The organism is Marmoricola sp. URHA0025 HA25 (assembly GCF_054059435.1).
In genome coordinates this window covers 115,343-171,410 of record NZ_JBSSCD010000001.1, presented here as the reverse complement: position 1 = coordinate 171,410, position 56,068 = coordinate 115,343, and the positions used below count along the sequence as shown (strand labels likewise).

Annotated in this window: 55 protein-coding genes and 1 pseudogene (2 of these 56 cut by a window edge); 22 read left to right on the top strand and 34 right to left on the bottom strand. The window is 69.6% G+C overall.

Features of this window, described 5'->3' with window-relative positions:
• The 3 genes in view from ACVW00_RS00755 to ACVW00_RS00745 are tightly spaced (at most 49 nt apart) and all read right to left on the bottom strand, a layout consistent with a single transcriptional unit that may run on beyond the window.
• Positions 1-872, bottom strand: partial view of an NAD(P)H-dependent amine dehydrogenase family protein gene (locus ACVW00_RS00755; protein WP_457108995.1) — the 5' portion only. Its footprint begins 214 nt before the window's first position; the window shows 872 of its 1,086 coding nt (coding positions 1-872); its start codon is at positions 870-872; the stop codon falls past the left edge of the window.
• Positions 869-1,672 carry an SDR family oxidoreductase gene (locus tag ACVW00_RS00750; RefSeq protein ID WP_457108994.1) on the bottom strand — a complete coding sequence of 268 codons (804 nt, stop codon included), beginning with the start codon at positions 1,670-1,672 and terminating at the stop codon, positions 869-871. Before ACVW00_RS00750 ends, ACVW00_RS00755 begins: the two co-directional genes overlap by 4 nt.
• Before the next feature lie 49 nt (positions 1,673-1,721).
• Positions 1,722-2,240: an LPXTG cell wall anchor domain-containing protein gene (locus ACVW00_RS00745; protein ID WP_457108993.1), complete on the bottom strand. Its 519-nt coding sequence runs from the start codon at positions 2,238-2,240 to the stop codon at positions 1,722-1,724.
• Positions 2,241-2,452: 212 nt separating this feature from the next.
• Here ACVW00_RS00745 and ACVW00_RS00740 point away from each other — a divergent pair, with 212 nt between their 5' ends.
• Together ACVW00_RS00740 and ACVW00_RS00735 are read left to right on the top strand one after the other, a co-directional pair.
• Entirely contained in the window at positions 2,453-2,680 is a 228-nt protein-coding gene (locus ACVW00_RS00740) for a hypothetical protein (protein WP_457108992.1), read from the top strand.
• 53 nt (positions 2,681-2,733) lie between these two features.
• Complete coding sequence (locus ACVW00_RS00735; protein ID WP_457108991.1) at positions 2,734-3,759, top strand: LacI family DNA-binding transcriptional regulator; 1,026 nt, start codon at positions 2,734-2,736, stop codon at positions 3,757-3,759.
• Between the two features lie 4 nt (positions 3,760-3,763).
• On the opposite strand, the gene ACVW00_RS00730 is transcribed toward ACVW00_RS00735, so the two are convergent.
• From ACVW00_RS00730 to ACVW00_RS00710, 5 genes are all read right to left on the bottom strand, one after another.
• A complete protein-coding gene (locus ACVW00_RS00730; protein ID WP_457108990.1) occupies positions 3,764-4,174 on the bottom strand; it encodes a PaaI family thioesterase in 411 nt (136 codons plus the stop codon).
• Complete coding sequence (locus ACVW00_RS00725) at positions 4,171-5,046, bottom strand: SCO6745 family protein (RefSeq protein ID WP_457108989.1); 876 nt, start codon at positions 5,044-5,046, stop codon at positions 4,171-4,173. Before ACVW00_RS00725 ends, ACVW00_RS00730 begins: the two co-directional genes overlap by 4 nt.
• A 182-nt stretch (positions 5,047-5,228) precedes the next feature.
• Positions 5,229-6,017 carry an amidohydrolase family protein gene (locus ACVW00_RS00720; RefSeq protein WP_457108988.1) on the bottom strand — a complete coding sequence of 263 codons (789 nt, stop codon included), beginning with the start codon at positions 6,015-6,017 and terminating at the stop codon, positions 5,229-5,231.
• A gap of 13 nt (positions 6,018-6,030) precedes the next feature.
• Positions 6,031-7,188, bottom strand: a complete 1,158-nt coding sequence (locus ACVW00_RS00715) for an acyl-CoA dehydrogenase family protein (protein WP_457108987.1) — start codon at positions 7,186-7,188, stop codon at positions 6,031-6,033.
• Positions 7,185-8,363, bottom strand: a complete 1,179-nt coding sequence (locus ACVW00_RS00710; protein WP_457108986.1) for an acyl-CoA dehydrogenase family protein — start codon at positions 8,361-8,363, stop codon at positions 7,185-7,187. The genes ACVW00_RS00715 and ACVW00_RS00710 overlap by 4 nt, the downstream gene beginning before the upstream one ends.
• Before the next feature lie 120 nt (positions 8,364-8,483).
• On the opposite strand from ACVW00_RS00710, the gene ACVW00_RS00705 reads away from it, so the two are divergent.
• Complete coding sequence (locus tag ACVW00_RS00705; RefSeq protein ID WP_457108985.1) at positions 8,484-9,242, top strand: SDR family NAD(P)-dependent oxidoreductase; 759 nt, start codon at positions 8,484-8,486, stop codon at positions 9,240-9,242.
• Positions 9,243-9,251: 9 nt separating this feature from the next.
• On the opposite strand, the gene ACVW00_RS00700 is transcribed toward ACVW00_RS00705, so the two are convergent.
• Positions 9,252-10,454 carry a CaiB/BaiF CoA transferase family protein gene (locus ACVW00_RS00700; protein ID WP_457108984.1) on the bottom strand — a complete coding sequence of 401 codons (1,203 nt, stop codon included), beginning with the start codon at positions 10,452-10,454 and terminating at the stop codon, positions 9,252-9,254.
• The gene (locus ACVW00_RS00695) at positions 10,451-12,142 is read right to left on the bottom strand and encodes an AMP-binding protein (RefSeq protein ID WP_457108983.1); all 1,692 of its coding nucleotides are present in this window, start codon (positions 12,140-12,142) and stop codon (positions 10,451-10,453) included. The genes ACVW00_RS00700 and ACVW00_RS00695 overlap by 4 nt, the downstream gene beginning before the upstream one ends.
• Positions 12,143-12,296: 154 nt before the next feature.
• Between ACVW00_RS00695 and ACVW00_RS00690 the strand changes: the two genes are divergently transcribed.
• From ACVW00_RS00690 to ACVW00_RS00660, 7 genes are all read left to right on the top strand, one after another.
• Positions 12,297-13,478, top strand: a complete 1,182-nt coding sequence (locus ACVW00_RS00690) for a thiolase family protein (protein ID WP_457108982.1) — start codon at positions 12,297-12,299, stop codon at positions 13,476-13,478.
• Positions 13,479-13,507: 29 nt separating this feature from the next.
• Positions 13,508-14,272 (top strand): SDR family NAD(P)-dependent oxidoreductase, encoded by a 765-nt coding sequence (locus tag ACVW00_RS00685; protein WP_457108981.1) that lies wholly within the window; start codon positions 13,508-13,510, stop codon positions 14,270-14,272.
• Complete coding sequence (locus tag ACVW00_RS00680; protein ID WP_457108980.1) at positions 14,269-15,048, top strand: crotonase/enoyl-CoA hydratase family protein; 780 nt, start codon at positions 14,269-14,271, stop codon at positions 15,046-15,048. The genes ACVW00_RS00685 and ACVW00_RS00680 overlap by 4 nt, the downstream gene beginning before the upstream one ends.
• Positions 15,049-15,093: 45 nt before the next feature.
• Positions 15,094-15,843: a FadR/GntR family transcriptional regulator gene (locus tag ACVW00_RS00675; RefSeq protein WP_457108979.1), complete on the top strand. Its 750-nt coding sequence runs from the start codon at positions 15,094-15,096 to the stop codon at positions 15,841-15,843.
• Complete coding sequence (locus ACVW00_RS00670; RefSeq protein WP_457108978.1) at positions 15,836-17,068, top strand: NAD(P)/FAD-dependent oxidoreductase; 1,233 nt, start codon at positions 15,836-15,838, stop codon at positions 17,066-17,068. Before ACVW00_RS00675 ends, ACVW00_RS00670 begins: the two co-directional genes overlap by 8 nt.
• A 118-nt stretch (positions 17,069-17,186) precedes the next feature.
• Complete coding sequence (locus ACVW00_RS00665) at positions 17,187-17,936, top strand: FadR/GntR family transcriptional regulator (RefSeq protein WP_457108977.1); 750 nt, start codon at positions 17,187-17,189, stop codon at positions 17,934-17,936.
• An 89-nt stretch (positions 17,937-18,025) separates the two neighbouring features.
• Positions 18,026-19,045, top strand: a complete 1,020-nt coding sequence (locus tag ACVW00_RS00660) for an LLM class flavin-dependent oxidoreductase (protein WP_457108976.1) — start codon at positions 18,026-18,028, stop codon at positions 19,043-19,045.
• On the opposite strand, the gene ACVW00_RS00655 is transcribed toward ACVW00_RS00660, so the two are convergent.
• Both ACVW00_RS00655 and ACVW00_RS00650 read right to left on the bottom strand, forming a co-directional pair.
• Entirely contained in the window at positions 19,039-20,205 is a 1,167-nt protein-coding gene (locus ACVW00_RS00655; RefSeq protein ID WP_457108975.1) for an acyl-CoA dehydrogenase family protein, read from the bottom strand. The two genes, ACVW00_RS00660 and ACVW00_RS00655, sit on opposite strands and share 7 nt — an antisense overlap.
• Before the next feature lie 37 nt (positions 20,206-20,242).
• Complete coding sequence (locus tag ACVW00_RS00650; protein WP_457108974.1) at positions 20,243-20,815, bottom strand: carboxymuconolactone decarboxylase family protein; 573 nt, start codon at positions 20,813-20,815, stop codon at positions 20,243-20,245.
• Between the two features lie 101 nt (positions 20,816-20,916).
• On the opposite strand from ACVW00_RS00650, the gene ACVW00_RS00645 reads away from it, so the two are divergent.
• From ACVW00_RS00645 to ACVW00_RS00625, 5 genes are read left to right on the top strand one after another with little or no spacing between them, the layout of a single operon-like run.
• Positions 20,917-21,429 carry a VOC family protein gene (locus ACVW00_RS00645; protein ID WP_457108973.1) on the top strand — a complete coding sequence of 171 codons (513 nt, stop codon included), beginning with the start codon at positions 20,917-20,919 and terminating at the stop codon, positions 21,427-21,429.
• Positions 21,430-21,474: 45 nt separating this feature from the next.
• A complete protein-coding gene (locus ACVW00_RS00640) occupies positions 21,475-22,272 on the top strand; it encodes an enoyl-CoA hydratase/isomerase family protein (protein ID WP_457108972.1) in 798 nt (265 codons plus the stop codon).
• A gap of 29 nt (positions 22,273-22,301) precedes the next feature.
• Positions 22,302-23,468: an acyl-CoA dehydrogenase family protein gene (locus tag ACVW00_RS00635; protein ID WP_457108971.1), complete on the top strand. Its 1,167-nt coding sequence runs from the start codon at positions 22,302-22,304 to the stop codon at positions 23,466-23,468.
• 13 nt (positions 23,469-23,481) lie between these two features.
• Positions 23,482-24,375, top strand: a complete 894-nt coding sequence (locus ACVW00_RS00630) for an HpcH/HpaI aldolase/citrate lyase family protein (RefSeq protein WP_457108970.1) — start codon at positions 23,482-23,484, stop codon at positions 24,373-24,375.
• A gap of 31 nt (positions 24,376-24,406) precedes the next feature.
• On the top strand, positions 24,407-24,883 hold the full coding sequence (locus ACVW00_RS00625) for a MaoC family dehydratase (RefSeq protein WP_457108969.1): 477 nt from the start codon (positions 24,407-24,409) through the stop codon (positions 24,881-24,883).
• Here ACVW00_RS00625 and ACVW00_RS00620 read toward each other — a convergent pair.
• Positions 24,873-25,772 carry an amidohydrolase family protein gene (locus ACVW00_RS00620; RefSeq protein WP_457108968.1) on the bottom strand — a complete coding sequence of 300 codons (900 nt, stop codon included), beginning with the start codon at positions 25,770-25,772 and terminating at the stop codon, positions 24,873-24,875. The genes ACVW00_RS00625 and ACVW00_RS00620 overlap by 11 nt on opposite strands.
• A 94-nt stretch (positions 25,773-25,866) precedes the next feature.
• On the opposite strand from ACVW00_RS00620, the gene ACVW00_RS00615 reads away from it, so the two are divergent.
• Both ACVW00_RS00615 and ACVW00_RS00610 read left to right on the top strand, forming a co-directional pair.
• Positions 25,867-27,477, top strand: a complete 1,611-nt coding sequence (locus ACVW00_RS00615) for a flavin-containing monooxygenase (RefSeq protein ID WP_457108967.1) — start codon at positions 25,867-25,869, stop codon at positions 27,475-27,477.
• A 53-nt stretch (positions 27,478-27,530) separates the two neighbouring features.
• The gene (locus ACVW00_RS00610) at positions 27,531-28,451 is read left to right on the top strand and encodes an alpha/beta hydrolase (protein ID WP_457108966.1); all 921 of its coding nucleotides are present in this window, start codon (positions 27,531-27,533) and stop codon (positions 28,449-28,451) included.
• A gap of 12 nt (positions 28,452-28,463) precedes the next feature.
• On the opposite strand, the gene ACVW00_RS00605 is transcribed toward ACVW00_RS00610, so the two are convergent.
• A complete protein-coding gene (locus tag ACVW00_RS00605) occupies positions 28,464-29,270 on the bottom strand; it encodes an SDR family NAD(P)-dependent oxidoreductase (protein ID WP_457108965.1) in 807 nt (268 codons plus the stop codon).
• A 196-nt stretch (positions 29,271-29,466) separates the two neighbouring features.
• Here ACVW00_RS00605 and ACVW00_RS00600 point away from each other — a divergent pair.
• Positions 29,467-29,727: pseudogene (locus ACVW00_RS00600) on the top strand (alcohol dehydrogenase catalytic domain-containing protein); the annotation flags it as partial.
• A gap of 182 nt (positions 29,728-29,909) precedes the next feature.
• On the top strand, positions 29,910-30,422 hold the full coding sequence (locus tag ACVW00_RS00595) for a zinc-binding dehydrogenase (RefSeq protein WP_457108964.1): 513 nt from the start codon (positions 29,910-29,912) through the stop codon (positions 30,420-30,422).
• A gap of 180 nt (positions 30,423-30,602) precedes the next feature.
• On the opposite strand, the gene ACVW00_RS00590 is transcribed toward ACVW00_RS00595, so the two are convergent.
• The 10 genes from ACVW00_RS00590 to ACVW00_RS00545 form a co-directional block, all read right to left on the bottom strand.
• A complete protein-coding gene (locus tag ACVW00_RS00590) occupies positions 30,603-31,748 on the bottom strand; it encodes a sugar ABC transporter substrate-binding protein (RefSeq protein ID WP_457108963.1) in 1,146 nt (381 codons plus the stop codon).
• A gap of 44 nt (positions 31,749-31,792) precedes the next feature.
• Positions 31,793-32,860, bottom strand: a complete 1,068-nt coding sequence (locus ACVW00_RS00585; protein ID WP_457108962.1) for an ABC transporter permease — start codon at positions 32,858-32,860, stop codon at positions 31,793-31,795.
• Positions 32,860-34,416, bottom strand: coding sequence for a sugar ABC transporter ATP-binding protein (locus ACVW00_RS00580; protein ID WP_457108961.1), 1,557 nt, complete (start codon positions 34,414-34,416; stop codon positions 32,860-32,862). The genes ACVW00_RS00585 and ACVW00_RS00580 overlap by 1 nt, the downstream gene beginning before the upstream one ends.
• 145 nt (positions 34,417-34,561) lie before the next feature.
• Positions 34,562-35,368, bottom strand: coding sequence for an SDR family NAD(P)-dependent oxidoreductase (locus ACVW00_RS00575; RefSeq protein WP_457108960.1), 807 nt, complete (start codon positions 35,366-35,368; stop codon positions 34,562-34,564).
• A gap of 3 nt (positions 35,369-35,371) precedes the next feature.
• Positions 35,372-36,814, bottom strand: coding sequence for an aldehyde dehydrogenase (locus ACVW00_RS00570; protein ID WP_457108959.1), 1,443 nt, complete (start codon positions 36,812-36,814; stop codon positions 35,372-35,374).
• A 9-nt stretch (positions 36,815-36,823) separates the two neighbouring features.
• Positions 36,824-37,675, bottom strand: a complete 852-nt coding sequence (locus tag ACVW00_RS00565; RefSeq protein ID WP_457108958.1) for an SDR family NAD(P)-dependent oxidoreductase — start codon at positions 37,673-37,675, stop codon at positions 36,824-36,826.
• Positions 37,672-38,130 (bottom strand): nuclear transport factor 2 family protein, encoded by a 459-nt coding sequence (locus tag ACVW00_RS00560; RefSeq protein WP_457108957.1) that lies wholly within the window; start codon positions 38,128-38,130, stop codon positions 37,672-37,674. The genes ACVW00_RS00565 and ACVW00_RS00560 overlap by 4 nt, the downstream gene beginning before the upstream one ends.
• Positions 38,131-38,132: 2 nt before the next feature.
• Entirely contained in the window at positions 38,133-38,345 is a 213-nt protein-coding gene (locus tag ACVW00_RS00555) for a ferredoxin (RefSeq protein WP_457108956.1), read from the bottom strand.
• On the bottom strand, positions 38,345-39,559 hold the full coding sequence (locus ACVW00_RS00550) for a cytochrome P450 (RefSeq protein ID WP_457108955.1): 1,215 nt from the start codon (positions 39,557-39,559) through the stop codon (positions 38,345-38,347). The genes ACVW00_RS00555 and ACVW00_RS00550 overlap by 1 nt, the downstream gene beginning before the upstream one ends.
• 107 nt (positions 39,560-39,666) lie before the next feature.
• A complete protein-coding gene (locus ACVW00_RS00545) occupies positions 39,667-40,692 on the bottom strand; it encodes an LLM class flavin-dependent oxidoreductase (protein WP_457108954.1) in 1,026 nt (341 codons plus the stop codon).
• Between the two features lie 121 nt (positions 40,693-40,813).
• Between ACVW00_RS00545 and ACVW00_RS00540 the strand changes: the two genes are divergently transcribed.
• The 3 genes from ACVW00_RS00540 to ACVW00_RS00530 all read left to right on the top strand — a co-directional run bounded on the left by ACVW00_RS00540 (position 40,814) and on the right by ACVW00_RS00530 (position 44,459).
• Positions 40,814-42,259 carry an MFS transporter gene (locus tag ACVW00_RS00540; protein WP_457108953.1) on the top strand — a complete coding sequence of 482 codons (1,446 nt, stop codon included), beginning with the start codon at positions 40,814-40,816 and terminating at the stop codon, positions 42,257-42,259.
• Positions 42,256-43,296 carry an alcohol dehydrogenase catalytic domain-containing protein gene (locus ACVW00_RS00535; RefSeq protein WP_457108952.1) on the top strand — a complete coding sequence of 347 codons (1,041 nt, stop codon included), beginning with the start codon at positions 42,256-42,258 and terminating at the stop codon, positions 43,294-43,296. The genes ACVW00_RS00540 and ACVW00_RS00535 overlap by 4 nt, the downstream gene beginning before the upstream one ends.
• A gap of 77 nt (positions 43,297-43,373) precedes the next feature.
• On the top strand, positions 43,374-44,459 hold the full coding sequence (locus ACVW00_RS00530; protein ID WP_457108951.1) for a helix-turn-helix domain-containing protein: 1,086 nt from the start codon (positions 43,374-43,376) through the stop codon (positions 44,457-44,459).
• Positions 44,460-44,471: 12 nt separating this feature from the next.
• Here ACVW00_RS00530 and ACVW00_RS00525 read toward each other — a convergent pair whose 3' ends face one another.
• The 10 genes from ACVW00_RS00525 to ACVW00_RS00480 all read right to left on the bottom strand — a co-directional run.
• Positions 44,472-46,145 (bottom strand): FAD-dependent oxidoreductase, encoded by a 1,674-nt coding sequence (locus ACVW00_RS00525; RefSeq protein WP_457108950.1) that lies wholly within the window; start codon positions 46,143-46,145, stop codon positions 44,472-44,474.
• A gap of 48 nt (positions 46,146-46,193) precedes the next feature.
• Positions 46,194-47,432 carry a cytochrome P450 gene (locus tag ACVW00_RS00520; protein WP_457108949.1) on the bottom strand — a complete coding sequence of 413 codons (1,239 nt, stop codon included), beginning with the start codon at positions 47,430-47,432 and terminating at the stop codon, positions 46,194-46,196.
• Between the two features lie 58 nt (positions 47,433-47,490).
• Positions 47,491-48,927, bottom strand: a complete 1,437-nt coding sequence (locus ACVW00_RS00515) for an aldehyde dehydrogenase family protein (RefSeq protein WP_457108948.1) — start codon at positions 48,925-48,927, stop codon at positions 47,491-47,493.
• Positions 48,924-50,081, bottom strand: a complete 1,158-nt coding sequence (locus ACVW00_RS00510; RefSeq protein WP_457108947.1) for a zinc-binding dehydrogenase — start codon at positions 50,079-50,081, stop codon at positions 48,924-48,926. Before ACVW00_RS00510 ends, ACVW00_RS00515 begins: the two co-directional genes overlap by 4 nt.
• Positions 50,078-51,733 (bottom strand): flavin-containing monooxygenase, encoded by a 1,656-nt coding sequence (locus ACVW00_RS00505; protein ID WP_457108946.1) that lies wholly within the window; start codon positions 51,731-51,733, stop codon positions 50,078-50,080. The genes ACVW00_RS00510 and ACVW00_RS00505 overlap by 4 nt, the downstream gene beginning before the upstream one ends.
• A complete protein-coding gene (locus ACVW00_RS00500; RefSeq protein ID WP_457108945.1) occupies positions 51,730-52,674 on the bottom strand; it encodes an alpha/beta hydrolase in 945 nt (314 codons plus the stop codon). The genes ACVW00_RS00505 and ACVW00_RS00500 overlap by 4 nt, the downstream gene beginning before the upstream one ends.
• Positions 52,675-52,855: 181 nt before the next feature.
• Positions 52,856-53,887 carry an LLM class F420-dependent oxidoreductase gene (locus ACVW00_RS00495; RefSeq protein WP_457108944.1) on the bottom strand — a complete coding sequence of 344 codons (1,032 nt, stop codon included), beginning with the start codon at positions 53,885-53,887 and terminating at the stop codon, positions 52,856-52,858.
• Between the two features lie 33 nt (positions 53,888-53,920).
• Positions 53,921-55,093, bottom strand: a complete 1,173-nt coding sequence (locus ACVW00_RS00490; protein WP_457108943.1) for a thiolase family protein — start codon at positions 55,091-55,093, stop codon at positions 53,921-53,923.
• Between the two features lies 1 nt (position 55,094).
• Positions 55,095-55,955: an enoyl-CoA hydratase-related protein gene (locus ACVW00_RS00485; RefSeq protein WP_457108942.1), complete on the bottom strand. Its 861-nt coding sequence runs from the start codon at positions 55,953-55,955 to the stop codon at positions 55,095-55,097.
• Positions 55,952-56,068 carry the end of an AMP-dependent synthetase/ligase gene (locus ACVW00_RS00480; protein WP_457108941.1) on the bottom strand. Its footprint extends 1,659 nt past the window's final position, so 117 of the gene's 1,776 nt are visible here — the last part of the coding sequence; its start codon lies beyond the right edge, outside the window — the gene reads right to left on this strand; the stop codon is at positions 55,952-55,954. The genes ACVW00_RS00485 and ACVW00_RS00480 overlap by 4 nt, the downstream gene beginning before the upstream one ends.

The window sequence follows — 56,068 nt, the reverse complement described above, 5'->3', positions numbered from 1 at the left end:
CCCTCCGGGGGCTGCGGCCACCCGGGGACCTGGTCGACGTGCGTGCGCGTGACGTGGTCGAGGATCACCCGCGGCACACCCCCGACCTTGCCGACCACCTGGAACCGGACGGCACCCATCGTGCCGGCCGCGATGTCGACGCTCGCGGTGCTCAGGTCGACGTCGGAGGGGACCCGCTCGACGATCTCCTCGAGCTCCTCGTCCAGCTCGAGGTCGAGGCCCGCGGCGATGTGCCGCACGACCGGTCCCCAGGCGGTGGTCAGGATGCCGGGCTGCCAGAGCATGGCGACGTGGTCCATCGGCTGGCCGAAGCCGTAGATGTCGCGCATCACCACCGGCTGGTAGTACGTCGAGTAGTCGGCGATCTCGCTCACCCGGACCAGGTCGATCCGCTGCGACAGGCTGGTCATCGCCAGTGGCAGCACGTCGTTGGCGAAGCCGGGGTCGATGCCGTTGACGTGCAGGCTCGCGCCGGTGGCCGCGCCGGCCTTGTTGATCCGGTCGACGTACGAGTCCAGGCCGAGGCCCTCGGGGAAGGTCAGCAGCACGGGTCCGCTGGAGACGACGTTGATGCCGTTCTCGACCATCACGCAGAGGTCCTCGAGGGCGTCGAAGATCCGGTCGTCGGTCATCGCGGTGTGCACGATGGCGTCCGGCCGCAGCGCGAACAGGGCCGCCTTGTCGTCCGTCGCGAGCACTCCGAGGTCGCGGTCGAGCCCGGCGAGCCGTCCGGCGTCCTGGCCGACCTTGTCCGGGTTGGACACCCACAGTCCGACGAGCTCGAGGTCGGGCCGGGCGTCGATGCCGGCGAGGGCGTGCCGACCGACCGTGCCGGTGGACCAGGCGACGACCCGCTTCCGCTGCGCGCTCATCGTGCGTCCAGGTCGGGCAGCCGGAGGTCGAGGTTCGGGATGTCGAGGCCACCGTCGGCCTCGATCACCTTGCCGGTGAGGTAGGCGCTCGCCGGGCTGGCCAGGTAGAGCACGGCGGCGGCGATGTCCTCGACCTCCCCGACGCGCTGCATCGTGGTCTTCTCCGCCATCTCGCGCATCACCGCCTCGTCGCTGGCGACGAAGTCCAGTGCGCTGGTCATCACCGAGCCGACGCCGATCGCGTTGACCCGGATCAGCGGCGCGAGGTCCTTCGAGGCGAGCCTGGTCCAGTGCGTCAACGCCGCCTTGCCGACCCCGTAGGCGAGGTAGCCGCGGCCGGCGGTCCGGCCCATCACCGAGGAGATGTTCACGACCGCACCACCCGGGTCGTCGCCGGTCAGCATCAGCGGCACCGCCGCTCGGGTGAGCGCGTGCGCGGTCGAGACGTTCCACCGGAACGCCTCCTCGAGGTAGGCGGTGTCGGTGTCGAGGAACGCGTTCGGGATCGTGCCGCCCACGTTGTTGACCACGATGTCGAGGCGCCCGAACTCGTCGTACGCCGCCTGCGCCAGCGCGGCTGTCTGCTCGAGGTCGGAGAGGTCGGCCTTCACCACCAGCGCGCGCCGACCGGCGGCCTCGATCTTCGCCGCCACCTCCGCGAGCTGCGAGGAGTGCCGCGCCGAGATCACGACGTCGGCCCCCGCCTCGGCGAGAGCCACCGCAGAACCGGCTCCGATGCCCCTGCCTGCGCCTGTGACGACGGCAACCCGGCCGTCGACCTTGAACCGGTCCAGAATCATTCCAGAACTATAACCGGTTCTAGTTTCTGGCGTAAGAGCTGGACGGTCCCTAGCTGCTCCGGCGCGAGGCGGCGACCGCGCCGCCACCGCCGAGGAGCAGCACGAGGCCGGCGACGAGCAGCCAGAACGTGGGCCCGCCGGTCTCCGGCAGGCCACTGCCGCCGTGGGGAGCCGACACCGACGTCGGGCCGATCACGGTGATGTCGAAGTGCTTCACGCAGGTGCTGATCGGATTCACGTTCCGGGCGGTGAGGACGATGACCCGGGTCTTCGTGACGTGGGGAGCGGTGAAGGTGGCACTGGCGGTCCGGCCCGTCCGGGTCTTCGTGTCGCCGTTCCAGGTGAAGGTCCAGTGGCTGTCGGCGTCGGCGACCTGGTGGTTCTGGGCGTCGACGGCGATCGGCGTCGAGCCGGTCACGGTGAACTGGTGGCCGGCCCTCAGCGTCTGCGGGGCCACGTCGACCTGGCAGGTGAGCTCCGGGTACGCCGATGCCGCGGGCGCGATTCCGAGCACGAGGAGGGCAGCCCCCAGTGCGGCCAGACAGAGGATCGCGAGCTTCTTCGACAAGGTGTGCCCCCAGATGCAGGTTGGTCGGCGGCTCGTTCTCCCCGTGCCCCAGCGACGGCCGCTCACCGGTTCAAACGAGTGATCGTGCACCGCGTTACGGCAGCGGCGGCGACCGCACCGCCGCGCCGGGCGGCGAGACCACTCGGGTAAATCTCTTGACCGGTACAGAAGACTCCGGTACTTTACCGGTAAAGCCATCGAAAGGAGCCATCATGCTCGACCTCGCCATCGCCTCCGACCTGGCCGTCCGGTCCACCCGGCGCCTTGCCGGCAGTGCCCGTCCCGACGCCCCCGTCGTGCCGCCGTCCGAGCGGATCGGCCGCGCCGCCCGGGCGCGCGCACGCCTCGCAACCCGGCTGCACCGGATCGCCGCTGCCCTCGAACCACGTCGCGAGCCGGTCGCCTCGCGGCGGATCGGCACGAGCCCCGCGTGCCGCTGACCCATCGGTCGCGGCCACCCGGGCGGGTCCGGCTGGGTGATACTGGACCGGTCATGGCAAAGGTCACCCTGCAGTCGATCGCCGACGAGGTCGGCGTCAGCCGGATGACCGTCTCGAACGCGTTCTCCCGCCCCGACCAGCTCTCGGCGGACCTGCGCACGCGCATCCTCGAGGCCGCCGACCGGCTCGGCTACGTCGGCCCCGATCCTGCCGCCCGGGCTCTGGCTCGCGGCCGGGTCGGGTCGGTCGGGCTCCTGCTGAACGGCGCCCTGAGCTCCGCCTTCGAGGACCAGGTGTCCGCGGAGTTCGTGGCGTCGGTCGCCGACGAGCTCGCCCAGCGCGGGCTGGCGCTGACGGTCCTGACGCCGCCCAAGGACGAGGGCTTCGTGCCCGCACGCGACGTGGCCATCGACGGGGCGCTCGTCTACACCTGCGAGCCCCGCTCCGCCGGCGTCGAGTGGCTGAGCCGGCGGAACCTGCCGGTGGTGGCGGTGGACCAGGACCTCGGCGACTCCGTGCCCGGCGTACGGGTGGACGACCGGGGTGGCGCCGCCCAGGGTGCGCGGCTGCTGCTCGAGCAGGGGCATCGCCGGATCGGTGTCCTCACGCTCGGGGCCGAGGGCGTGGTCGGCGCACTCGGCGACTCGGAGAGCTATCCGGCCCGGGAGCGGATGGCGGGCTGGCGCGACACGCTTGCCGAGGCCGGCGTCGAGCCCGTGGTCGTCCTGGCGGGGTACCAACCGCACGCCGCCGCCGTCGACGCGGCCCGCGAGCTCCTCGCGACAGGAGGGATCACGGCGGTGCTGTGCTTCTCCGACGTCTTCGCGCTGGCCGTCGTGGAGGCGGCCGGCGAGTTGGGCCTCGACGTCCCCCGGGGCCTCTCCGTGGTGGGGTACGACGACAACCCGCTCGCCTCCACCAGCAGACCGGCCCTGACCACGGTGCGGCAGGACATCACCGCCAAGGGTCATCTCGCCGCCGCGATGCTCGCCGATCTCCTCGCCGGCCGTCCGGTGCGGTCGGAGCTGCTGCCGGCGACCCTCGTGGTCCGAGACAGCACCGGACCCGTCAGGTCCTGACCAGTCACGGCCTCCGTGGGAGCACCGCGTGCGTGCCGACGGCGCGCGCCACGATGACTCCGCCCTGGGTGATCTCGGCCTCGGTCGATCCGATGCGCCCACCGACAGCAGCGGCCCGACCCCGGCAGACAAGGGTCTCGCCGGGCAGTGCCGCCCGGAGGTACTGCACGCTGAGGTGCACGTGCGGGGCAGACGTCCCGGGCGCGACCCGCGCGTGCACGGCCCATCCCGTCGTCGTGTCGAGCAAGGACGCCAGGAAGCCGCCGTGGACGATCCCGCCCCCGTTGCAGTGCTCGGGCCGGGGATCTGCCTCGACGACCGCCTCCCGGTCGTCGACGCTGACGTAGCGAAAGCCGAGCAGGGCGGAGAACGGCCCGGGGGTGGGGCCGTCTGCGTGCGGGTCCGGGTGGCTCACGCGCCCACCAGCGTCCGGAGGTCCAGACCCATCGGCGAGTCGAGCGGCAGCTCGCCACCCCGCACCACGGCACGAGCGATCGGGCGCAGCAGCTGGACGAGCTCGTCGAGCTCGGGCTCGGAGAGCACGTCGTACGCCGGCGCCGCGAGCTGGTCGGTGTGCCGCTCGACCTCCGCGTCCAGGTCCCGACCGGTGTCGGTGAGCCCTTCGGCGGTGGCGAGTCCGCGGCTGCGCAGAGACTCGACGCAGCGCGACCACTCCTCGTCGCCGAAGTCACGGGCGACCTCGTAGACAGATCTCGGGGTGCCGTGCGACAACGCGTGGAACACGTGGGACTCGCGACCGCCGATCCCGGCTGCCATCAGCGCCGCGATGTGGCCGTCACCCCGGTGCTCGCGGAGCAGCGTGGCCGCGTGCCACAGGCGGTCGAGCGGATCCTCCGGCTCGGGCAGCGCACGGTTGGCGGCGAAGAGCACGCGTCCCTCCTCGGGTGCGGCCGCCGCCGCGCGGCAGGCGAGCTCGGCGGCGCGAGCCACCTCGGGCGCATCCGCCATCGCGTCGAGGTGACGGCGCAGCGCGGCCACCGACCCTCGTTCCCGTGCCTCCAGCGCAACGGCCGGCGGAGCCAACTCCCACGCCGAGGGGAGCGCCCGGGCAACCCGCTCACGGGCGAAGTTGAAGAACACCGCATGCACCACGTCGCTGCCCGCCGGACCCAAGGGCGCGGCCCGCCCGGCGAAGTAGCCCATCCAGAAGCCGCGGTAGCCCGCGGCTCGCAGCGCCTCGAGTGGCTCGGGTGAGAAGTACACGACGGCGTGGATCGGCTCGAGCAGTCCCCACAGCTCGCGCGCGCGTCCGGATCGGTCGGCCATGGTGCAGTCCTACGCCATCGCAGCGCGGCCCGCACCATGGGGTGCGTCACGTCGCCGGGCGGGATGCTGTGCTGCCAGACGCTCCGCGCGGCACCGGCGGCGGCCTACCCGGCGGGCGACGGTTCACGCCGTTCGGGTCCTGGCCCCCACACGGAGAGGGGACCCGCCGGCAGAGAAGCTCGTCAGGCGACGCCCAGGATCCGACCGAGGTTCAACCCCAGGATCCCGCGCTCCTCCTCCTCGGTCAGACCGAGGTTGCGGATCGCTGCGATCTCGGCCCCCGGGTCCGTCATCGGCCAGTCGGACCCGAAGACGACCCGGTCTGCGCCGTGCCGCCGGATCAGGGCGACGATGCGTTCGCGATCCAGCTCGGCCATGGTGGGCGGCCACGATGTCTCCAGCGTCACCGAGGACCCCACGACGTGTTCCTCGGCCTCGTCCAGCCGGTGGTAACCGCCGTAGTGGCAGGCGATCAGCTTCAGGTCCGGGAGCAGCTCGGCGATCCGGCGCAGCTTCACCGGGGTCCCGCGTTCGTTGGCAACCGGGTCGTCCCCGGCACCGACGTGCGCCACGACCGGCATGCCTTCCTCGCTGAGCGCTGCGAGGATGTCGAGCACTCGAGGGTCGTCGAAGGACAGGTCCTGGAACAGCGGGTGCAGCTTGACCCCCACGATCCCGTTGTCCTTGAGGTACTTCAGGTTCTCCTCGACCGGCAGATCAGGATGCACGGTGCCCATAGGCACCAGGCGGTCACGGGGGACGGTGCCGATGAACTCGTTCGTCCGGGCGACGACCGACGCCTTGATGCCGACGCCAAGAGCCAGACCCATGTCGATGCCGAGCTCGTCCATCGTCCGCAGCACGCCCGACACCTTGCCGTCGTAGCGCAGCGGCATCCCCGACGGGCGTTGCGACTGCATGGCGTCGGCGATGTGGTCGGGCCACACGTGCATGTGACAGTCGATGATCATCGGCTCGTGCCCCTCATCGCGCGGTCTCGACCCGGTCCTTCAGCAGCTTCTTCGCCAGCGAGTCCAGGATGACCTCGGTCGAGCCTTCGTAGATCCGCATGGGCCGGGCTTCGCGGTAGAGCCGTTCGATCTTGCTGCCGCGGACGAGGCCGAACCGGCCCATCACCTGTACGCACCTGTCGACCGTGCGTCCGGCGGCCTCCGTCGCGCCGACCTTCGCGATCGACGACAGGTGCAGCGCGGTCAGCGGGTCTCGCGCCGCCGCGGCCGCAGCCCGGTAGGACATGGCCCGCGCCATCTCGATCTCGACCCAGCTCTCCGCCAGCTTGGCCGGGACCGGGCCGAGGCGGGCCAGGGGGACCCCGAACTGCTCGCGCGACGAGGTGTGGCGCAGCGCCTCCTCGAGGGCGGCCTGGGCCAGGCCCACGGCTGCCCCCGCCACCGAGACACGGAAGGTAGCCAGCGTGGCAAGCATCAGCTTGAAGCCGGTGCCCGGCTCCCCGAGCCGATGATCGACCGGAACCCGCACGCCGTCGAACAGCACGTCGCCGAGCACGTGGGGTGCGATCACCTGGTGAGGCGAGGTCACGGAGACTCCGGCGGTGTCCGCCGGGACGAGCACGAGCGAGTACCCGTCGCCCTCCTTGCACAGGACGCTGTAGAAGTCTGCGTCGCCTGCGTTCGTGATGAACGACTTGTGGCCGTCGACGACGAGCTCGCCACCGTCGACCGTGACCGTCGTGGTGATCGCCCGCAGGTCGGAGCCGACGTCCGGTTCGGTGAGCGCGAGCGCAGCGATCGCCTCCAGCGATCCCACGCGCGGGAGCCACTGCTTGCGCACCGCGTCCGAGCCGCCGAGCGAGACCGCGAGCGAGCCGATGCCCTGCATCGCGAACATCGAGTCCAGGTGCGCGCTCTCGAAGGCGAGCGCTTCGCGCACGACGGTCACCGCCAGGGAGTCCACGGCTGCGAAGCGTCCGCCGAACTCCCCTGCGACGACGGCGGCGCACAACCCGGACGCCGCAAGCCGATCGCGTACGTCGGGGTCGAGCCGGTCGGCTTCATCGGCACGCGCCGCGACGTCGGTGCAGGCCGAGGCGAGAGCTCGCGCCTCACGCTGCAGCGCGAGGTACTGCTCCGGCAGCTCGAAGAGTGCGCCGTCCGCGGTCACTTGACGAGCTCGGGCGGTCGCTGGCTGAAGTTCCGGCCGAACAGCTCCGTGGCGATCCGCACTCGCTGCATCGCCGGCGTACCGCCCGCGATCGCCCAGCCGTGAGCGTCACGGTGGAGTCGCTCGATGCCGTACTCCTCGGTGTAGCCGTTGCCGCCGTGCATCTGGATCGCGAGGTCGGAGACCCGCTTGGCCATCTCGTTGGCGAAGCACTTGGCGACAGAGACCTCGTAGGGCTCGGGGAGGCCCTTTCCGGCGTTCATCGCGGCGCGCTGGACCAGGAGGCGGGCCGCCTCCACCTGGACCGCCATGTCGGCGACCGTCATGTGCACGTTCTGGAACTCGACGATCGGACGACCGAACTGCTCACGTTGCTGCACGTAGGCCTTCGTCCGGTCCAGCGCCGTCTGCCCGATCGCGAGGCTCATGGTCGCGTTGCCGAGACGTTCGATCGAGAAGACCCCGAACAGCTTGTGAAAGCCGCCGGCGTCGATCACGAGGTTCTCCTTCGGGACCCGGACGTCGTCGAAGTACAGGTCGGCACTGGGCACGCCGCGGAAGCCCATGAGCTTCTCCTGGGCGCCGGCCGAGAAGCCCGGAGTGTCACGGGGGACGATGATCGCCCCGATGCCCTTGGCGCCGGGCTCGTCGTTGAGCCGGCAGTACAACAGGTAGTGGTCGGCGTGGCCCCCGTTGGAGATCCATCGCTTGCTGCCGTTGATCACCCATTCGTCACCCTCGAGGCGGGCCTGGGTGCGCATGTCGGTCGCAGCCGATCCGGCGTCCGGTTCGGAGATCCCGATCGCCATGGAGATCTCGCCGCGTGCGGAGCGGGAGAGATAGTTCTTCTTCTGCTCCTCGGTGCCGAAGAACTCGAGCACGCGGATCGGACCGGTGTTGGCCTCGAACACCTGCCAGGCGGCCGGCCGGCACTCCTTGGCGAGCTCCTCCATCACGATGAGGGCGTCCATCAGGGTTCCGCCCTGACCGCCGTACTCCTCGGGAACGGCGATGCCGAGGAAGCCGAGCTCGGCGAGTCGCTTCACCTCGTCGTCGGGCAAGGGCGTGCGGTCGGCGTCCCACTGGGCTGCCTTGGGGGCGTAGACGTCGCGGGCGACGTCGGCCGCGAGCGCGCGGAGCTGTTCCTGCTCGGGAGACAGTTGGAAGCCGGTCACGGCGAGCCTCTTCACACTGAGGGGTAGCCAGGATTGCTGCCCTAATGGATGATAACTATGATCATGATAACGAGTTGAGGCAGGGAACGGCAAGTGCTGCGGCACAGGCGAGGAGACACGATGAGCGGGTCCAACGAATTCGACCTCCGCGGGAAGGTCGCGCTCGTGACGGGCGCCACCCGCGGGTTGGGCCACGCGATGGCGCGAGGCATCGCCCGCGCGGGTGGTGACGTGGTCGTGGTGAGCCGCGACGAGGAAGCCTGCGCGAGGGTCGCGGCCGAGCTGCGGGACGAGACGGGCGTGCGGGCGGTGGGCATCGCGGCGCACGTCGGCCGGTGGTCCGCTCTCGACGACCTCGTCGCGCGGGCGTACGACGAGCTCGGCAAGCTGGACGTCCTGGTCAACAACGCCGGGATGTCGCCGGTGTACGACGGCGAGGCCAACGTGACCGAGGAGCTGTTCGACAAGGTCGTCGGGGTGAACCTGAAGGGGCCCTTCCGGCTCATGGCGGCCGTCGGCGAGCGGATGGCGGCGGGTGAGGGCGGCTCGATCATCAACATCTCCAGCGCAGGAGCCGTCCATCCGAGGCCGGGGATCCTGCCGTACGCCGCCGCGAAGGCCGGCCTCAACGCACTTACGGCCGGGTTCGCACACGCTCTCGGCCCGAAGGTCCGCGTCAACGCCATCATGGCGGGGACGTTCCTCACCGACGTCAGCAAGGCGTGGGACCCCGAGGCGTTCGCCACGCGGGCCCGGACGTTCGCCCTCCAGCGCGGCGGGGAGCCGGACGAGATCGTGGGTGCAGCGCTCTACCTGGCCAGCGACCTGTCGTCGTACACGACGGGGTCGGTGCTGACCGTCGACGGCGGCCAGCCCTAGAACGCCGCGTCAGGAGACGGACGACCCCTGCTCACCCAGGAGCTCGTCCAGCACCTCATCGGTGTGCTCGCCGATCCCGGGGACGCCGTGGTACGTCGGCCCCTGGTAGCCGGCGAGATGGAGCACGGGCCCCGGGGTCAGGACCCGGCCGAGGGCCTGGCTGCCGGTGATCTCCACGAGCGTGCGCTCCCGGAAGTGCGGATCAGCGACGATGTCGCTGGAGTCGTTGACCGGCGAGCACACGACCTCGAACTTCTCCAGCGTCTCGAGCACCTCGGCGCGCGTCTGCGCGCCGACCCACTCCCTGACCTTCTGCTGCAGCTCCTCGTTGTTCTTCATCCGCGCTGCGTTGGTGGCGTAGCGCGGGTCCTCGATCAGCTCCGGACACCCCATTGCCGAGAAGAGCCTGGCGGCGATGCCCTGGTTCGACGCGGCGATCGAGAGCCACTTGCCGTCCGAGGCCTCGTAGACACCGCGCGGCGAGGCCGACCCGGTGCCGTTGCCGACCCGCCCCTGCACGTGCCCGGTCGCGGTGAAGTTCAGCACCATGTCCCCGAGCATGAACATCAGCGGCTCGTAGAGCGCCACGTCGACGTGCTCACCTCGGCCGGTACGTTCGCGACTGAAGAGCGCCATCGCCGTGCCCATGGCCGCCGAGATGCCGGCCAGCGAGTCGGCGAACCCGAACGGCGGTGACGTCGGCGGCGTGTCGGGCCAGCCATTGATGTTGGCGAAGCCGCTCCCGGTCTCTGCGACCGTGCCGAAGCCTGGCTTCTCGCGGTAGGGGCCGGTCTGGCCGAACCCGGAGACGCTGGTCAGCACGAGTCCGGGGCTCTCGGCCGAGAGGACGTCGTAGCCCATGCCCCACTGCGCCATCCGGCCCGGTCGGAAGGACTCGATGACGACGTCCACCGTGCCGGAGAGCCGCCGCACGAGGCCTCGTCCGGCATCGGTACGCAGGTCGATCCCGACCGACCGCTTCCCCGCGTTCAGGCGAGCGAAGCCGAGGGACTGGCCGCCCTTCATCGGGGTCCACTGGCGGGCGTAGTCGCCGTGGAGCGGGTCCTCCACCTTGATCACGTCGGCACCGAAGTCACGCAGCATCCGGCCGCACGTGGGTGCCGCGTACATCGTGCCGAGCTCCAGGACCCGCACGCCTGCGAGCGGGCCGGAGGACCTTTCGGTCGGGTCCGTCTCCAGGTGGTCCGTCACAGGACTGCTTCCTTCCGGGCGACGCGAAGCGTGTCGTCGTAGGTGTCTTCGGTGATGCCGTCGTCACGGAGTGCGGACTTGCGCACCTTCTCCGACGGGGTCTTCGGCAGCGCGTCCACCACGCGCACGTAGCGCGGGACCGCAAACGCCGGGATGCGTCCGCGGCACCAGGCGAGCACCTCGGCCGGTTCCACCGGTTCGGCGACCACCACGACGGCGAGGACCTCGTCCTCACCGGCTTCCTGGTCCGCGGGGACGCCGAGGACGGCGGCCTCGATCACCGAAGGGTGACCCAGGATGGCCTGCTCGACCTCGTAGGAGCTGATGTTCTCGCCGCGCCGGCGAAGCGCGTCCTTGAAGCGGTCGACGAAGTAGTACCACCCGTGCTCGTCGCGGCGAAGAGCGTCACCGGTGTGGAACCACAGGTTCCGCCAGGCCTCGACCGTCTTCTCCGGCATGTTGTAGTAGCCGTTGCTGCACGTCCAGGGATGGACCGGTCGGACCACCAGCTCACCGATCTCCCCCACCCCGACCTCCCGGTCGGTCTCGGGGTCCACGAGCCGGACGTCGAACCACTCCGTGTTGGCCAGTCCTGCCGCACCGGCGGGCCGCGGGACCCCGTACGGCGACATGATCGGCGCACTGGTCTCGGTCAGGCCGAAGGCGTCGACGAACGCCTCGATGTCGTACCGCATCTTGAACTGCTCGACGATCGTGCTCGCCGTCGGCGCGGCGTACACGCAGCGGAGGCGATTGTCACGATCGTCGGCACGCGGCGGCTGCTTCCAGGCGAAGTCCATCATCACGCCCACGAAGTTCGTGACAGTCACCCCGGAGTCGCGCACGTGGTCGATCCACCGGCTCGCGCTGAACTTCGACCTCACGACGGCGCGACCTCCGGCCACGATTGCCGGGTACACGGCCATGAAGGTGGCGTTGCCGTGGAACAAGGGCGTGGTCGTGAGGTAGACGTCTTCGTCGGTCAGCCGGGTCAGGCTGACGACGATCTGGGCGAAGAAGTACAACTGGGAGTTCGGCATCGCCACGCCCTTGGACGGGCCGGTCGTGCCGGAGGTGTAGAAGATTGCCCCGAGATCCTGGGCGCGGGGGGTGGGCAGGTCGACCTTGTCGCCCTCACGCAGCTCGTCCCACGGCGCCGCCTCCCAGCCGTTCTCCCCCAGCAGGGCCAGCGCCTTCTCGGCGACGCCGGCCCCGGTGTCGACGACCCAGAACTTCTCGATGCCGCGCGCCTCGTCACCCAACGCGATCCACCGCTCGGCATTGACGTCGTCGATCACCGCGAACCTGGCGTCCGCGATCTGCAGCTGGTGGCGCAGGAAGTCGCCCTCGTAGCTGGTGTTGATCGGCACCTCCACGAGGCCACCGACAGCGGTCCCCCACCAGGTGAACACGAACCGCGAGGAGTTCGCAGCCATCAGGATGACGCGGTCACCCTGCCGGGCGCCGGACCGGTACATCGAGGAGGCGACGCGCTCGGCAAGGTCCAGGGACTCGACGTAGGTCCAGCGCGAACCCTCCTCGGGAAGGTCCAGGCAGACGGCGTCCGGACGCGCGCCGGCATGGTGGCGCAGCACGTGGGCCAGGGTCCACGTCTCCGGGTCGGCGAAGTTCGGCACCAGACCCGAATAGACCTGGGCCTCGATCGCGGGCTGGCTCTCGTCAGTCACCGGGGACCTCGCAGTTCGCAGGAAAGAGATGGCAAGTTCATGACAATCATGCGCCTAAATAGCCCTCACATGCAAGCGGTTCGTCGATGATTGCTTGGCGGCGCATCGGACGGTAGATTATAACTATAATCATTGATTAGCGAGGAGCTTGGGCATGTCTGGAGCAGTCATCGTCGATGCGGTCCGGTCACCGATGGGTCGGGGCAAGGCCGGCGGGAGCCTGTCCTCGGTGCACCCGACCGACCTGCTTGCCGGCGTCATCACCGCTCTGGTGGAGCGGACCGGCGTGGACCCGGGCGCCGTCGAGGACCTCATGGTGGGCTGCGTCAGCCAAGGGGGAGAGCAGTCGTCGACTCCCGGTCGGCAGGCGTGGCTCGCCGCGGGCTTCCCGGTCCACGTGCCGTCGGTGACGATCGAGCGAAAGTGCGGCTCAGGCCAGCAGGCAGTCGAGTTCGCAGCCCAGGGCATCACCGCCGGGGTCTACGACGTCGTGATCGCCGCGGGCATCGAGTCCATGAGCCGCGTGCCGATGGGCTCGGCGCGCATGGGAGCCGACCCGTTCGGACCCGGCGTGACCGCGCGCTTCCCCGACCTCGTCCCCCAGGGTGTCTCCGCAGAGCTCGTGGCGGACAAGTGGGGCCTCAGCCGCGCCCAGCTGGACGAGTACTCGGCGCGCTCGCACGAGAGAGCCATCCGCGCAGCGACCGAAGGCGCCTTCGACAACGAGATCGTCGCGGTGACCACCGCCGACGGGACCGTCGTCCGCTCCGACGAGACGCCTCGACCCGGGACCACAGCCGAGCGGCTCGCCGGCCTGGCCCCGGCCTTCTTCACCGAGGACCTGGCCGCGAGGTACCCGTCCATCGAGTGGAAGGTGACCGCCGGGAACTCCTCGCAGATCACGGATGGGGCAAGTGCGCTCCTCCTGATGAGCGAGGAGGCGGCGGCCCGGATGGGGATGAAACCGCGCGCCAGGATCATCGCTTCCTCGGTCGTGGGCGACGACCCGACCCTCATGCTGACCGGACCGATCCCGGCGACGTCGCGTGTCCTGGCACGGGCGGGGATGACGATCGACCAGATCGACGCCGTCGAGGTCAACGAGGCCTTCGCGTCAGTACCTCTCGCCTGGCACGCCGAGTTCCCGATCGACGACGCCCGCTTGAACCCGCGTGGTGGCGCGATCGCCCTTGGTCATCCGTTGGGCGCCTCCGGGGCCCGCCTGCTGACGACGTTGATCAACCACCTCGAGCAGTCCGGCGGACGCTTCGGGCTCCAGACGATGTGCGAAGCCGGCGGGATGGCCAACGCCACGATCGTCGAATCGCTGGCCTGAACCTCACACTCCAACCAGCAAGGAAACCCATGGACCTCAGCAACGGATCGGTCGTCGTCACCGGCGGCGCGTCGGGACTCGGGCTCGCGACTGCCAGCAGGCTGGTCGACAGCGGCGTCCACGTCACCATCCTCGACCTACCCACCTCTGCCGGTCCCGACCGGGCAAAGGAGCTCGGGGCACTCGCCACCTTCTCGCCCGCTGACGTCCGCGACCCCGAGGCGGTTGCCGCTGCCCTCGACCTCGCCGAGAGCCGCGCGCCGCTCCGCGCGCTCGTGCACTGCGCCGGCCGTGGCGGCACGGTGCGGGTCGTCAACCGTGACGGCAGCGCCGGCGACTTCGACCTGTACCGCGAGATCGTCGACATCAACCTGGTCGGCACGTTCAACGTGCTCCGGCTGGCCGCCGCGCGCATGGCCGCGCACGACCCCATCGAGGGCGAGCGTGGAGTCTGCGTCCTCACGGCGTCGGTGGCGGCCTGGGAGGGGCAGGTCGGTCAGATCCCCTACGCCTCTGCCAAGTCAGGCGTCGTGGGCATGACCCTGGTCGCCGCACGAGACCTCGCCCAGCGGCAGATCCGCGTCTGCGCCATCGCTCCCGGCGTCTTCGACACCCCGATCCTCGCCCGCCACCCCGAGGAGCTCCTGCAGGGCCTGGCGAAGCAGGTCCCGAACCCGTCGCGGCTCGGCCGACCGGACGAGTACGCCGCCCTGGCACTGCACATGATCGACAACCCCTATCTCAACGGGGAGACCATTCGCCTCGACGGTGCGATCCGGATGGCACCGCGATGACGCAGACCACGACCGCACCCCCGGTCCTCACCACCGTGGTCGACGGCGTCCTCGTCGTGACGATCAACCGGCCGACGGCCCGCAACGCCATCGACACGGTCACCGCCGTCGCGATCGGTGAGGCGATGGACCGGCTCGAGTCCGACGGCTCGCTCGTCTCCGGCATCCTCACCGGAGCGGGCGGCACCTTCTGCGCCGGCATGGACCTCAAGGCCTTCCTCGCCGGGGAGCGACCCTCGATCCCCGGACGGGGATTCGCCGGGATCGTCGAGCGGCCTCCGACGAAGCCGCTCATCGCGGCGGTCGAGGGATACGCGATCGCCGGCGGCTTCGAGATCGCCCTTGCCTGCGACATGATCGTGGCCGCCGAGGACGCGAGGTTCGGGCTGCCCGAGGTCAAGCGCGGTCTCGTCGCGGCAGGGGGCGGACTGATCCGCCTGCCCCAGCGGATCCCGTACCACCTGGCCATGGAGTGGGCGTTGTCGGGCGAGCTCGTTCCCGCCTCACGCGCCTACGAGGTCAGCCTCGTCAACCGGCTCACCGCTCCGGGAGAGGCTCTCGACGTCGCACTCGAGCTGGCCAGGACCATCGCGGCCAACGGACCGTTGGCCGTCGCGGCGACCAAGCGGACCGTCGTGGAGTCCGCCGAGTGGCCGCGCGCGGAGATGTTCGACCGCCAGCGCGCGATCAGCGAACCGGTGCGGGCATCGGAGGACGCGAGGGAAGGCGCGCGCGCCTTCAAGGAGAAGCGAACGCCACGCTGGCGGGGCATCTGAGCCCGTCCCGGTTGCCCTGAGCACGTCCAGACGTAAGGAGACGACATGTCCGTGAGCCACGGGCCGCGCCCGCCCAAGGCCGCAGTTCTCCTTGCCCAGAGCATCGTCCAGGACACCTTGCGTGAACGGCTCAAGCCGGGCGACATGCTGCTTCCAGAGCGCACGATGCTCGAGCTGTACAAGACCGGTCGCGGCACCCTGCGCGAGGCGCTTCGGCTCCTGGAGTTCCAGGGCGTCATCTCCTTGAAGCCCGGCCCCCGCGGGGGGCCAGTCCTGCAGGACCCGGACGCATCGCACCTGGCGAGCACGGTGATCTTGCTGATGCAGCTCAAGCAGGCGCCCTTCCGGAGCATCGTCGAGGTGCGCTCTGCGCTCGAACCCATGACCAGCAGCCTCGCTGCGGTGCGGATGACCGACGAGGACCTCAGCGCCCTCGAGGAGTCCGTGTTCCAGATGCGCGACGAGCTGGACAACCAGCGTTCGTTCCTCGCCGCGAACACCCGGTTCCACGACGTGATTGCCTGGTCCTCGGGCAACGCCCTGTTCGGCTACATCGTCGACTCGCTGCTGGGCATCATGGACGGGAGCGCGATCGGCATGGACTACCCGCCGCACCGGCGTACCGCCATCCTCGAGGCCCACGTCGAGATCTTCGAGGCCCTCAAGTCGCGAGACCCCGAGGCCGCCGAGGAACGGATGCGCCGCCACATCGAGGAGTACGAACGCTACGCCGAGCGCAAGTTCCCCCACCTCCTCGACGAGGTGATCCCCTGGGAGCAGAAGTTCCTTGTCTGAGCAGAGGATCGTCGTCGTCGGCGCCGGGGTCGCCGGGTTGCGTGCGGCACAGCAGCTCCGCTCCGCGGGCTGGGACGGGTATCTCGGCGTCATCGGCGCCGAGCAGCACTTCCCGTACAACCGACCACCCTTGACCAAGGAGGCGCTCCGACACGGAGTGGACCTCGAGGCGCTGCGGTTTCCGTTGCCGGACGCGCGCATCGACTGGCGTCTGGGAACGAGGGTCAACGCAAGCGATCTCGCCGAGAAGCGCCTGACGGTCGAGGGACCCCGCGGGAGCACCGAGGAGATCGGCTTCGACGGCCTGGTCATCGCCACCGGGGTCGCTCCGCGCCGGCTGCCGGTCGGCGGGCCCGACAGCTGGCGGCACATGCTCCGGACCCCGGAGGACGCCGCAGCCCTGCGAGGTCGCCTGGTCGACCGACCACGCGTCGCGGTCATCGGCGGCGGTTTCGTCGGCTGCGAGGTGGCGGCCGCCGCCAGGTCGATGGGCTGCGAGGTGACGGTGGTCGAACCGCTGAGCACCCCGCTCGAGCGGGCGGCCGGCCGCGAGGTCGGTGCCGAGGTCCAGCGCCGGCACGAGGTGCTCGGCGTCCGCTTCGTTCTCGGCCGGACGGTCGTCTCCCTCGAGGGCGACGACCGCGGACCGACCGGAGTGGTGCTCGACGACGGCCAGGTCGTCACGGCCGAGGTGGTCGTGGAGGCGGTCGGGAGCGTGCCCAACACGGACTGGCTCGCCGGCCAGGGTCTCGATCTGTCCAACGGCGTCCTCTGTGACGAGGACCTCCACCCGCTGACGGATCGCGGACCCCTGCGCGACGTCGTGGCGCTCGGCGACGTGGCGCGATTCCCCATTCCCTTGTACGCCGCGGGTCCGGTGCGGATCGAGCACTGGCAGATGGCCGGCGACTGTGCCGGCCACGCGGCGAGATCCCTGATCGCCGGCATCGCCGGGCATCGGCCGGACACACCGTTCGACCTCGAGCCGAGCTTCTGGACCGACCAGTACGACACCCGCATCCAGTTCTTCGGTCTTCCCTCGCAGGGGATCGACGACGTCCGCGTGCTCGAGGGCGACCTCCAGCACGAGGCAGTGGTCGGCTACCACCGCGACGACACCCTGGTCGGCTTCGCACTCCTCGGAATGCGCCGGCGGATGATGCCCTACCGGCAGCAGCTCGCCGAGGGGCTGCGCGCGGCCCGCGCGGAAGCCGCGATGTCCTAGGCGGACAGCGAGGCGATTCGATGGAGGCCTCGCGAATGTGCAGCCGCGAAAGCGGGCACACCGAGTGCTACGGTGCGGATCCCTGCCAATCATCGTCCCCAATCTCGCGGAGGTGCTGATGTCGGTCGAGCCCGAGCGGCTGGACACCTCGGTCCGGCGACGGGACAAGACGTCGGAAGTCATCGCTCGCGCAATCGTGCGGCACGTGCAGACCCAAGGCCTCGAGCGGGGCACCCGCCTGCCCCCCGAGGCCGACATGATCGCCGACTTCCGGGTCGGACGGGGCACGTTGCGCGAGGCATTGCGCATTCTCGAGGTCAATGGCTTCATCACCCTCAAGCCCGGCCCCGGGGGTGGGCCGATCGTGGAGGGCCTCCAGGGCGAGAGCTTCGGCCGGATGGCGACGCTGTTCTTCCAGATGGGCGGGACGACGTACCGCGAGCTCGTGGAAGCACGGTTGATCATGGAGCCCGTCGCGGCGCGGCTCGCCGCCGAGCACCAGCGGGAGGCCCTGTCCGCGGGGCGGCTCGAGGGCGCCGCCTCCGTGGACGACGTCAGCGACGAGAACGTCTACCTGATGCACACCAGTGACTTCCACGCAGCGGTCATCCGGGCCAGCAGCAACGGCATCGTCTCGCTGTTCTGCCAGTCGCTCGCCGACGTCTACCACGAGCGCGTCCGGGGAGTGCTGTTCCCCGTCGACCGTCGCGAGGACGTCGTCACCGCCCATGAGGCGATCGCCCGGGCCATCAACACCGGCAACGGATCGCGGGCGGAGAAGCTCATGCGCCAGCACATGGAGGAATACGCCGCGTTCGTCTTCGAGCGGCACCCCGGGATCATGGAGGAAGTCGTCGAGTGGCGCTGAGCGGCCGGGTTCGGCCGCTCTAGTCATCCACCTCTCAATTCCTTATCATGATCGACAACGTTCGCGGCGGTCGGTCCGGAGGTACGAGGGTGCAGTTCGGACTCGCAGTCGTCAACGACTTCCCACCCGGAACGCTCAGCCAGGACAAGATCGCGCACCTCCGCGACCAGGTGCGCGCGGCCGCCGACGCCGGCTTCGGCTCCGTCTGGCTGCTGCACCACTACCTGGGAAACATGGAGACCCTGGCGCCCATCCCCACGATGGCCGCCCTCGCACCGCACATCGGCAGCATGGACATCGGCACGAACATGTTCATCCTCCCGCTCAGCCACCCCGTGGAGGTCGCCGAGTCCTTCGCCACGCTCGACCACCTGACGAACGGGCACGTGATCGCGGGGTTCGGCATGGGCTACCGGCCCAACGAGTTCGATGCGTTCGGCATCCCCATGGCCGACCGGTTGGGTCGTTACGAGGAGAGCGTGCAGATCCTTCGCGAGCTCTGGTCAGGCAATGCGGTCAGCTTCACGGGCAAGCACTTCACCATCGACAACGAGAGAGCCAGCCTGCGCCCCGTCCGTCCCGGCGGGATTCCCATCTACGTCGGATCAGGCGTCCACACGGCCGGCGCCCGCCGGGCGGCCGCGCTGGGCGACGCCTGGCTGGTGCCTCCACATGCGAGCCCGGAACGTCTCCAGGTGGTCCTCGCCTACTACCGCGACGAGCGCGAGCGGCTCGGCAAGCCTCGCGACGAGGGCCTCGCCGTGCGGCGGGACATGCTGCTCGACGACGACCAGGAGCTGGCTCGGACCGTCGGGCAGGAGGTCCGCGCGAAGGCGTCGGCGGCGTACGGCGCCTACGCCCCGCCCGACACGACCGGCGTCTACAAGCACCTGGAGGGCCGTGACAAGGCTGACGAGGTGGCCGATGAGTCCTACATCTTCGGCGATCCCGAGTATGCGATCGCGAGACTGCGAGAGCTCCGCGACACCGGGATCGACACGGTCATCCTGCGGATGCAGTGGTACGACCTGCCGCAGGAGCGGGTGCTGAAGACGCTGGAGATGTTCCGGACCAGGGTGATGCCAGCGCTCCGCGACGACACTCAGTAGCTGCGGGGCAGCCCGAGGACGCGTTCGCTGACGTAGTTGAGCACCATCTGCTGGCTGACCGGTGCGAGCTTGTGCAGTCGCGCTTCCCGGAAGTAGCGCTCGACGTGGAACTCCTTGGCGAAGCCGTAGCCGCCGTGGGTCCCGACCGCGTGGTCGGCGGCGAAGTTCGCGGCCTCCGCTGCCAGGTACTTGCCCATGTTGGCCTCCTCGGCGCACGGAAGGCCGTTGTCGAGGAGCCACGCGGCCTTCTGCAGGACCAGGTCGGCCGCCTCCAGCTTCATGCGGGCCTCGGCCAAAGGCCAGGCGATGCCCTGGTTCTGGCCGATCGGCCTCCCGAACACCACACGTTCGTTGGCGTAGGTCACGGCGCGCCTGAGCGCGGCACGGCCGATCCCGAGGGCGGCGTTGGCGGAGAGAATGCGTTCGGCGTTCAGTCCGGCGATGATCACCTCGAAGCCCCTGCCGACGTCGCCGACCACGTCCTCGTCGGGGACGAACAGCTCGTCGATGAAGAGCTCGTTGGTGTCGACAGCGTTGCGACCCATCTTCGGAATCGGACGGACCAGGATCTTGTCGCGGTCCATCGGGGCGAAGAAGACGGTCATCCCGTCAGTCCTCTTCGCGCCGGCGTCCCGGGCGGCCGTTCGGGTGAGCAGGAGGATCCGCTCGGCGCTCTGCGCCTTGGTGATGAACACCTTCTTGCCCGTGACGAGGTAGCCGCCGTCGACCTTTCTGGCGAAGGTGGAGATGTTGGTGGTCTCGGTCCCGGCGTCGGGCTCGGTCACCCCGAAGGCGATGTGCAGGTCTCCGCTGATCATCCGTGCCAGGAAGCGTGCCTTGAGCTCCTCGCTCCCGTACTTGAGGATCGGTTCGAAGCCGAAGATGCCGATGTGCACCGCACTGCAGGCGTTCATCCCTCCCCCCGACTCGGCGAGGGCCTGCTCCACGACCGCGGCCTCGGCGATGCCCAGGCCGCCTCCGCCGTACTCCTCAGGCACCGTCAGACCGAACCAGCCGGCATCCGCGACGGCCCGCCAGAAGTCGTCCGGGAACTCCTTCGACTCGTCGTGCTCCATCCAGTAGTGGTCGTCGAAGGGCTGGCACAGGCGCAGCACGGACTCGCGGAGCTCCTTGTGGAGCGGGTTCTGCTGGAAGTCCATCCACACACCGATCTCGAGAGTTCTTTGATAACTATTATCAGTAGTTGTTCTCCGCAGGCCAGTCATCAGAACCCAGAGATCGCCGTGTCGCGAGGTCGACCTGGACCCCGGCCACCGAGATGAAGCCCGCCAGCATCCGGTAGAACCCGACGAGCAGGACAGCCTCCACGGTGGCGTCCTCACCCAGCAGCTCGCGGGCGGTCGTCCAGGTCGCCTCGGTGAGGTCCCCGACCTCGACCACTTCGCCGACCAATGCCATCACTGCCGCCTCCGCGGGCCCCCAGGCGGCAGCGGCTCGGTCCGGATGAGCTGCGGCCTCGATGCTTCCGGTGGCGATGCCCATGTCGGCCGCGATCCAGCGGTGCTGGGTGAGCTCGTACTCCGAGCCCAGCAGCGCAGCGGTCCTCAGGATCGCGAGCTCTCGCTGCGTCGCGGTGAGCGCCCCCCGCGTCAGGAAGTAGCCACCGAGTGCGCTCACGCGGCGCATCAGCTCCGGCCACCGGACCATCGTGGAGAACAGGTTGAGCGGCGCACCGCCGGGGCCGGCCAGCGTCTTCGACAGCAGAGCGGCCTGTTCGGCGTCCGGGTTCTCGACGGGCGGTATCCGCATCACTCAGAATCCGTTCGGCAGCAGTTATGGATCATCATTCGCAGGAATACGCTACAGCGGCGGGGCAGCGACGCGCGGCGCCAGGCGAGAGGACGGAACGCATGATCGGGATCCACCATGTCGGCATCGTCGTGTCAGACCTCGACAGGTCCATCGACTTCTACACCAGCGTGCTCGGACTTCGGATGGCCACCGAGCCGTCCGAGCGGGCCTCCGGCGAGGTCATCGACACGCTGCTCCGGCTTCCCGGCGCCAGTCTGCGTGGCGTGATGCTCTCAGCGGGCGATCAGGAGATCGAGCTGCTCGAGTTCTCCAGCCCGCCCCGGGACTCCGACGACCTGATCGCCTCGCACGCTCTCGGCGCCCAGCACGTCGCGTTCGAGGTGAGCGATGTGCAGGCGACTCGCGTCGCGATCACAGCGCGAGGCGGGCAGTTCCTCGGGCCCGTCAACGTCATCGACGAGGGACCGTTCGCCGGGCTGCGGACGACGTTCCTGCTCGATCCCGACGACGTCAGGGTCGAGCTGGTCGAAGTCGCCTACCGCGACTCCGAAGCACGCGAGCGAGCGATCGCCGAGTACCGCAGCTCGCGGGAACAGGCACCCACGGCATGAGGTGACGGCTTGACCACAAACCCTGATCATGATTACCATGAGTTTGTGGAGCGATCAGGTGACGTCCGAGTTGAGGACCGCGGCGACAGCCGCTGGATCATCCTCGACAACCCGGGGGCGCGCAATGCCTACGACCAGCACATGGCGGTTCGCGTGGCCGAGGTGCTCGAGGAGTGCGGCGAGGTGCGCTCGGTGGTCATCACGGGCTCCGAGGGCGCATTCTGCGCGGGCGGGATGCTCGCCGGCATGACCTCGCCGACGACGCGCGGCATGCGCGCGCTCTACCGCGCCTCGTCACGGATGTTCGACGCCATCCGGTCCTGCCCACGTCCGGTGATCGCCGCGGTGAACGGCGCTGCGGCGGGCGGTGGGAACGAGCTGGTGGTTGCCTGCGACCTCGCCGTCGCCTCGGCCACGGCCACCTTCGGGCAGACCGGACCCCGCGTCGGCTCCGCCCCGGTCACCGGTGCGACCAACGTGCTGTCCGTCCAGATCGGCGAGAAGCGCGCGAAGGAGATGGCGATGCTCTGCAGGCGGTACTCCGCCCAGCAAGCCCTCGACCTCGGCCTGGTCAACGCGGTCGTCCCTGATGACGAGCTCGAGCAGGAGGTGGAGCGCTGGTGCGCGGAGATCGCGGCGCTGAGCCCCCGCTACCTCGAGATCACCAAGGTCAGCTCCAACGTCTGGTGGAACAGCGCCCGGGACTCCTTCGCGCAGGGTGTCGGCATGCTCGTCCAGGCGATCGGGAGCCCGGACATGGTCGAGGGCGCCTCGGCGTTCCTCGGCAAGAGGCCGCCGCAGTTCCAGCTGGATCCCGGCGAGCTCCCGACCCAATCCCACTAACCGACCGCACACCTGATCGGACACGAACGATGGACTTTGCCCCGAACTCCCTCCACGACGACATCCGCGCCGCGGTGCGCGACATGATGGAGCCTTTCGACGACCAGTACTGGATGGAGCACGACAACTCCAAGGAATTCCCCTGGGAGTTCTACAACGCAGTCGCGAAGGCAGGCTGGCTCGGGATCACCATCCCCGAGGAGTACGGCGGCGGGGGCCTCGGCGTCACCGAGGCCGCGATCGTCGAGCACGAGATCTCCGCCTCGGGCGGCGGGATGAACGCGTGCAGCGCCGTGCACATCGGCATCTTCGGCTTCGACCCGATCATCCGGCACGGCTCCGAGGACCTCAAGCAACGGTTCCTGCCTCGTGTGCCCAACGGCGACCTGCACATCTCCTTCGCCGTCACCGAGCCCGATGCGGGCACCGACACGACCGGCATCACGACCTTCGCCCGCAAGGTCGAGGGCGGGTTCCGGGTCTCGGGCAAGAAGGTCTGGATCACCAAGGCCAAGGAAGCCGAGCGGATGCTGCTGCTCGTCCGTACGACGAAGCGTGAGGACTGCGCGAAACGTACCGACGGCATGACCCTGCTCTTCGCCGAGATGGATCCCGACCACGTGCAGATCCGCGAGATCCCCAAGCTCGGCAGGAATGCGGTCGACACCAACGAGCTGTTCATCGACGACCTGTTCGTCGCCGACGAGGACGTCGTCGGTGAGGTCGGGAAGGGCTTCCGGGCCATCCTCGCCGGCCTCAACGCGGAGCGGATCATCGCGTCCAACGCCGCGACCGGGATCGGCCGGGCCGCGGTTCGGCGCGCCACGTCGTACGCGAAGGAGCGGCAGGTGTTCGGCCGGGCGATCGGCCAGAACCAGGCGGTCTCGCACCCCATCGCCGAGGCGATGATGCGCCTCGACGCGGCGCAGCTGATGATCGACAGGGCCGCGTGGCTGCTCGACAACGGCTACGAGTGCGGCAAGGAGGCGAACGAGGGCAAGTACCTCGCTGCCGACGCAGCGTTCAAGGCAGCCGACGTCGCCATCCAGGTCCACGGCGGCTACGGCTACGGCAAGGAGTTCCACGTCGAGCGCTACTTCCGCGAGGCGCGTCTGAAGCGGATCGCGCCGATCACCCAGGAGATGGTCCTCAACTACCTGGCCGAGCACGTCCTCGGTCTGCCGCGCAGCTACTGAGAGGACCGACGACATGTTGCCCTACCGCTCCGTCCTCTTCGTCCCGGCTCACAAGACGTCCTGGTTCGAGAAGGCCGCAGACTCCGGGGCCGACGCCGTGTGCTTCGACCTCGAGGACTCCGTCCCCGACCACCTCAAGCCCGAGGCCCGGGAGCAGGTCGCTGCCGCCGTCGAGCGGTTCGCCAAGTCACACCCGGCGATGGGGTTGTTCGTCAGGCCGAACTCGCTCGGCACCGGGCTGGCCGGCGTCGACCTGGAGTGGGCGGTCGCACCGGGGCTCACCGGCGTCTTCGCACCGAAGGTCAATTCCGCCGTCGAGGTGTACAAGTACGACGCACTGCTCGACCACTTCGAGGCCCGCGCAGGGGTCACGGGCCTGGAGTACATCGTCCCCGTCGAGACGATCCAGGGCATCCAGAACTGCGAGGAGATCGCGGCAGCATCTCCGCGCGTGGGCGCGATGATCGGTCCGACCGCCGAGCACGCCGACATCGCGAAGGCCGTGGGCTACGAGTGGACCCCGGAGGGCACCGAGTCGATGGTCCACCGGACCAAGATCCTGCTCGCCACGCTCGCCGCCGGACGCCACCCGCTGACTGCCCTGTGGGAGCGGATCCGCGACCTGGACGGCCTGCGCGAGTTCACCACGCGCGGCCGCAAGATGGGCTTCCGCGGGCAGATCGTGCTCCATCCCTCCCACGTGCCGGTGGTCAACGCGGTCTTCACGCCGGACAGCGAGCAGATCGACTTCTACCGGGGCCTGCTCGACACCTACTACGCCGCCGAGAAGCGCGGCGACGGCGCGGTCATGTACGGCGAGATCCACGTCGACAAGGCCCACGCCGACAAGGCCGAGGAGTGGCTGGCACGGGTGGACCGGCTCGCCGAGCTCAACGGCGGCATCTGAGACCAAGGACCCAGCACACAAGGAGAGCACCATGGCCGGCCTTTACTTCGAGGACTTCGAGATCGGCAAGGAGTACGTCCACGACTGGACGCGCACCGTCACGGAGACCGACACGATCCTGTACTGCGGACTCACCATGAACCCCGCGCCGATCCACCTGGACCAGCACTACATGGAGGGCACCATCCATGGTCAACGGCTCGTCCCGAGCCTGTGGACCGCCGGTGTGATCGGCGGGATGATCGTCAACGACCTGACCCTCGGCACGACGCTGGGGAACCTCGGCTACACGAAGTTCGACTTCCCCCGTCCCGTCTTCCACGGCGACACGCTCCGCGCGGAGACGACGATCACCGACAAGCGGGAGTCCAAGAGCCGCGAGGACTCGGGCATCGTCTTCTTCGAGCATCGCGGCATCAACCAGAGGGGCGAGGTCGTGCACATCGCGCACCGCGCGGGCCTGATGCTGAAGCGCGCGTTCGCGAACCGCGAGGTCGTCAGCTCGTAGGGCCGGCCGGCTCCCGCAGGTGGTACACGCGGCGTGCAGTCCCGGCGAGCACTGATTCCTGCTCGTCCCGGGACAGCGTCGCGACCAGGTCGTGGGCGGTCTCGACGGTGCGTGCATAGGAACCGGCTCGAAGGCTCACCGGCCAGTCCGAGCCGAACATCACCCGCTCGGCGCCGAAGCACGCGAGCACGTGGTCCACGTAGGCCTTCAGGTCCGAGACCTCCCAGCTCGACCGGTCGGCCAGCGTGGTCAGCCCGGAGAGCTTGCAGATCGCGTTCGGCAGCCGGCCGAGCGCCGCGATGCCGGCGGCCCACTCCTGCGAGGCGGGTGAATGCCATCCGGACGTCACCGGCGGCTTGCCGGCGTGGTCCAGGACGAACGTGGTCCCGCCATGCGCGGCGACGGCCGCGTACGCCGCGGCGAGGTGCCCGGGCCCGAGCAGCAGGTCGAAGGCCAGGCCCCGCCGGCCGAGCAGCCCGAACGCCGGCCCGTCCGCTGCGCGCGCCAACCAAGCAGCGGGATCTGGCTCCGCAAGGGCCTGGTGGCGCACCCCGGCGAGATGGGCGCCCGACGGATGACTGGCCAAGGAATCGAGCTGCGTCTCCAGGTCGGGGCGGAGGAGGTCGATCCAGGGCACGACACCGATGAACGGCCGTCCGGCACCCGCCCACATCAGGTCGTCGGACTCCGCGGCGTCGTTGAGGACCTGCACCAGCACTGCACTCGAGACTCCGGCCGATGCCACCTCCGCGGTGAGCTCGCCGGGCTGGAAGTCGCGCGCGAGGACGGCCATGCTGCGAGGGTCGATCCACGGTTGCGGCCGGCGGTCCAGATCCCACACGTGCACGTGTGCGTCCACGACCGGCGAGCTGACCGTCGTACCGTCCACGCCGCCTCCTGCTGAATCGGTCCATCGCAGCTCTTGCGCCGTCAGATCCCGAAAACTATATTATTCATATGCATGATTGTCGCAAGGAGGTCTGATGACGGAACGCAGGGAGCCACCCCATGAGCTCGACGTGCTCGTGGTGGGCGGCGGCTTCTCGGGCCTCTATGCCCTCCACCGCCTGCGGGAGCAGGGTCGGCGGGTCCACCTCATCGACGACGCCCCGGACGTGGGCGGTGTCTGGTACTGGAACCGCTACCCGGGCGCCCGCTGCGACATCGAGAGCGTCGACTACTGCTACTCCTTCTCCGACGAGATCGTGCAGGAGTGGACGTGGACCGAGCGCTACCCGGCGCAACCGGAGATCCTGCGCTACCTGAACTTCGTGGCGGACCGGCTCGATCTGCGCCGGGACGCGAGCTTCCGGACGCGGGTGGAGTCGCTCACCTACGACGAGGAAGCCGACCACTGGGTCGCCGTCACCGACCGCGGCGACCAGGTGGTCGCGGAATTCGTGATCATGGCCACCGGCCAGCTGTCGAAGACGCAGCTCCCGGAGATCGAGGGCCTCGAGGACTTCAGCGGCGAGCTCTACCACACCGGCCAGTGGCCGCAGGAGGGCGTGGACACCGCCGACAAGCGGGTCGGCGTGATCGGGACCGGGTCCTCGGGCGTCCAGGTGATCCCGCAGCTGGCGAAGGGTGCGGGCCACCTCTACGTCTTCCAGCGGACAGCGCACTACGCGATCCCGGCGAACAACAGGCCACTGGAGCCGGAGTTCATCGCCGACCTGAAGAGCCGGTTCGGCGAGTACCGCGAGCAGGCCCGCCACACGCCTGGCGGGACGCACCGGGTGATCGGCACCCAGGCAGCTCTCGACGTGGACCCGGGGGCGGTCCAGGAGATGTTCGAGGGCCATTGGGCGCGCGGCGGTCCGGACATCCTCGCCTCCTACACCGACCTGCGGACGAACGAGGACGCGGCCGAGCTGGCCGGCGACTTCGTCAGGGAGAAGATCCGCGGCCTCGTGCGGGACCCGGAGACGGCCGAGAGGCTCTGCCCGAAGGGCTACCCCTTCGGGTCCAAGCGGCTCGTGCTCGAGATCGGGTACTACGACACCTTCAACCGCGACAACGTGACGCTGGTCGACGTCAAGGCTGACCCGATCGAGCGGATCACGCCGAACGGTGTCCGGACGGCCGGTCAGGAGTACCCCCTGGACGTCCTCGTCCTGGCGACGGGGTACGACGCGCTCACCGGCGCCCTGTTCGAGATGGACATCAAGGGGGTCGGCGGCCTGACCCTCCCTGAGGCCTGGGCGGAAGGGCCGCAGACCTATCTCGGCGTCGCCACCCACGGCTTCCCGAACATGTTCTTCGTCGCCGGAGCGGGATCCCCGTCCGTGCTGTCGAACGTGGTGATCTCCATCGAGCAGCACGTCGAGTGGATCACCGACTACCTCGAGCACATGCACAAGAACGGCCTGCACCGCGCCGAAGCCGGGCTCGAGGAGCAGCGCACCTGGGTCGCGGAGGTCAACGAGATCGCGTCGCACACGCTCTACTTCAAGGGCAACTCCTGGTACGTCGGTGCGAACGTGACCGGCAAGCCGCGGGTGTTCAGCCTCTATCTCGGCGGCGTCGGCCGTTACCGTGACATCTGCGAGGACGTGGCCGCCGACGGCTACCGCGGCTTCGTGACGACCTGAGGACGGCCTGGGACGCGATGGTGGCCGGGACGTCCGATCGGAGCGGCGCAGCGGTGACGGACCTCGACCACGAGATCGCCGCCCTGCGAGACCGGAGCCGTGAGGCGGGGCTCGCGCCCCTCGTGGAGCTCTCGCCCAGCGAGGCCCGAGAGCGGGTGCGGGGCGGCAACCGCCTGTGCGCGGCCGGACCCACCGAGGTCGCCGTCACCGACGTGGTGGCAGAGCACGGTGGACGCGGCGTCGATGTCCGTGTCTACGCAGCTGCAGACGCCGCAGCGACCCTCGTCTACGCGCACGGCGGCGGCTGGGTCACCGGCGACCTGGACTACTCCGACGAGCTCTGCCGGTTCGTCGCTGCGGGCGGCGTGCGCGTCGTGAGCGTCGACTACCGGCTCGCTCCCGAGCACCGCTTCCCCGCCGCCTTCGACGACATGCTCACCGCGACGTGCTGGGCATCCGCGACCCACGGACGAGTGGCGGTCGGCGGTGACAGCGCGGGCGGCAACCTGGCCGCGGCGACCGCGCTCGCCCTTCGCGACGAGCCGGATGTGCGACTGGCGTTCCAGGTGCTGGTCTATCCGGTGCTCGACACCGACGTCACCACGGACTCCTACGCCTCCGAGGCCGAGGCCTTCCCGATGGGAGCCGCCGACATGCGCTGGTTCCTCGACCACTACCTCGACGGCAACCCGCGTGAGGACGACCGGGTCGCGCCACTCGTTGCGGCGTCGCTGGCCGGTCTGCCTCCGACCCACCTGGTGGTCGCAGGGCACGACCCGCTCCGCGACGAAGCCCGCTCGTTCGCGCGGAGGCTGGCCGAGGCCGGCGTACCGGTCACGGCGGAGCTGCACCCGTCGCTGTGCCACGGCTTCCTGCGCTTCACGGCCGCCTCGTCCGGCGCGCGCACGGCCCGCGACGGCCTCGTCGCGCGCATCGTTGCGCTGGCGGAGGACGTCGCGCCGGCGCTCGGCTGACCGGGCACCTGATCAGGACAGGAAGCCGCCCTCGACAGGGAAGTCGGCCCCCGTCACGAAGGCCGCCGAGTCGGAGAGCAGCCACAGCACGACGGCGGCGACCTCGTCGGGAGATCCGAGACGCTGCACCGGGTGCAAGGCACCGATGGCGGCGCGCGCTTCTGCGTCGTGCCGCTCGACGAGCAGCGGCGTCTCGATGAACCCCGGGCTCACGGTGTTCACGCGCACGCCGAGCTCGGCATTCTCCATCGCTGCCGTCCGGGTGAGGCCGATCACCGCGTGCTTGGAGGCGACGTACGCCGCCGAGCCGACCCACCCGCGGTGTGCCAGGACCGACGCCATGTTGACGACCGACCCGCGCCCTGCGGTCCTGCGGATTAGGTCGAGCTCCATCCGCAAGGAGAGGAAGGTGCCGTCGAGGTTCACCGCGAGGACGTTGCGCCACATCTCCGGGTCGTGGTCGGCCACCAGCTGGTTGGTCACCCCGATCCCGGCACTGTTGACGGCGAGGTCGAGTCGGCCGAAGGTCTCCTCGACGTACGCGCCCAGCGCCTCGACCCCCGCCGGGTCGCTGACGTCGACCTGGGCCGCGACGACTCGAGCCGAGTCACCGTCGAGCTCGCCGGCGAGCGCCTCGGCTGCCTCCAGGCTCAGGTCGGCAACGACCACGTGCGCATGAGCCGCCGCGAGCGCGCGCACGCAGGCCTCGCCGATCCCTGACGCGCCGCCGGTCACCAGCGCGACCGCGCCGGCGAAGTCGTAGGACGCAGCTCCGGAACGGGATGCTGTCGCAGAGGGCTGCAGCTGGGATGAATCCATACTGTTCATTATCACCAATCTAGTGCTAGCGTTGATTCATCACAAGACTGGTGGAAGGTGAGCGCAGGTGAAGGCAGCGATCCTGCACGAGTTCGGTGCGGACCTCGTCATCGAGGACGTCGACGTCGCGGACCCAGCACCGGACGAGGTTCTCGTGCGCACGGTGGCGTCCGGAGTGTGCCACACCGACCGGACGATGCAGCTCGGTGCCAATCCGCTCCCCCTTCCCCTGCTCCTCGGCCACGAGGCCGCCGGGATCGTCGAAGCGGTGGGACGAGACGTCACGTACGTCAAGGTGGGCGACCCCGTTGCCACCACGGCCTCCTCGTTCTGCGGGCACTGCCGGTGGTGCCAGCGCGGCGAGCCACAGCACTGCGAGAACAAGGGGCGCAGCAGGCCGGCAGGTCGGCCGCCCCGCCTGAGCCGCCACGGCGAGTCGGTCGAGCCCTTCGTGGGCCTCGGTGGCTTCGCCGACCAGCTGCTCGTGCACGAGCGGACCCTCGTCAAGCTCCCCGACGAGATGCCCCTGGACCGGGCGTCCCTCCTCGGGTGCGCCGGCATCACTGGCCTCGGCGCCGTACGGCACGCCGCGCGAGTCCAGGCCGGTGACACCGTCGCCGTCATCGGGTGCGGGGGCGCGTGGGACTCAATGCCGTCCAAGGTGCCCGACTCGTCGGCGCCGCTCGCATCATCGCGATCGACCGGATCCCCGAGAAGCTCGAGCTGGCGCGGTTGTTCGGGGCGACCGACACCGTGGACGCCTCGAGCGTCCATCCCGTCGAAGCGGTCAAGGAGCTCACCGGCGGGCTCGGCGTGGACCACGCCATCGAGGTGGTCGGCATCGAGGCGACGATCGAGCAGGCCTTCGCCATGCTCGACACCCGAGGCACGGCCACGGTGGTCGGCGTCGCGCGACCCGACGTCCAGGTCCGAGTCCCAGCGGTCGACCTCCTGCTCGAGAAGCGGTTGCAGGGGACCAAGATGGGGTCGACCCGGCCGCGGATCGACATCCCGCTCTACTGCCAGCTCTACCTCGACGGCCGGCTGATGCTCGACGAGCTGCTCAGCGAGACCGTGCCGCTGGAGAAGGTCAACGAGGCCCTCTTCGCCCTCGAGAACCCGCTGGGCGCTCGGACAGTCCTCACCTTCTGACCGGACCAGAGCGGCATCGGCTGGAGTCGCAAGATCGTCGGGGAAGGCTTTGCGGCCCCCGGTTCACTGGTCTCTGCGGTCATCCGCGACCGGCATCCCTCGGGCTCCTTCAGCGCGACAGATGAAAGCCCCGGGGCGCCGCGCTTGCGCACGACGCCCCGGGGACGAGGGTGGAGCGGCTCAGGCAACGCCCCAGAGCTTGTAGTACTGCTCCTCCATGTCGGCGACGACAGGGAAGATCTCCTTGTCGGTCGGCATGTCGTCCTTGGTGATGATCCAGCTCGGGACGGTGGTCTTGGCCTCGAGCGGCACGCCCGCGAAGATCCGCGCAAGTGCGTCGACCTGGGAGTACATCTCCTCCCAGTACGGGAAGGCCACCGATGCCTGCTGCTGACCGCTGGAGATGTACTGCAGCGTGGTCGTGTCAGGACCCTCACCGACCACCTTGATGTCGTTGAGGCCGGCAGCCTTCAGCGCGGCCGGGAGACCGACGCCGAGCGCACCGTCGACGGAGAGCGCGACGTACTTCGTGTCGGGGTGCGACCGCAGGAAGCCCACGATGCGCTCGGACACGTCCTTGCCCAGCGCCGTGATCGGGATGTCGAGCCGGTCAACCTTGCACGCCTTGCAGAAGCTGGCCATGGTGGCCGTGTAGCCCTTGTACAGCTCGGCGAGGATCGGGAAGGCGGAGAGGTCGACGTAGACCGAGTTCGCCTTGCCCTTCGAGTTCGTGATCACCCACGAGGCCATGGCCTGGCCGACCGGGTTCGACTGCGCGGGCTGACCGATGACGAAGTCCAGACCGTTCTCCGGGGGGTCCGTCGTGCAGCAGGCGGTCACGTGGATGCCCAGGGCCTTCGCCTTCTGCAGCTCCGGCTCGAACCCGGCGCGCGGAGTCGCCGAGTAGATGACTCCGTCGGGCTTCTCCCGCAGGATCTGCTGCCACGCAGCCTTCGTCTTCTCGGGTGTCCCGTCGTTGGCGATCTGGGAGAACGTCCAGCCGAGCTTGTCCGTCGCCTTCTTGATGATGGCGGCCTCGAGCGTGCACGACGGGGTTCCGCAGGCGATGAAGGTGATCTTCTTGCCCGTGGGGACCGGCTTGCCGATCGGCGTCGAGTTGGGGATCTGGGTCGGACGCTTCAGGTAGGTGTCGTAGAGGGCCTGTGCCTTCTCGATGCCGCTCTGGTCGACCTTGTCGGTGGTGCCGCCGCTCGCGGTACCTCCCGCGGAGGAGCCGCAGGCTGTCAGCGCGCCGAGCGCCACCGTCACCACAGCTGCCGTGAGCAGTCGAGGTCGACGTAAGGCTGTCTTCGTACCGAATCGCATGTGCATTTCTCCTTGCGGGATGGGTGATGGGGTGCTGCGCTCCGTCAAGGGCGACGGAACCTGGAACGCCAGCCGGCGCCAGGGGTCTTGGGCTTGCGCTGCACCGTGGTGGTGGCGAGCGCAGCGATGAGCACGATGCCGGTGAACATGTTGGCGGCCCACGTGGGCGCCGTGGCCAGGGAGAGACCAGTGATGCCGGCACCGAGGGTGACCACCCCGAGAATGGTTCCGCGTGCGTTGAATCGTCCGGGCCTGATCTGCGTGGCGCCCAGGAAGGCAGCCGCGAAGGCCGGAAGCAGGTACGGCGTCCCGGCCGTCGGCGAACCGGTCCCCAGGACCGCGGCCAGGACCACTCCGGCCCAGCCCGCGACGACCGCCGAGACGAGCAGCGCGCAGAACTGGATCCGCTTGGTCTTGATGCCGGTCAGCCGGGCGGCCTCGGTGTTGAAGCCGGTCGCGTAGATGCGCCGGCCGACGGCGGTGTGCTCCATCACGAAGTAGGTCACCGCAGCGATGGCCAACATGTAGTAGACGGGCAGGATGAAGCCGCCCACGTCCTTCTGCCCGATGTTGGAGAAGGTGCCGAAGAGCTTGGCGTTCGTGATCGGGATCTCGTTCGTGACGTAGGTGATGAATGCCTGGATGATCGAGCCCGTGGCGAGCGTCCCGATCATCGAGTCGACGCGCATGATCACGACCACGAACGCGTTGATCAGGCCCACGACGAGCGCGACGAACAGCGCAGCGCCCACGGCGGCCCAGACGGGCCAGTCCTTGTCCGCGATGAAGTGCGCGGCCGTGACTCCGGACAGGGACATCGTGTAGGCGAACGACAGGTCGAAGACTCGCGCCGCCAGCGGAATCGCCAACGCCAGCGCCGCCAGTCCGATCACCGCGTTGCTGTTGAACACCTGGCGGACGGTGGCGGTGCGCAGGAACGTGTCGGGGACCCAGATCGAGAAGACCACGATGATCGCGAGCAGGACGTAGAGCGCACTCACCTTGCGGGGATCGAGGTTGCCCCAGATGCGTGAGCGGCCGAGCCGGCGGCTCTCGCGCGAGGGAAGGGTCTCCTGGGTTGCGGCCTCCGGCTGCACTGACTGAAGGGTCATCACTTTCCTGCTTCCATGGCTTCGAGGAGTGAGCGTTCGTCGATGGCTTCACCGACGAGCTCCGCACACTGCTCACCGCGTGAGAGGACGACCACCCGCGAGCAGAGCGCGATGAGGTCGGTGGTGTCGGTCGAGGTGACGACGACGGCCAGGCCTCGGTCTGCGAGGCCACCGATGAGCTCGTAGATCGCCTGCCGGGTGCCCACGTCGACGCCCGCGGTCGGCTCGGCCAGCACGAGCACGCCTGGATCAGCGGCCAGGCAGCGCCCCATCATGACCTTCTGCTGATTGCCGCCCGAGAGGCTCATGATCGACGCCTGCGGACTGGCGACCTTGATCTGGAGCTTCCTGATCCACTCGTCGGCGACGTCGGACTCCCGCCGCGAGGACAACCTGCCGCCTCGCGTGAACTGGTCGAGGACGCGAAGGGTCAGGTTCTCCGCGACCGAGAAGTCGGCAACCGCGGCCTCCCGTTGCCGGTCCGCCGGCACGAGCGGGAAGCCGCTCGTGGCGAGCCGCGAGGCGGGCTTCCACGCATCGTCGGCGAGCTTGACCTCGCCGGCGGTCGCCGGGCGCGCGCCGGCGAGGAGGTAGGGGACCTCCTCGCTCCCGGATCCCGCGAAGCCGGCGATGCCGAGGATCTCGCCGGACGCCACCGAAGCAGTCAGGCTGCGGAGGGTCCCCCCAGCGAGGTCTCGGACGGCGAGCACGCTGGTGGGGTCCGCGACGGGCGGTCGCGAGAGCCGGAAGGCAGCGTCGACCCGGTCGCCCACCATGAGCTCTGCCAGTGACTGCGTGTCCAGGCCGGTGGTCTCACGAGTCGCGATGACGTGGCCGTCGCGGAGCACGGTGACCCGGTCGGCGATCTTGAAGATCTCGTCCAGCCGGTGGGAGACGTAGAGGACGCTCGCCCCGAGCCGCTGGATGCCCCTGACGATCTCGAGGAGCCGGTCCACCTCGGTGTGGGGCAGGACGGCCGTCGGCTCGTCGAGCACCAGCAGACCGCGACCGCTCTCCCACCCGGTCAGGGCAGCCGCGATGGCAACGATCGTCCGCTCGACCGGCGTCGCGAGCGCCAGCGGCTTCCGGATGTCGATGTCGACACCGAGCTTGGCCAGCGAGGCCTCCGTGCGCGCCTCCTGCGCCTTCCAGTGGACCCGGCCGGTCGGGCCGGCGATGAACCCGGCGCTGAGCGCGAGGTTCTCGGTCGCGCTCATCTCGAGGACGAGCCCGAGATCCTGGTGGACGAACCTGATGTGGCTGAAGCCGCTGGTGTCGCGCTGGCCGAGGTGGAAGCCCTCGCCGTTGTAGCGAGCCGTCGAGCCGGGGTCCGGGCTGTGGTACCCGGCCAGGAGCTTGATCAACGTCGACTTGCCGGACCCGTTCTGCCCGACCAGGGCGTGGACCTCGCCCGCGCGGATGTCCAGGTCGACGGCTTCGAGGGCTCGAGTTCCGGCGAAGGTCTTGGAGACGTTCTCCAGAGAGAGGACCGGGACGTCGCCGGAGAGCTCGTCCTCGGTCGCGTCCGCCTCAGCCAGACTCTCGCTCGTGCGCATAGTAGTAATCATCATCATAGATCGGGGTGATGTCAATCACTCAGCAGAACGAATGCAGAAGTTCCAGGTGCTGGACGCGCCGCCGGCACCGGCCGTCGAGACGGTCGGTGCCGGCGAGAGGGGGCTGGGCTGCGAGGAAAAGGGGTCAGGCGTTGGTTCCGCGCCAGGCGAGCGAGCCGCCGTCGACCGTGTAGACAGCCCCGGTGACGAACGACGACGCGTCGGAGGCCAGGAAGCAGGCGACCTTCGCGACTTCATCTGCCTGGCCCGACCGCCTCACGAGGTGGGAGGCGATCATGAACTTCTCGACTGCCTCCTTGTCCTCAGCAGCCTCCAGGAACCCGTGCCGCATCGGGGTGTCGATGGAGCCCGGCGCGAAGCAGTTCACCCGAATCTCCGGGGACAGGTCGACCGCTGCAGCGCGGGTCAGCTGGATCAGGCCTCCCTTGCTCGCGCAGTAGGCGGCCCCCATCGGGTAGCCGGTGAGGCCGGAGACCGACGAGCAGTTCACGATGGCGGGACCGTTGCCCTTGCGCAGCTCGGGCGCAGCGAACTTGGTCAGCAGCCAGATCGCCTTCAGGTTGACGTCGAAGACGGCGTCCCAGACCTCCTCCTCCAGCAGGTCGACGGTCGTCGGCTTGTCCGTGAGGAGGGCCTCGATGACACCGGCCACGTTGACGACCGTGTCGAGGCCCCCCATCGCCTGCACCGCCGTGCCGACCAGGTCGTGGATCTGCTGCCTGTCGCGGAGGTCGACGGCCACCACCGTGGCCGCGGCACCCGTCTTGCGCACCAGCTCGGCGGTCTCCTCGGCCGCATCCGCGTTGCGGTCGGCGAGGACGACGTGGGCTGCGCCCTGGTTGCCCAGCTCGACAGCGACGGCACGTCCGATGCCTTGAGCCGATCCGGTGACGATGCAGCGCTTGTCAAGCGTGGGCTCGGTGATGCTCAAGGCTCATTCCTCCGTGGTGACGTGACCGAGTGCGATGGACTTCTTCTCGAGGAACGACGCCAGGCCCTCGGGCCCCATCTCGCGCCCGATCCCCGACATCTTGTAACCGCCGAACGGCGTGCCGTAGGCCTGCGGTGCCCCGTTCACGCTGACCATGCCGGTCCGGATCCGTCGTGCGACCGCGACTGCGGCGTCCCGTTCGGCCGACCACACCGAACCCGACAGCCCGTACGGCGAGTCGTTCGCCACCCGGACCGCCTCGTCGAGGTCGTCGTAGGCCAGGAGTGCGACCACGGGCCCGAAGATCTCCTCCTGGGCGACGCGCATGGAGTTCGTGACGTCGGCGAGGAGCGTGGGCTCGACGTACCAGCCGTCGCCGACGGATCCCGGGCGAGCGCCACCGGTGGCGATCGTCGCCCCTTCGCGCAGGGCGACCTCGAAGTAGCCCTCGACGCGCTCTCGTTGCTTCTCGCTCACCAGCGGACCGACGTAGGTGTCCGGATCCATCGGATCACCGACCGTCAGCGCCCCGATCGCGGCGGTGAGGGCGTCACGGACGTCTGACTCGAGCGAACGCGGAACGAGCACCCGGGCCTGGGAGATGCACAGCTGTCCGGAGACGCTGAAGGACATCGGAAGCAGCGCCGCCACGAAGGCATCGATGTCCGCGTCCGGAAGGACGACGGCCGCGCTCTTCCCGCCGAGCTCGAGCGTGACCCGCGCCATTCGCTCGGCACAGGCCTTCATGATCATCACGCCGGTCTCGGTGCTGCCGGTGAAGGCGATCTTGTCCACCTCCGGATGCCGGAGGAGGACCTCACCGGCGTCGCGGCCGGCCGGCAGGATCGACAGCACTCCGGGCGGGAGCCCGGCCTCTGCCAGCGCCTCGCCCAGCGCCATCACGGTGAGGGGTGTTTCGGAGGACGGCTTCACCACGATCGAGCATCCGGCTGCGAGGGCGGGAGCGACCTTCAGCGTGGGGGAGCTCAGCGGCCCGTTCCACGGGGTGATCGCACCGACCACGCCGACGGGCTCCTCGACCACGATCGAGGTGTTGACGCCGTCGGACCGGTGATCGTCGAACGACCGACCGTCGACCAGGTCCGCGTAGTAGCGAAGGTGGCGGATCGGGTTGGGGACGTGTGCCTTCTCTGCGAACCAGAGCGGGCACCCGAGCTCGGAGGTGAGCAGGCGCGCCAGCTCGGGCAGGCGCTTCTCCAGTCGATCGGCGGCATCGCGGAGCACCGCCGCACGCTGACTGGGCTCCAGCTCTCGCCAGACGCCGCTGTCGAAGCTCTCACGCGCGAGCGCGACCGCCTTCTCCATGTCCTCCGGCGTCGCCAGCTGGGCGCGGGCGATGGTGCCGAGGCCTGCGGGGTTGACCACGTCGGCAACTCGGTCGCCCGAGGAGCCTTCCCAGTGACCACCCATCCAGAGTTGCTGCACCTCCACGTGCTACCTCGCCTCCGACCCGCTGGTCCGCCGACCTGCCTCGTACATGCCGACGGTCGACCAGTCTCCGGTCGCGAAGGGTGAGTCGCCGGGGGCGTCGGTGTATCCGCCGTCGACGTGGAACGTCGAGCCGGTGATGAACGCAGCGTCGTCACTGGCGAGGAAGGCAACCGCGGCTGCGATGTCCTCGGGCATGCCCGGCCTGGGCATCTTCTCGAAGGTCGCGATGATGTCGTGGGCGCTGCCCGTGTCCTGCGCGTCACCGGTCAGGATCCCCGCAGTCATCGCCGAGACGATCGCGCCCGGGACGATTGCGTTGACCCGGACTCCGGCCGGTCGGAGCTCGGCGGCCACGGACTGGACGAGCCCGATGATGCCGGCCTTCGTGGCGCTGTAGGTGTGCGCGCCGACCCCTCCGACCCTGGCTGCCGGGCTCGAGGTCGCCAGGATGACCCCACTCCCCTGGGCCTGCATGTGCCGCGACGCGTGCTTCATCGACAAGAGCACGCCGCGCAGGTTGACCGCGATGGTGATGTCCACGTCTTCGGTGCGAGTCTCGCCGATCGGCCCCAGTGCCCCCATCACGCCGGCGTTCGCGTAGAAGACGTCGAGACCCCCGAAGGTCCCGACCGCCGTGGCGACGGCAGCAGCGATGTCGTCCTCGTTGCTCACGTCGCAGTGGGCGAAGACCGTGGACTCACCGACCTCCTTGGCCAGCAGCTCCCCGGCGTCGTCCTGCACGTCGGCGATGACGACCTTTGCTCCCTCGTCGACGAAGCGGCGGACCGTGGCAGCGCCGATGCCGCTGGCGCCACCGGTGATGACGGCGACCTTGCCGTCGAGTCGACCGGTCACTGTGCGTCCTTCTTCCAGCCGGCGTCCAGCGTGGTGCCGACGATGATGTCGATCGTCTTCTCGACGAAGACGGGCTCGGGACCGGACACGTCGACGGTGTCGTCGTAGGTCCCCCAGCCGATCACAGAGGCGTCGTCGCCCCGCCCGAGGTAGAGGAAGTAGCTCTGGAGGCGGACGCGGCCGCCCTCGGCGGAGACGACCTTGACGTCGGTGATGAGGTGCTGCTTCAGCGAGGTGTCGGCCTCGAAGGCCATCGCGTAGAAGCCCTCGATCGCCTGGCGACCATCGAAGCTGCCCATCGGCGTGTTCAGGACAGCATCCTCGGCGAACAGCTGGGCGACGGTCTTCGCGCTCGGCTCGTCGATCGTCGACGCGTAGATGTGATGCATGTTGCGGGCTGCCTCGACGTCCTCGAGTCGACGTACCCGGGCCACCAGGTCCTCGATGTCGCTCATGATCACTCCGTTCCGTAGTCGATACGCATGGCCTGCTCCGGGCAGGCGTCCATGGCTGTCTTGGCGGCGGGGAGCTGGCTCTCGTCGAGATCCATCGGCGCGTGCCGGACGCTGACGAAGCCTTCCTCGTCGTAGGTGAGCAGGTCGGGTGAGGTGCTGTAGCAACGACCGTGCCCGGTGCACCTGTCGAAGTCGACGACCAGCTTCGCGCTCATCAGTCCCACTCCAGCGGAAGCGTCTGCAGCCGGAGCTGGCCGCCTCGTTCGGTGAGCTCGGCACCTTCGCTCAACCGGTAGTCGGGAATCATCTTGTGCCAGGTCTCCAGCGCGATGACGAGCTCGGCTCGTGCGAGGTGCATGCCGATGCAGCGGTGCACGCCGGCGCCGAACCCGAGGTGGTGGTTGAGGTCCTCGCGGTCCATGTCGAAGGTGTCCGGGTCCTTGAACTTCCGCGGGTCCCGGTTGGCGGCCGCGAGGCCGAGCCAGACCATCTCCCCGGCCTTCATCGGACAGCCGAGCACCTCCATGTCCTCCTTGACCTGCCGGCCGTCCTGGATGATCAGGCTGTTGACCCGGATCGCCTCCTCGATGAAGCGAGGCCACGACTCCGGCTCGCTCACCATGCGCCGCCGGACGTCAGGCTCGGTCGCGAGCTGGTGGAAGATGTATCCCAGCGCCGACCGGGTCGTGTCCAGCCCCGCGGTCATCAGCGTCATGCAGGTGACCAGGATGTCGTCGCGGCTCATCGGCACGCCGTCGATCTCGGAGACGAGGAGGCGGCTGACCAGGTCGGTCTCCGGGTCCCCCGGTTCGGCGCTGCGCTCGTCGACCAGCTTGCCGAAGTACTCGTTGAAGCTGGCCACCGCGTCGCCGGCCGCCTGCAGCTGCTCGGGGGTCGAGGCGAAGAAGCCGCCGAAGATGGCCTCCACCCAGGGCAGGACCATCTTGCCGTCCTCGGTCGGCAGACCGAGGAGGGCAAGGAAGAGCTCGGTCGGGTAGAGGATCGCGAACTCCGAGACCAGGTCCACGCTCTTCTTCTCGGCCAACGCGCCGATGAGGCTCTCGGCGCGCTCCTTGGCAAGGGGCTCGAGCCGCTTGACTGCCGCCGGCGAGAAGAACGGGTTGAGCACACGCCGCACCTTGGTGTGCTCGGGCGGGTTCAGGGAGTTGGGAATCAGCGGGATCTGCATGTTGGGGTCGAACGCGTTCACGTTGTCGCTCACCAGCACGTCGGTCTGCTTCAGCAGCTCCATGACGTCGTCGTAACGCTGCACCATCAGGAAGCCGAACTCGGTGCTGTCGTTCCACACTGCACGGGCGAGCTCGCGCTCCTCACCCAGCTGGGGGATCGTCGTGAACGCCGGTCGGTCGTTGCGGTAGTCGGTGTGAACGACGGGACACCGCCGTTCGGCGTCGATCTCGGATGTCATGTGACCCCTCCAGGAGACGGTCTAAGGGCTGTGGCGGACAACACATATAATCATATGCATAGATTGGTTTTGTCAACGGCTGCTGCCGGAGTTTGGACCTGCTCGGGTCAGCTCCCCGACTGCCCGGCGAAGTGCGGCATCACTTCGTCGCGGAACAGGGCGAGCGTCGCGAGCACCTGGTCCTGCGGGAGGTCGAACCACTGCATCCGGAGGACGACGTAGGTGATTCCGCCGGCCTCGAGATCCTTGAGCGCGGCCACGGCGCCCGCCGGGTCGGTGAAGAGGTAGGACGCGTCCGCAGTCTCCTCGGCCGCCGCGTCGGTCGCCAGGTGCTTGTAGGCGTCGCCCTGCTGCGGAGCGTTGTACTCGGCGTACTTGCGAGTGAGGGCACCGCGCGCCTCGAGGCCGATCGCCCGGGCGCGTTCGGGGTCACGGTCCAGGACGAGCTCGCGACGTACGACGAGCTCCGACGACCCGCGATTGAGCCGGTCGCGCTCGGCCTGGTAGTGCCCGAGAACCACCTTGAGTCGATCCGGATCCACGTGCGGCGGAACGATCCAGGCGTCGCCGAGCCGCGCTGCCCTCTGGGCACCCGTCTTGTGCGGCCCGGCGCCGATCCAGATCGGCGGTCCGCCCTGCTGCGTGGGGATGAGGCTGATCCGCTCGTCCTTGAGCCGGAAGTGCTCGCCGTCGAAGGTCGTGCGCTCCCCCGACCACAGGCTCCGAATGACATCGATCGACTCCTCGAAGCGACCCACGCGCGCGCCCATGTCGACTCCGAACGACTCGAACTCGTTCTCGCGGTAGCCCATGCCGAACCCGGCGACGGCGCGCCCTCCGGTGAGGTGGTCGAGGGTCGCGAAGTCCTCCGCGACGTCGATCGGGTGCCGCAGCGGGAGGATGAACATGTTCGTCCCGAGGGTCATCTCCCCCGCGTCCTGGGCCATGGCCGCCAGCGTGGGCAGCGGTTGCAGCGTGGGCATGCTCCCCAGGTAGTGCTGCAGCATCCAGATCGACGACAGGCCGGCATCGCGTGCGGCGCGTACCTGCTCGCGCATCGGTCCGATCCGATCGGCCGGCACGACGTCCGGCGGGAAGTCGTTCATGATGGCCAGCCCGAACCTCAGCGCCATGCCGTTCCTCTCACCGTGGGCCGATTCGAGGCGTGGCGGTGGTGCGCACGCCTTCGACCTGCCCTTTGACTTCGAAGCCTAGCCAGAATACCTTAGATTCATTATAAGAGATAGGTAAGGAATGTTCGGAATAGAGGTCGCCGCGACGCGCCGTCCGGCTGCGGGGTTCCTGCCGGCTCTGATCCTCCTGACCACCGTCACCTCCGTCGTGAGCAGCCTCGGAGCGCCCCTGATCCCCGCCATTGCCCGGGACGCAGACGTCCCGGTTGCGGCCGCGCAGTGGAGCCTGACACTCACCATGCTCGTCGGAGCCGTCACAACGCCACTGATGGGTCGTGTCGGCGGCAACCGACCGAGGTCTGCCGTGCTGGCCGGCCTGGCCGTCGTTGCGACAGGGCTCCTGCTGTGCGCACTCCCGCTGGGGTTCACCTGCTTGTTGATCGGGAGGGCCCTTCAAGGTGTCGGCATCGCCCTGATCCCGCTGGCGATCTCGATTGCGCGTCACGGTGTGCCGGCCGGGCGCGTGGCGTCGACGGTCGGGTTGTTGTCGGTCACCACCGTCGCCGGCTCCGGGCTGGGCTACCCGGTGACAGCTGTCGTGGCCAGGCAGGGCGGCGTCGCTGCCGCGTTCTGGCTCGGCTTCGTCCTGTGCTGCGGGACGGCCCTGATCGCCGCGCTCGCACTCCCGCGATCGCGCAGCCCGCAGCGGGTGTCGGTCGATGTCTGGGGAGCCGCACTGCTCGCGGCGAGCACGGCCGGACTCCTTCTAGCGCTCAACCGGGGCGAGCCGTGGGGCTGGATCTCACCACGCACGCTCCTCCTCGCCGCCCTGTCGGCCGCCGTCCTGGCGTTGTGGATCCGCCGGTCGTTGCGCGTCGAGCACCCACTCGTCGACCTGCGGCTGGCATGGGGCCCGGTCGCCGTCGGCGCGAACCTGACGGCGCTCGTGGCCGGCGTGGCCGTCTACCTCATGCTGTCGCTGATCATGCTCGGGACCCAGGCGTCGAGCGCCGACGGCTTCGGTCTCGGGCGAGGGGTCGTGACAGCGGGCTTGCTGCTGTTGCCGTACTCGCTCCTCAGCCTCGCGGGCAGTCGCCTTGCGGCGGTGCTCGGGCGGCACATGCGACGGGACCTCGTGCTCCCGGTCGGCTGCGCGATCTACGGCGCCTCGGCGGTGTTCGTCGCGGTGTTCCACGCGAACGTCTGGCAGCTCATGCTCGGGATGGCGTTTGCCGGCCTGGGTGGCGGAGCGACCTTCGCGGTGATGCCTGCTCTGCTGCTGCGCGGGCTGCCCCTCGCGGAGACCGGAAGCGCAGTAGCGTTCAACATGGTCCTCCGGTTCCTCGGCTTCGCGGCCGGGAGCGCACTGATGCCGGCGCTGGTCGACCTGTTCGCCGGTGACGGACGCCCGACCGGTGAGACCTTCACGCAAGTGGCCCTCGTCGGAGTCTCCCTCTGGGTGGTCGCAGGCGTCGCCTCGGCCGCCACCGCAGCGGTCGTCTCCCGGCACACCACGGCCCCCACCACGGAGCGCTCGATCGCCGGCGTCGTCGGGACGAACCGATGAAGGCCTGGGTGTGGGACGGCGACCGCCTCGACCTGGAGGAACGTCCCGACCCGCACCCTGGTCCCGGCCAGGCCGTGCTGGACGTCCTCGCGGCCGGCCTGTGCCACTCCGACCTCTCGCTGATGGCGCGCGGCCGGACCGGTCTGGCGTACCCGCTGCCGACCGTGTTCGGCCACGAAGCCGCCGGGCGGGTGGTCGAGGTCGGGGCGGACGTGGATCCCGCGCTGGTCGGCACCCAGGTCGCCGTCTACGGGCCTCGCGGCTGCGGCGACTGCCGCGCCTGCCGTTCCGGCACCCAGCAGTACTGCGTCCACGCGCGAACGCGCGGCATCTTCTCGATCGGGATCGGGCACGACGGTGCTCTGGCCGAGCGACTGCTCGCGCCGGACGCCGCCGACCTCGTACCGCTCCGCGGCCTGGCGCCGCAGGCGGCCGCACCGCTGACCGATGCCGGCCTCACGACCTACAGCGCCATCGAGCTCATCTCGCCCCGCCTCCATCCGGGGGCTTCCGTGCTCGTGATCGGGGCGGGCGGAGGGCTCGGGCACCTTGCCGTCCAGTGGCTCCGGGCGCGGGGCGACGTCGACATCCTCGCCCTGGAGCGGTCGGCCACCGGACGGGCACTGCTCGGCGAGCTGGGGGTCGAGACCGTCCTCGCCGACGCCTCGGAGCTCGATGCTTTGCGCGACATCACCCCGGACGGTGCAGGTGCGTCCGTGGTGCTCGACCTGGTCGGCAACCAGGCGACTGTCGAGCTCGGGTCGTCGTTCCTCGCCCAGGACGGACAGCTCGCGATCGTCGGCCTCGGAGGTGGCCTGCTGCCGGTGGGACTCGGGTCGGTCCCCTTCGGCACCACGATCCACACGCCGTACTGGGGTTCCCGCGGCCAGCTCGAGCACGTCCTGGATGCCGGCCGCCACGGCGTCGTGTCCCCGACCGTCACCGAGTACGCGTTCGAGGACGTGCCCGCGGCCTACGAGGACCTCCGCAACGGGCGTGTCCTCGGTCGTGCCGTGGTGAGGCCGGTCGCGGAATGAAGCGCGTCGGGACTCGCCGGCGAGTCGTACGATGTGATGGGGCCTCAGCGCGGCAGCGCGGGCATGAGGAGGACGACGTGAGCACTTCTGCCGTCCCTGCTCGGTCGTCCACGGCCGTCCTCACGGACGCCGAGGTGGTGCAGTTCTTCGACGGCGAGCTCGTGAGCGGCACCGGACTCGCCCGGCTGGTCGAGCGGGCATCGGCGTTCGCAGACTGCTCGGTCGGCGTCGAGTCGCCCGACGGGGAGACGGTCGCGGAGGCACACCCAGCAGGTGGCGCGCACGACGGCGCGACCTCCGACCGCTCGACCCGTCCTCTCCCGGGCGGCGGCCTGGTGTGGGCCTGCGGTCTTGCGCCTGCTGTCGCCGACCTCTTCCTCACTCGGCTCGGTGTGGCCGTCGCAGTCGCCCAGCACCGGACGCCCGCCCCCGTCGCCGTCATGAACCCGCTGGACGTCCTGATCGACCGCGGTTCCTCCGGCGAGCAGCGTGCCGACGCGGCCAGTCGCCTCGGCCTCTCGGTGGAGTCGCTGGTCCGGGTCGTCGTGTGCACCGGGCCGGACGAAGGGATCAAGCGCCTCGTCGACTCGCTCGTCTCCGTCGAGCGCGTGGTGACGCGCGCGACCTCGGAGTCCGGACTCACCGTGCTGCTGGTCGCAGGTGACTCCGACTCGCTCGACCTGCCCGGCATCCCGACCGGCGTCCGGGCGGCGTACGGGCTGGTGCGCAAGGTGGTCTCGGCCGACGTGTCCTACGCCAATGCGTTCGATGCCTACCGCTTCACGCTTCCCTCACCGGCCGACGCGGGGCCGTACCCGGCCACGGCGGGCGTCTGGACCAACGGCGCTCGCCTGTCCGGTCTGGCGGCACTCAGCCGTCTTCGCCGTGACCAGATCGAGACGATCCCCGACATCGCGATCCTGCAGGAGATGACGGAGAAGTACGGCGAGCACATCCTGGAGATCCTCGAGGCGTACGCGACCAACGACTCCTTGCGGAAGGCAGCGGCCGGGCTGTTCATCCACCACAACACCTTGAACTACTGGGTCCAGAAGGCGTCGGCCGATCTCGGCTACTCCCTGACCGAGCCGTACCGCCGTGCCCAGCTGTTCATCTCGCTGTGCCTCTTCAGGCTCTGGCGCGACCAGGAGCTCACCGACTGAGGCCCAGGGCCGTCAGGTCGTGGACAGCGCCCCCGCGGCCAGGTCGCGCAGCACCTCGTGGTCGACGACCTTGATGCGTGGCCGGCGCTGCTCACGTCCGGCGGCTCGTTCGTGGTGGTCGATCGCCTTCCAGCCGGCGAGGCCCGGGTTGTCCGGCAGCAGCTCGGCGACGTCCTCCGCGCTCTCCGCGCGCAGGGTCCCCTCCGCCCAGTCGTCCAGCAGCCGGGCGACCGTGTCGAGGGCGTCCTTCTTGTTGGTGCCGATGACGCCCGACGGCCCGCGCTTGATCCACCCGGCCGTGTAGACGCCCACCACCGGCTGCCCGGTCTGTGGATCGACGACCCGTCCGTCGACGTTCGGCAGCGTGCCGAGCTGGTCGTCGAAGGGCACGCCCTGGACCGGCCGACCTCGGTAGCCGACCGACCGGAAGACCAGCCCGCACTCGACCAGCTCGACATCGTCCGACGCGACCGCGGCCACGCCGCCGGCGCTGTTCGCCACCAGCTCGTTGCGCACCAGTCGGACCCCGCTGACGGCGCCGTCGCCCACGATCTCGACGGGCGACCGCAGGAAGCGGAGCACGACGGTGCGCCCGGTCGACGCCTCCGTCGGCAGCGAGGCGATCTCTGCCGCCTTGACCATGGCCATCGCGTGCTCGTCGGGCATCGCTGCGCGGGTCACCGGGTCGAGCTCGACCTCCTCGGCCGACACCTGCAGACCGTGGCCGGCGTCGGCCAGGCCCCACAGCTCAGGTGTCGTGAACGCAGCCTGGGCCGGACCTCGGCGTCCGACCACGAGGACCTCGCGCACGTTGCTGGCCGAGAGGGCCTCGAGGGCATGGTCGGCGATGTCCGTACGGCGCAGCGCCTCGACGTCGGTGAGCAGGATGCGCGCGACATCGAGGGCGACGTTGCCGTTGCCGATCACGACGGCGCGCTCACCGGAGAAGTCGAAGGAGCGGTCGGCGAAGTCCGGATGCCCGTTGTACCAGGCGACGAGCTCGGTGGCCGAGTGGCTGCCGGGCAGGTCCTCACCGGGGATCCCCAGGGGGCGGTCGGCCATGGCGCCGACTGCGTAGATCACGGCGTGATAGCGACGAGCCAGGTCCTCGTGGCTCACGTCCGTGCCGATCTCGACGCCGACGAAGAGCCGGAAGTTCTTCCGCTGCATGGTCCGGGCGAAGGCGTCGGAGGCCTGCTTGGTCGTCGCGTGGTCGGGGGCCACGCCGAAACGCACGAGCCCCCAGGGGGTCATCAACCGCTCGAACATGTCGACCTCGATCGTGAGCCCTCGCTGCGTCAACAGCTCCTCCGCCGCGTAGCACGCGGCCGGCCCGGAACCGACGATCGCCACCCGGAACGGCTCGGCCTGGTCGCCCTCCCACACCCGGGCGGCCGACTTGACCGGACTGGTCGGGTAACCCTGGTGCGCCGGATCCCGGAAGTACGCCGCGTTGAGCTCCGTGAACCGCACGAGCTCGTCGGGGAGGTCGTAGTCGGCCGAGATCGCGTTGACCGGGCACGCATCCAGGCAGGCGGCACAGTCGATGCAGCTGTCGGGGTCGATGTACAGCATCTCCGCGGTCGCGTAGTCCGGCTCGTCGGGTGTCGGGTGGATGCAGTTGACAGGGCAGGCCGGCACGCAGGCTGCGTCGTTGCAGCAGCTCTGCGTGATCACGTAGGTCATGTGCTCTCCTCGTGCGGTGGATCCGGGCCGTCCCCGGGGCTCAGGTGGTCAGGACCACTCGAGAGGCAGCGACTGCAGTCGCAGCTGGCCGCCGCGCTCCCGCAGGTCCGCTCCCTCGGCGATCCGGTAGTCGGGGATGCGGGCGTGCCACTCCTCGAGCGCGATGACGAGCTCGGCCCGGGCCAGGTGCATGCCCAGGCAGCGGTGGATGCCTGCGCCGAACCCCACATGGTGGTTGAGGTCCGCGCGGAACATGTCGAACTCGTCAGGGTTCTCGAACTTGCGGGGGTCGCGGTTGGCCGCGGCGAGCCCGATCCAGATCAGGTCGCCCTTCTTCATCTTGACCCCGTGGAAGTCGATGTCCTGAATCACCTCGCGTCCGTCCTGGAAGACCAGGGAGTAGAGCCGGATCAGCTCCTCGACGGCACGGGGCCACAGCTCGGGCTGCTCGACCAGCTGCCGGCGGTCCTCGGGGTGGTTGGCGAGGTGGTGGAACGCGAAGCCCAGCACGCTGCGGGTCGTGTCGAGCCCTGCGGCCATCAACGTGATGCAGACCATCAGGATCATCTCCTGGGTCATCGGCTCACCGCGGAACTCCGAGCTCAGCAACCTGGTGACCAGGTCCGTCGCCGGGTCCCCGGGGTTCTGCTCGCGTTCGGCGATGGCCACCGCGAAGTAGCCGCCGATCTTCTCGGCGGCGGCGTTCATCGTCGCCTGCGCCTCGTGAGTGTCGCTGAAGAAGCCGACGAACAGCTCCTCGACCCAGGGCACGAACATGGGTCCGTCCTCGACGGGGAGCCCCAGGAGGGTGAGGAACAGCTCGGTCGGGTAGAGCATCGCGAAGCCCTGGGTCATGTCGATCCTGCCCGCCGGCTTGACTTCCTCGATCAGGGCGATCGCCCGTTCACGGGCCAGGTCGGCGATGCGCTTGACCGCCTGCGGCGAGAAGAACGGGTTGAGGGTCTTCCGCATGTCGCCGTGCTCCGGTGGGTTGAGCTGGTTCGGGAACAGGAACTGTGTCGGGCTGCGGAGCAGGGCACTGACCTGCTCGCTGCTGAAGTCCGCATTGCGCTCGAGGGCCTCCTTGACGTCCTCGAAGCGGTTGAGGACCCAGTAGCCCTCGGTCGTGGAGTCGTTCCAGGCGAATCGCGACGCCTCGCGATCCTCGTTGAGCAGCCGCCAGGTCTCGAGCACCGGACGCTCCAGGCGGTAGTCGTTGTGGAAGACCGGACAGCCGCCGACGTCCTTGCCCTGCGCGTTCGGTGGGTTGGTCTGGATCTCGGTCATCACGGCTCCTTGGGAGATATCGATGTTAACGGTTAACAGGGATGTGCGTGGCTGTGCCCTAGAGCACCAGAGCCTTGGTGGTGAGGAACTCCTCGAGCCCGATCCGGCCGAACTCGCGTCCGTGGCCCGACTGCTTGAACCCGCCGAAGGGCGCCTGGAGGTCCGGCGCAGCCCGGTTGATCCGGACCTGGCCGGTCCGGATCCCGCGCGCGAAGCGCTGTGCCCGCTCGGCGTCCGCCGACCAGACGCCGCCGGCGAGCCCGTAGTCGCTGTCGTTCGCGATCCGGAGGGCGTCCGGCTCGTCGTCGTACGGGAGGATGCACAGGACCGGGCCGAAGATCTCCTCCTGGGCGATCCTCATCGAGGACTCGACGTCGGAGAACACGGTGGGTCGCACGTAGTAGCCGCGCGCGAGCCCTTCCGGTGCCTCCGGGCCACCGGTGAGGAGGCGTGCTCCCTCGGCCAGGCCCTGGGAGATGTGCGCACGGACGCGCTCACGCTGGGTGCTGCTGACGAGCGGGCCCAGCCGGGTGGCGGCGTCGAGCGGATCGCCGAGCGTGAACGCAGCGACCGCCTCGACGGCGATGGCCTCGACCTCGGCCAGCCGATCGCGCGGGACGAGGAGCCGGGTCAGTGCCGAGCACGTCTGACCGCTGTTGACGAAGCAGCCGGAGACTCCGGCCCGCACTGCGTCGCCCAGCTCGTCGCCGACGACGTCGTCGAGGATGACGTGGGCGGACTTTCCACCGAGCTCCAGCGTGGTCGCCTTGACGGTCGCCGCGGCGAGCTCGCTGACGCGCCGCCCGGCGCCGGTGGATCCGGTGAACGACACCATGTCGATCAAGGGATGGCTCGCGATCGCCTCGCCGGCGACCTTGCCGTCACCGGTCACGATGTTGACGACCCCGGCCGGGAGGCCCAGCTCGTGGATGATCTCGGCCAGCGCGAACGCGCTGAGCGGCGTGAGCTCGCTCGGCTTCAGCACGACGGTGTTGCCGGCAGCGATCGCCGGCGCCACCTTCGCGGCGATCTGGTGCAGCGGGAAGTTCCAGGGCGTGATCGCGCCGATCACTCCGACCGGCTCGTGCAGCACCAGCGACGTGCCCAGGGTCTGCTCGAACTCGAAGCCGGCGACGACCTCGCCCATCGAGGTGAAGGTGTGCACCGGGATGCCGATCTGGATCATGCGCGACGCGGCGAGGGGCATCCCCATCTCGTGGGTGATCAGCTCGGCCAGCTCGTCCACACGGGCGCGGAGGACCTCGGCGATCGCCGTGCAGAAGCCGGCTCGCTGCGCAGGCGGCGTGGCCGACCATCCCGGAAGCGCTGCGGACGCCGCCCGCGCGGCCCTGTCGACGTCATCGGCCGTGCCGGCCGGTACGCGTCCGAAGACCTCCTCGGTGGCCGGGTCCACGACGTCGATCACGCCGGTCCCGGACGGGTCGACCCACTCGCCGCCGATGTAGAGCTGCTCACGCACGTGGAGGTCGGTCATGACCGCTCCTCGAAGGTGATGACGCTGCGCGCGACACCACCGCCACCGAGCATCTCGGCGTAGCCCTCGTCGATCTGGTCGAGGGTCAGACGCCGGCCGACGAGGTCGTCGAGGTTGAATCGCCCCTGGAGGTAGAGCTCGGCGTACAAGGGGATGTCGACCTTGAAGTTGGCGGAGCCCATCGTGACTGCTCGGACGCTGGTCCCGCGGAAGAACTCGGCACTGGGGACGCTGAACGTGGAGCCGAGTGCCTGCATGCCGACGATGTAGACCGTCCCGTTGCGGCGGAGCATGTCGTAGCCGTCCTGCAGCGGCTTCTCCAGACCCGTCATCTCGAAGGCGTGCTCGACGCCGAGGCCACCGGTGAGCTCGCGCACAGCGGCGACCGCGTCGACGGCGGCACCGTTGACGACGTGGGTCGCCCCGAACCGCTTCGCCAGGGCCAGCTTGTCGTCCTGGACGTCCACGGCGATGACCTTGCGTGCGCCGACGAGAGCCGCCGCCTGGATCGCGTTGAGGCCGACGCCGCCGGCGCCGATGACGACCACGCTCTCACCGGGCTTGACCTGAGCGGTGCGGATGACGGCGCCGGCGCCGGTCGCCACGGCGCACCCGAGCACGCAGGCCCGGTCGAAGGGCACCGCCCGATCGATCGCGACGAGGTTCAGCTGGTGGACGATGGTCTTCTGCGCGAAGGCTCCCAGGTTCATCATCGTCCAGAGCGGCTCGCCCTCGGCGGTCGAGAGCCGCGGCGGTGCGTCCGGGGAGCGTCGCGACCGCTCGGTCCGCAAGCACCAGACGCGTCCGCCGTCGATGCAGTTCTGGCACTCGCCGCACGACGTCACTCCGCAGGCCACGACGTGGTCACCGACCTCGACCTCGGTGACGCCCTCGCCGACGGCCTCGACGACTCCGGCGAGCTCGTGTCCCAGGAGCGCGGGGAACGGGTTCCCCCAGTTCTGGGTGACGAAGTTCCAGTCGCTGTGGCACAGGCCTGCGGCCTTGACGTCGACGAGGACCTCGCCCGGCTGGAGGGCGGACAAACGCACTTCCGCGCTCCTGAACCTCTCGGCACCACGCTCGTCGATGACGGCCGCTCTCACCGTCTCCTCGACCGCTCCGTCGTGACGGCGCTCCTGGATCGTGCCGGTCATACGGTCGTCCTCTCCGATGTCGGGGCGACGACCGCTTCGCGCAGCGCCGTCCCGTGGATGAATCCCTCGTAGCCGGCCTCGGCGACGAGGTCGCAGCGCTCGCGATAGGCGCGGAACCCGCCGAGGTAGGCCATGAACACGCGGGGCTTTCCGGGGATGTTGGCTCCCATGTACCAGGAGGCCGCGCGGCCGAAGAGGGTCCGGCCCGCCAGGTCCGCCACGTGCGCCACCCAGTCGGCCTGCGCCTCGGCGTCGGCCTCCACGCGCGTGATGCCGGCCGCGCGCAAGGTGTCGATGTGGTCGGCGATCCACCCGACGTGGTGCTCGATCGAGGCGACGACGTTGGTGAGGACCGCGGGACTTCCCGGACCGGTCACGGTGAAGAGGTTGGGGAACCCGTGCACCATGAGGCCCAGGTACGACGTCGGACCCTCGGCCCATGCTTCCCGCAGGGTGCGGCCACCGGTGCCGGTGATCTCGATGCGCTCCAGTGCGCCGGTGACCGCGTCGAACCCGGTCGCCAGGACGATCGAGTCGAACGCGTACTCACGATCGCCGACCAGCAGGCCGCGCTCGGTGAACCTCCGGATCGGCGTCTCCCGGACGCTGACCAGGCTCACGTTGGGACGGTTGTAGGTCTCGTAGTAGCCGGTGTCCAGGGCCAGCCGCTTGGTGCCGATCGGGTAGTCCCTCGGCTCGAGGAGCGCAGCGGTCTCGGGATCCTCCACGGCCGCCCTGATCTTGTCGCGGACGAACTCGGCGACGAACTCGTTGGCCTCCAGCGAGGAGAGCGTGTCGCTCAGTGTCGCCGCCACGCTGACGCCGCTCGCGCGCCACCGGCGCTCGAGCTCCGCCCGGACGACCACCGGGTCGGCGGTCTCGAAGTCACCGACGGCGAGCTCGAGGAGGATGCCGCCGCGCGTGTCCGCGGCTGCCTTGCGGAGTGCGGCGTAGTTGCGCTTCGTGGCACGGCGCTCCTGCTCCTGGAGCGACCGGTTGGAGGCGGGCACGCTGAAGGTCGCGGTTCGCTGGAACACGGTCAGGTGTGCCGCCTGCTCCGCGATGACCGGGATCGCCTGGATGCCGGAGGAACCGGTGCCGATCACGGCGACGTCCTGGTCGGTGAAGTCCACTCCCTCGTGGGGCCAGTCGCCGGTGTGGTGGATCGGACCGGCGTAGTCCTCCATGCCCTCGAACCGCGGCTTCGAGGGCACCGAGAGGATGCCGGTCGCCGCGATCAGGAAGGTCGCAGTGACGGTCTCACCGCGGTCGGTCGTCACGTGCCAGACGTCGCGAACCTCGTCGAACACGGCACTGGTGACAGCCGTGTCGAAGGTGATGGTCCGGTGGACGTCGAGCCGCTGCGCCACGTGCTGGATGTAGGCGAGGATCTCGGGTTGGCCGGCGTACTTCTCCGTCCAGTCCCATTCCTGCTGGATGTCGTCGTCGAAGGAGTAGGAGTAGAACTCGGACTCGAAGTCACAGCGAGCGCCGGGGTACCGGTTCCAGTACCAGGTGCCCCCCACGTCGGCGCCGCGCTCGAAGCCACGCACGCGCAGGCCGAGGCCGTCCCGCAGCTTGTGCACGAGGTAGACGCCGGCGAACCCGGCGCCGATGACGACGACGTCGTGGTCGGCGTGGCGAGCGGTCATGGCCGGAGCTCCTGGCGCGCGGGTGCAATCCGGCCGTCGAGGAACTCCACGAGCCAGCCCACCGCGGTGTCGCTGGCGGCGAGGAGGTTGGTGAGCTGGAAGAAGCCGTGCATCTGGCCCTCGAAGAGCCGGACGGCCACCGGAACTCCGGAGGCACGCAGCCGCAGCACGAGCTCCTGCCCTTCGTCGAGCAGCGGGTCGTGCTCGGCGAGGGCGACGGCCGTCGGCGGGAGGCCGGACAGGTCGGCGTCGTTCAGCGGGCTCACGTCGGCCTGGCTTCCGTCCGCCCCCTGCAGGTAGTGCTCGAGGAACCACGTCATGGTCGCCTTCGACACCAGCAGCTGGTTGTCGGGGTGCACGTAGGACGGTCGCGTCGTGTCCACGTCGGCGACCGGGTACACCAGGAGGGCCGCGGCGAGGCCAGGGCCCGCCTCACGAGCGCGCCGGGCGATGCCCAGGGCCAGGTTCCCGCCGGCACTGTCGCCGGCCACGATGATGGGGCCGGCGAGCCCCTCGGTCCGGCCGCACTGCGCCGCGGTCCACCGCAGCGCGGTCCATGCGTCGTCCAGGCCTGCGGGGAAGGGGTGCTCGGGCGCCAACCGGTAGCCGACCATCACCACGGTCGCATCCGCAGCCGCGGCGAGCTTGCGCCCCAACGTGTCGTAGCTCTCGACATCGCCCAGCACCCAGCCGCCGCCGTGGAAGTACACGACCGTCGCGCGCGGCGACGCGGAAGGAATGAGCAGGCGTACCGGCACCTGAACAGCGCCGTCGCCCGCCTCGGCGACGGTGTCGATCACCCGGTGCATGCTCGGTCCGATTCCGAACGCCGAGGGATCGGAGGCCGCGCGCACCTCGACCGGGGTCGACTGGTGGATCGGCGGCCGACCCTCAGCCTCGGCAGCGCGCAAGAACGCTGCGGACGCGGCTTCCAGGACCATGGGATTCCTTCTTCGCCGACATCGTGGCGGTTGGCTCGATCAGTGCGCCGGGGCCTCGACGTGACCGGCGTCACTGTGTGGTCCTCACAGTCTCGGCGTCGCCGCGCCGCCGAAGCATCGGGCAACTGTCCATGATCGAGCGCTCTCCGCGAGCCATTTGGAACCGGCGCGGATCCCGCCCTCAGCAGCCGTCGACGAGCCGCCGCATCGTCGCCATCGTGCCCACGGGATCGGCGGCCGGCCTGACGACGAGATTGGTGACGCCGGCCTCGCGGTACGCCGCGATCCGCTCACGCACGTGACCCTCGGGCCCGACGAGGTTGGTGGCCTCGAGGAGCTCCATCGGGACCATGGCCGCCGCCTCGTCCTTGCGACCGGCGAGGTACAGCTCCTGGATCTCGCGCGCCTCCTCCTCCCAGCCCAGCTGGCACACCACGGTGTTGTAGAAGTTCTTCCCGCGCGCCCCCATCCCGCCGATGTACAGCGCGAACTGGGGGCGGACCGCATCGAGCGCGCCCTTGACGTCCTCGCCGATCGCCACGACGCCACCCGCGACGATCTCGAGCGGACCCAGGCCGGCCGGCCGCTTCGCCAGGCCCTCGTCCAGTGCGTCACCCCAGACCTCGCGTGCACGTTCGGGCACGAACATCGTCGGGATCCAGCCGTCGGCGTACGAGGCCATCGACGCGACGCTGCGGATGCCCAGCGCTGCGACGTACACCGGTACGTCGGCACGTTCGGGGTGGTTGAGGAGCTTCAACGGCTTGCCCAGGCCGGTGCCCTGTCCCGCGGGAAGAGGGATCGAGACGGCACCCGCGTGCTCGATGACGTCGCGCCGGAGCACGCGACGGACGATGTCCACCACCTCGCGCATGCGCGCAACGGGCTTGTCGTAGGCCAGGCCGTGCCAGCCCTCGACGACCTGCGGCCCGGACGCACCGAGTCCGAGGATCGTCCGGCCGCCGCTGACGTTGTCCAGACCCGCCGCCGTCTGGCCGATGGCCGTCGGTGTCCGCGAGTAGATGTTGATGATCGAGGACCCGATCTCGACGCGCTCGGTGCGAGCCGCGAGGTAGCCCATGAGGCTCGGTGAGTCGAAGCCGTACGCCTCGGCCACCCAGACGGTGTCCAGACCTGCCTGCTCGAGCTCTCGCACCGAGTCGGCGGCCGCACGTGGGTCCCCGGCATACGCGAGGGACGTGGAGATCTTCATGAGGTTCCTCTGGTCGGGCGTCGTGTCGGTCGGTCAGAGACGCTGAATGAGCGTGGCGGTGCCGAACCCGCCACCGCAGCACATCGTCACCAGGCCGATCTCGCGATCACTGCGCTCGAGCTCGTGCAGCAGCGTCGTGATCAGCCGGGCCCCGCTCGCACCGAGGGGGTGTCCGAGGGCGATGGCGCCGCCGTTGACGTTGACGCGATCCCGCTCGGGCTTGAGCTCCCTCTCCCAGGCCAGCACGATCGGCGCGAAGGCCTCGTTGACCTCGAACAGGTCGATGTCGTTGATCGACATCCGGTTCCGCTCCAGCACGCGCCGGGTGGCGGGGATGGGACCTTCGAGCATCAGCACCGGGTCGCAGCCGACGGTGAAGGCGTCCAGCACGCGGGCGCGGGCGGGCAGCCCGAGCTGGTCGGCGTACCGGCGCTCGGCGACGAGCACCGCCGCCGCCCCGTCGGAGACCTGCGACGAGCTGCCGGCCGTGATGCGTCCGTCGACGCGGAAGGCCGGCTTCAACGCCGCCAGGCCGTCGATCGTGGTCTCCGGCCGGATGCCCTGGTCGGCGGTGACGGTGCCGTGCGTGGTCTCGACCGGGCTGATCTCCCGGTCGAACCGGCCCTCGGCGGTCGCCTGCGCCGCGAGACGGTGGGAGCGCTCGGAGAGCTCGTCCATCTCCTCACGGGTGATGCCGTACTTGTCGATGATCCGCTCGGCGGCCTCACCCTGGCCGACCAGGTCGTGATGGTCACGGAGCTGCGGCGTGTACGGCGAGCCCCACTGCTCCTTGATCTCGATGCCCGCCGCGAACGGGACCCGCCCCATGTGCTCGACCCCCGACCCGACGACGAGGTCGCCGGACCCCGAGGTGACCGCCATGGCGGCGATGTTCGTCGCCTGCTGCGAGGAGCCGCAGGCACGGTCGACGGTGCTGGCCGGTGTCGTGACCGGCAGTCCCGCATGGAGCCATGCGTTGCGGGCGACGTTCGACGACTGCACGCCGTACGGCTGGCCGCAACCGGCGATCACGTCGTCGACCGTCGAGGGCTCCACACCCGCCCGCGCGAGGAGGGAGGTGTAGACGCCGCCGAGCAGGGCGACGGGGTGCTCGTCGCGGTAGACGCCCTTCTCCAGGTTGGCCTTGCCGATCGGCGTGCGGGTCGCGGCGACGATGACGGCCTCCCGGCCGTGCAGTGCTGACATGTCATGGTTCCGATCGGTTCGAGGCCGGGCCGGCCGGGGGGATGAGGCCGAGGGGGAGGTCGTCGCCCAGGCGTCCCGCCGCCAGGGGTGGGAAGTCGGCGCAGGCGTCGCGAGCGAGGGTCGCGCCGTGCTCGACGAAGTCGCGGCCGGCGAGCGAGGCCGCGGTCAGCGCCTCGGCCTCGTCGAGGCCCTCCCACAGGCCGGTCTCCAGCGCGCGCTGGACCTGCCACTTCATGGCGGCCATGGAGACCGGGGAGCTGCACGAGGCGAGGCGCCGGGCGTAGGCCACCGCCTCGTCGAGGACGGCGTCCTCGGGATGGAGGTGGTCGACGAGACCCAGGTCGTGCGCCTCGGCCCCGGTGAACGTCCGGCCGGTGTAGAGCAGGTCGAGCGCCTTGGACGGCCCGACGGTGCGGGCCAGCAACCACCCGATCGCCTGCTCAGCGACCAGACCACGCCGGGCGAAGCCGGTGTCGAACCGCGTCGAGGGGGCCGCGAAGCGGATGTCGGCCGAGAGTGCGAAGACCAGGCCGAGGCCCGCGCAGACACCGTTGACGGCGGCGATCACCGGCTTCGGGATGGTCCGGGCAACCAGGTACGTGCGTCCCGGCATGCTGCGCTTCTCGCCGGCACCGATGTTGCCGAGGACGGAGACGTCGGCTCCCGCGCAGAACCCGCGACCCGCACCGGTCACCACGATCGCCCGGACGTCGTCGCGGTCGGCCGCCTCGGCCATCCGGAGCGGGAACGCCGACCGGATGGCGTCGTCGACCGCGTTGAGCCGCTCGGGACGGTTCAGCGTCACCACCGCGACCTGGTCGTGGACGTCGAGCGTCACGGCGTCGTACCGGTCGCCGCTCACGAGTACATCCCGGTGATCGCCGACTCGTAGCGCTTCCCGATCTCGGTGCGCCTCATCTTCGAGGTCGGGGTCAGCTCGCGTCCGGGCAGCCACTCGTCGGCGACGACGTGGAA

Excerpts from the sequence above, each read along its gene's own strand:
- ACVW00_RS00500 (WP_457108945.1), bottom strand. The coding sequence starts at position 52,674 with ATGGTCCTGGAAGCCGCGTCCGCAGCGTTCTTGCGCGCTGCCGAGGCT.
- ACVW00_RS00495 (WP_457108944.1), bottom strand. The coding sequence starts at position 53,887 with ATGAAGATCTCCACGTCCCTCGCGTATGCCGGGGACCCACGTGCGGCC.
- ACVW00_RS00655 (WP_457108975.1), bottom strand. The coding sequence starts at position 20,205 with ATGGACTTCCAGCAGAACCCGCTCCACAAGGAGCTCCGCGAGTCCGTG.
- ACVW00_RS00650 (WP_457108974.1), bottom strand. The coding sequence starts at position 20,815 with ATGCGGATACCGCCCGTCGAGAACCCGGACGCCGAACAGGCCGCTCTG.
- ACVW00_RS00605 (WP_457108965.1), bottom strand. The coding sequence starts at position 29,270 with ATGGATTCATCCCAGCTGCAGCCCTCTGCGACAGCATCCCGTTCCGGA.
- ACVW00_RS00535 (WP_457108952.1), top strand. The coding sequence starts at position 42,256 with ATGAAGGCCTGGGTGTGGGACGGCGACCGCCTCGACCTGGAGGAACGT.
- ACVW00_RS00525 (WP_457108950.1), bottom strand. The coding sequence starts at position 46,145 with ATGACCTACGTGATCACGCAGAGCTGCTGCAACGACGCAGCCTGCGTG.
- ACVW00_RS00615 (WP_457108967.1), top strand. The coding sequence starts at position 25,867 with ATGACGGAACGCAGGGAGCCACCCCATGAGCTCGACGTGCTCGTGGTG.
- ACVW00_RS00675 (WP_457108979.1), top strand. The coding sequence starts at position 15,094 with ATGTCCGTGAGCCACGGGCCGCGCCCGCCCAAGGCCGCAGTTCTCCTT.
- ACVW00_RS00720 (WP_457108988.1), bottom strand. The coding sequence starts at position 6,017 with ATGATCATCGACTGTCACATGCACGTGTGGCCCGACCACATCGCCGAC.
- ACVW00_RS00645 (WP_457108973.1), top strand. The coding sequence starts at position 20,917 with ATGATCGGGATCCACCATGTCGGCATCGTCGTGTCAGACCTCGACAGG.
- ACVW00_RS00580 (WP_457108961.1), bottom strand. The coding sequence starts at position 34,416 with ATGCGCACGAGCGAGAGTCTGGCTGAGGCGGACGCGACCGAGGACGAG.
- ACVW00_RS00510 (WP_457108947.1), bottom strand. The coding sequence starts at position 50,081 with ATGACCGGCACGATCCAGGAGCGCCGTCACGACGGAGCGGTCGAGGAG.
- ACVW00_RS00560 (WP_457108957.1), bottom strand. The coding sequence starts at position 38,130 with ATGAGCGACATCGAGGACCTGGTGGCCCGGGTACGTCGACTCGAGGAC.
- ACVW00_RS00585 (WP_457108962.1), bottom strand. The coding sequence starts at position 32,860 with ATGACCCTTCAGTCAGTGCAGCCGGAGGCCGCAACCCAGGAGACCCTT.
- ACVW00_RS00555 (WP_457108956.1), bottom strand. The coding sequence starts at position 38,345 with ATGAGCGCGAAGCTGGTCGTCGACTTCGACAGGTGCACCGGGCACGGT.
- ACVW00_RS00520 (WP_457108949.1), bottom strand. The coding sequence starts at position 47,432 with ATGACCGAGATCCAGACCAACCCACCGAACGCGCAGGGCAAGGACGTC.
- ACVW00_RS00705 (WP_457108985.1), top strand. The coding sequence starts at position 8,484 with ATGAGCGGGTCCAACGAATTCGACCTCCGCGGGAAGGTCGCGCTCGTG.
- ACVW00_RS00740 (WP_457108992.1), top strand. The coding sequence starts at position 2,453 with ATGCTCGACCTCGCCATCGCCTCCGACCTGGCCGTCCGGTCCACCCGG.
- ACVW00_RS00490 (WP_457108943.1), bottom strand. The coding sequence starts at position 55,093 with ATGTCAGCACTGCACGGCCGGGAGGCCGTCATCGTCGCCGCGACCCGC.
- ACVW00_RS00590 (WP_457108963.1), bottom strand. The coding sequence starts at position 31,748 with ATGCGATTCGGTACGAAGACAGCCTTACGTCGACCTCGACTGCTCACG.
- ACVW00_RS00665 (WP_457108977.1), top strand. The coding sequence starts at position 17,187 with ATGTCGGTCGAGCCCGAGCGGCTGGACACCTCGGTCCGGCGACGGGAC.
- ACVW00_RS00685 (WP_457108981.1), top strand. The coding sequence starts at position 13,508 with ATGGACCTCAGCAACGGATCGGTCGTCGTCACCGGCGGCGCGTCGGGA.
- ACVW00_RS00680 (WP_457108980.1), top strand. The coding sequence starts at position 14,269 with ATGACGCAGACCACGACCGCACCCCCGGTCCTCACCACCGTGGTCGAC.
- ACVW00_RS00515 (WP_457108948.1), bottom strand. The coding sequence starts at position 48,927 with ATGACCGACCTCCACGTGCGTGAGCAGCTCTACATCGGCGGCGAGTGG.
- ACVW00_RS00690 (WP_457108982.1), top strand. The coding sequence starts at position 12,297 with ATGTCTGGAGCAGTCATCGTCGATGCGGTCCGGTCACCGATGGGTCGG.
- ACVW00_RS00735 (WP_457108991.1), top strand. The coding sequence starts at position 2,734 with ATGGCAAAGGTCACCCTGCAGTCGATCGCCGACGAGGTCGGCGTCAGC.
- ACVW00_RS00505 (WP_457108946.1), bottom strand. The coding sequence starts at position 51,733 with ATGACCGCTCGCCACGCCGACCACGACGTCGTCGTCATCGGCGCCGGG.
- ACVW00_RS00540 (WP_457108953.1), top strand. The coding sequence starts at position 40,814 with ATGTTCGGAATAGAGGTCGCCGCGACGCGCCGTCCGGCTGCGGGGTTC.
- ACVW00_RS00625 (WP_457108969.1), top strand. The coding sequence starts at position 24,407 with ATGGCCGGCCTTTACTTCGAGGACTTCGAGATCGGCAAGGAGTACGTC.
- ACVW00_RS00545 (WP_457108954.1), bottom strand. The coding sequence starts at position 40,692 with ATGGCGCTGAGGTTCGGGCTGGCCATCATGAACGACTTCCCGCCGGAC.
- ACVW00_RS00630 (WP_457108970.1), top strand. The coding sequence starts at position 23,482 with ATGTTGCCCTACCGCTCCGTCCTCTTCGTCCCGGCTCACAAGACGTCC.
- ACVW00_RS00550 (WP_457108955.1), bottom strand. The coding sequence starts at position 39,559 with ATGACATCCGAGATCGACGCCGAACGGCGGTGTCCCGTCGTTCACACC.
- ACVW00_RS00750 (WP_457108994.1), bottom strand. The coding sequence starts at position 1,672 with ATGATTCTGGACCGGTTCAAGGTCGACGGCCGGGTTGCCGTCGTCACA.
- ACVW00_RS00725 (WP_457108989.1), bottom strand. The coding sequence starts at position 5,046 with ATGGCCGACCGATCCGGACGCGCGCGCGAGCTGTGGGGACTGCTCGAG.
- ACVW00_RS00635 (WP_457108971.1), top strand. The coding sequence starts at position 22,302 with ATGGACTTTGCCCCGAACTCCCTCCACGACGACATCCGCGCCGCGGTG.